The sequence below is a fragment of the Nocardioides sp. Bht2 genome, assembly GCF_047308515.1.
Lineage (GTDB): Bacteria > Actinomycetota > Actinomycetes > Propionibacteriales > Nocardioidaceae > Nocardioides.
The window spans coordinates 1-56,372 of the sequence record NZ_JBLBWI010000004.1; the positions used below are offsets into that span (position 1 = coordinate 1).

Consider the following 56,372-nt stretch of genomic DNA (forward strand, 5'->3'; position numbering starts at 1 on the left):
GATCTCGACAGGCTCGATCTGCGGGCAGGTGATCTCGACAGGCTCGATCTGCGGGGTGGTGATCTCGACAGCCTCGAACCAGGGAGTTATCCCCACTGTGGATAACACCTGTGGAGAACTACAGACGTGTTATTCACCGCTGTGGAGGGGCCTGTGGAGGAATTTGTCCCCGGCCTGAAACGGCGGAAGCCCGCTGTGGATAACAGCGGGCTTCCGGGTGGAACGGGGTGTGGGTGCGGCTCACTCCCAGCGCGTGGCGTAGGTGAAACCCACCGCCATGAAGCCGATACCGACGACCAGGTTCAGCTGACCGAGGTCGGTCAGCAGCCACAGGTCGTGAGCGTTGTCGGCGAAGACGTAGAAGGTACAGATCCACAGCAGGCCGATCAGGAAGCAGCCGAGCATGCCGACGACGACACCGCGACCGCGACCAAGCGGCGTCGACGGGTGGGCGGCGACCGCGAGGCCGAGCAGGATCGCGCCGAAGCCGATCGCCCAGTTCCAGTCGTCGAGCTTCTTGATCCCCGGGATCAGGGTCTTGGGGTCGGTGCCCTCAAGGCGAACCTCGCGCACGTAGAGCGTCCAGATCACCACATAGGCGATACCCGCGGCGACCAGCAGGATCGCCAGCAGGAAGCGAACCGAGAAAATCGGACCGGTCTGCGCGTCGGGATCGACGAACGCGTCCTTGGTCTTGGCCACTGAACTCTCCTCTGATCTTCGGGGGCGCGATGCATCGCCGCATTGCGCACCCGGTTAGCGTAGTCGTCATGACCGCACGTGATCACGGGCACCGCCGGAAAATGAGGAAGTGGCGTATCGCCACCCCCCTCGTCTTCGGCTGCGCCGGGATGCTGTTCTGGTCAAGCGCGAACTCCAGTGACGGTACCGACCTCCGCCCCGGTCGCAACGACGACCTGGCCAGTCTGGTCCGCAGCGAGAGCAAGCAGTACCAGGCACTCGAGGACCGCGCCGCCGCGCTGAACCGCGACGTCGACCGGCTGACCGGGCAGGTCCAGGACCGATCGGTGCGGACCGAACGGCGTAAGGCGGCCGTGTTGGCCGGCCCGGCGGGCTTCGGCCACGTCGAAGGTGGCGGCCTGCGGGTCGTGCTCTCGGATTCGCCTGCCGAGGTCCGGGAGAGCTCGGATGAGAACATCAACCTGTTGATCGTGCACCAGCAGGACATCCAGGCCGTCGTCAACGCGATGTGGCGGGCCGGAGCCGAGGCGATCACGGTCCAGGGGCAGCGGCTCGTCTCCACCACCGGGATCAAGTGCGCGGGTAACTCGGTGGAGCTGCAGGGCATCCCGTACCCGCAGCCGTTCGTGATCGAGGCGGTCGGCGACCCGACCGCGCTCCAGGCCGGCGTCGACGCGGACCCGTACCTGACCTACTACCGTTCGCAGTCGGTCGACCCGGCGATCGCGATCGGGTGGGAGATGAACCAGAGCAGCGACGTCGTCGCTCCTGCTTACAACGGTCTGCGCACCCTGCAATACGCAACCGCGCTGGATCCCGAGGATTCCTGAGGAACCTCGCGAGCCAGCGCGGCTGCGGTGGTGCGGTGGACCGGGTCAGTCGCGGAGCATGCCCGGAGCCAACCGCGGGTTGCCGTTGTCTGGCAGGTCGGTCGGCAGGTCGGTCGGCAGGTCCGTGGGCTCGTCGGTCGGCAGGTCGGTGGGCTCCTCGGTGGGCTCCACGTAGGTGGAGACGGTGATCCGGATCTCGGTGTTCTTGATCGCGGTCTCACCTTCCTCCGACGACTGGCTGATCACGGTTCCGGCGGGCTCGGTGGTGTCGTCGGACTCCACCACGTAGACCCGGAACCCGGCGTCGCGGATCCGCTTCTCGGCGGCGTCCTGCTTCATCCCGACCACGAAGGGGACCTCGTTCGGGCCGTCGGAGACTCCGAGCACGATCACGGTGCCGGGCGGCACCATGTCGCCCTCGGCGATGCTCTGGTCGAGCACCTGACCCTTGGGGTCGTCGGTGTCACGATCCTCGAACCGGACCCGCAGCCCCAGGTCGCGCAGTTGTTGGGCGGCTGCGGCGCGCTTCTCGCCGATCAGATCGGGGACCTCGACGGGCGCCGGGCCGGTGGAGACGAAGATCTCGACGACGGTGTCGGGGGAGACCCACTGGCCCTGCGACGGCGTCACGTCGTAGACCACGCCGGCCTCGACGTCGGCGTGTGGCGTCTCGGTGACCTTGTAGTCGAAGCCCGCGTCGGTGAGGAGCCGTTCCGCCGCAGCCTGCTTCTCGCCGATCACGGTCGGCACCTGGATGTCGGCCGGGCCGTCGTCGCCGCCGCGGTTCAGTGCCCAGATCGTGCCGGCGACCAGGGCGAGCACGAGCGCGCCGACGAGGATCCAGAGCCCGGTCCGCTTCTTGGGCTCTTCCTCCTCCTCGACCGGCGCTGCGGCGACAGCGGTCTGCTGCGGCAGGTAGGCGGTGGAGGCGGCCAGCGGGGTCGCTGCGACGGCGGGTGCCGCGACCGGGCGTCCGGCCAGGTAGCGCTCGATGTCGGTCCGCATCGCCGCGGCGCTCTGGTAGCGGTCCTCGAGGCGTTTGGCGAGCGCCTTCATCACGATCGCGTCGACCTCGGGCGGCAGCTCGGGGTCGAACGTCGACGGCGGGGTCGCGGGTTCGCGGACGTGCTGGTAGGCCACCGCTACCGGGGAGTCGCCTACGAAGGGCGGGCGTCCGGTGAGGAGTTCGTAGAGCAGGCAGCCGGTGGAGTAGACGTCGGAGCGCGAGTCGACGGTCTCGCCGCGGGCCTGCTCCGGGGAGAGGTACTGGGCGGTGCCGACCACGGCCGCGGTCTGGGTCATCGTGGTGGAGGCGTCGGAGACCGCGCGCGCGATCCCGAAGTCCATCACCTTGACGTCGCCACCGGGCGTCAGCATCACGTTGGCGGGCTTGATGTCGCGGTGGATGATGCCGGCGCGGTGTGAGTAGTCGAGTGCGGAGAGCACGCCGGAGGTGATCTCCAGGGCGCGCTCGGGGAGGATCTTGCGACCCTCGCGCAGGATGTCGCGCAGCGTGCGGCCGGCGACGTACTCCATCACGATGTACGGCTGGGCGACGCCTTCTTCGGACATCTCCTCGCCGGTGTCGTAGACCGCCACGATCGACGGGTGGTTCAGCGATGCCGAGGATTGCGCCTCACGGCGGAACCGCGCTTGGAAGGTGGCATCACTCGCCAGGTCCGTGCGTAGACGCTTGACCGCCACCACTCGGCCGAGGCGGGTGTCGGTGCCCTTGCGGACCTCCGCCATGCCGCCGCGCCCCAGCAGTTCGCCGAGCTCGTAGCGCCCGCCGATCAGGGTCGGTTCGTCGTTGGTCATCTCAACCCATTCCTTCGTACCGGTGTCACTTGATCACCGCGTCCATGATCGCCCGAGCGATCGGTCCGGCCTGTCCGCTGCCGGAGACGACGCTTGCGTTCGACTTCTGCACCATCACTGCGACGGCGACCTCTTGGCCGTCCTGGGAGGCGTAGGAGACGAACCACGAATAGTTCTGGCACCCGGCGCAGTTCTCCGCGGTGCCGGTCTTGGCGCCCACCCGGACGCCAGGGATCTGAGCGACCGAGGCGGTGCCGCGGTCGACGGTGTTCACCATCATCTTGCGGAGCTCGCCCGCGGTGGACGGCGAGATCGCGCGGCTGAACTCCTCCTGCTTCGCCGTCTCCAGGACGTCGAGGTCGGCGGAGCGCACCTGGTCGACCAGGTACGGGCGCATCACCACGCCGTCGTTGACGATGCCGGCCACCACCATCGCCATCTGCAGCGGCGTCGCCTGGACGTCCTGCTGGCCCATGCCGGTCTTGGCGAGGAAGTCGGCCGAGATGTCGCCGGTGGGGTAGCTGCTCGCGGACTGCTCGCTCTCGGCGAAGTCGCGCAGCAGGTTGCCGTTGTTGAACCCGAACTTCTCGGCCTGCTCGAGCATCTTCTTGTGGCCGACCTGGTTGGCCAGGGCGAGGAAGGTGGTGTTGCAGGACTGTTCGAGAGCCTGGGAGAACGTGATCTGGTTGCTGCCACAGTTGCGGCCGCCGTTGGTGATGCTCAGGCTGGTTCCGGGCAGCTTGTAGCTGGGGCCACCGGGGACCAGCGAGTCGGCGTCGTAGCCCTCGGACTCGATTGCCGCGGCGGCGGTGACCAGCTTGAAGACGGAACCGGGGGAGAGTCGGATCTTGGTGGCGCGGCTCTGCAACGGCTTGTCGGGGCGGGTCTGCATCGCCTTGTCGTAGGCGTCGACCGCGGAGGTGTCGTGGCTGGCGAACTTGTTCGGGTTGAAGCTGGGCAGCGAGACCATCGCCAGCACCTTGCCGGTGCTCGGCTCGATCGCCACCGCACCACCCTGGACGTTGTCGCCGAGTGCGGCCAGGCCGTCGTAGGCGGCGCGCTGGGCAGCCGGGTCGATGGTCAGCGAGACGTTCCCGCCCTTGGGGGAGGAGTTGTTGACCAGGTCGACGAGGCGGGTCACGAAGAGGCGGTCGTCGTCGCCGCTGAGCAGCTTGTTCTGGCTGTTCTCCAGCAGGGTGGAGCGGGCCAGCGCGAAGTAGCCGGTGAGTGGCGCGTAGAGGTACGGCCGGTAGGGGTAGACCCGCTGGAACTTGTAGCGGTCGTCGGAGGGGCGGGACTCGGCGACCGGTCGCCCGGCGACCAGGATCGCGCCGCGCTCGCGGGAGAGGGTCTCGTCCTTGACCCGCGAGTTGAGCGGGCTGTCGCGGTACTCGTCGGCCTTGAAGTACTGCACCCAGGTGACGTTGAGCAGCAGCGCCAGGAAGAGGAAGAGGCAGAAGACCGACATGGTCCGGATCGGCTTGTTCATGACAGCTTCACCACCTGCGTCTGCTCGGCCGCGTTCTCGTCCTCGATGTCACCCGACAGGTCGGGGACCGGGCGCCGGGCCTGGTCGGAGACGCGGAGCAGCAGCGCGATGATCACCCAGTTGGTGACCAGTGACGAGCCGCCGTAGGAGAGGAACGGTGTGGTCAGACCGGTCAGCGGGATCAGCCGGGTGACGCCGCCGATGACGACGAAGACCTGGAGCGCGACGACCAGCGCCAGACCGCTGGCCAGCAGCTTGCCGAAGCCGTCGCGGCAGACCAGGGCGGCGCGCAGGCCGCGCTCCACGATCAGGCCGTAGAGCAGGATCACGGCCATCACACCGGTCAGGCCGAGCTCTTCGCCGATGGCGGAGAGGATGAAGTCGGACTCCGAGTAGGAGGTCAGGTCGGGACGCCCCATGCCGAGGCCACGGCCGAGGAGGCCTCCCCAGGCCATCCCGAAGAGCGAGTTGCCGACCTGCTGCGAACCGGTCTCCCAGCTGGCGAACGGGTCGGTCCAGGCGGAGACGCGGGCCTGGACGTGGCCGAAGAGCTGGTAGGCGACCAGGGCGCCACTGAAGAACATCGCGGCGCCGACGACCAGCCAGCCGGGGCGTTCGGTCGCGATGTAGAGCATGGTCAGGAAGATGCCGAAGAAGAGCAGCGACGAGCCGAGGTCGCGCTGCAGGACGAGGATCGCGAGGCTGACCGCCCACATCGAGAGGATCGGGCCGAGGTCGCGGCCGCGGGGCAGGTCGACGAAGAGCAGTCGGCGACCGGCCAGGGCGAGCGCGTCGCGGTGTAGCACCAGGTAGCCGGCGAAGGCGACCACCAGCAGCACCTTGGCGACCTCGCCGGGCTGGAAGCTGATCGGGCCGAGCCGGACCCAGATCCGGGCGCCGTGGATGCTGGTCCCGAGGATCGGCAGCATCGGCATGATCAGCAGCACGATCGCGCTCAGGCCGGCGGTGTAGGTGAACCGCTGCAGCACCCGGTGGTCGCGCAGTACGACCAGGGTGAGCACGAAACCGACGACGCCGATGGTCATCCAGGTGAGTTGCTGGCGGGCGAGCTCGCTGTCGCGGGCGAGGTCGAGGCGGTAGATCATCGCCAGGCCGAGGCCGTTGAGCGCGGTGACCACCGGCAGCAGTACCGGGTCCGCGTAGGGGGCGGTGAACCGGACGGCGACGTGCGCGGCGATCGAGAGCGCCGTCAGCCAGCCGCCGTAGATCACGATGTCGGCGGGCAGTTCGTCGTTGACGCCGAGGCCGACGGCCGCGTACGCGCCGAGCCCGACGGCGAGGGCCAGGATCAGCAGGAAGAGCTCAGCGCCGCGACGGCGGCGATGAACGAACCCGAGGAAGCTTCCGGTCTGCGACATCTGTTCAACCTTGTCCGGTCGGGCCGGTGGGGTCGACGGAGTCGTCGTCGCTGATGCATTCGGAGGCGGCCTGCAGTTCGGTGACCGTGCGGCGGGCCGCGGAGAGGCTGTCGGCCTTGATCCCCTCACGGATGTCGTTGGCCTGGTAGGCGCAGATCTCGTCGAGGGTGAGGTCGAAGGTCTCCACCGGGGTGGAGAGGTCGAGCAGCGGGATCGAGTAGTCGACGCCGCGGAAGATGGTGACCTTGTCGTTGTCGACCGAGACGTAGTACTGGCGCTGGGAGAGCACGTAGAGCGCGGCGGCACCGGCCCAGGCGAGGCTGGCCAGGATCACCAGGACGCCGAGGATCTTCAGCCAGGTGAACCGCTGCGGCGCGCGCGGCGCGTACCGGGCGATCTCGGGGTCGATCGGGTCGCTGGGGATCGCGTGCGCCGGGGCTTCGGCGGGGATCTCGTCGTACTCGTCGGTCTCGGTGGCACGGTGGCCCAGAAGGCGGCCGGCGCGCTGACCGAAGCTGCGCCGCGGCAGGTCGGCTGCGGCGCCTACGAGCATCGGCGGCTGTTCGGCGACCGGGGGTTCGCTGACTTCGGCGACGACGCAGGTGACGTTGTCGGTGGAGCCGGCCTCCAGGCTGGCGCGGACCAGTTCGACGGCGGCGTAGTCGACGGTGCCGTCACCGAGGATCGCGGCGAGCTGGTCGTCGTCGAGGACGCCGCTGGCGCCGTCGCTGCAGAGCAGGATGCGGTCGCCGAGGGCGAGTTCGACCAGGAAGAGGTCGGGCTCCGTCTCGTGGACGCCGTCGACGGCCTTCAGGATCAGGTTGCGGTGCGGGTGGACCCGCGCCTCGGCCTCGGTGATCCGGCCTTCGTCGATGAGGGACTGGACGAAGGTGTGGTCGCGGGTCAGTTGGCTCATCACGCCGTCGCGCAGCAGGTAGGCGCGGCTGTCGCCGATGTGTCCGATGCCGAGCCGGGCGCCGTCGAAGAGGGCGAGGGTGGCGGTGGTGGAGGTGCCCGAGATGTTCGGGTCCTCGTCGACCAGTTCGCCGATCCGGTCGTGGGCGCGGTGCAGGGCGCCGGCGACGGAGCCGAGCAGGTCGTCGCCGGGCGCGGCGTCGATCCGGCGCAGTTGCTGGATCGCGGTCGAGGAGGCGATGTCGCCGCGGGCCGCGCCGCCGACACCGTCACAGACGGCGAGCAGCCAGGGGCCGGCGTATCCGGAGTCCTGGTTGTCCTTGCGGACGCGGCCGACGTCGGAGATCGCGGAGAAGGCCAGCTGCAGGGGCGCGGCCGAGGAGTCGGGGGCGGTCAACGCGTCACTTCCTCAACTCGAGGACGGTCTTGCCGATGCGGACCTGGATCCCGAGCGCGAGGGTGGTGGGCTGGGTGATGCGGGCGGCGCCGACGTAGGTGCCGTTGGTGGAGCCGAGGTCCTCGACGAACCACTGGTCGCCGGAGAGCGCGATCCGGGCGTGTCGGGTGGAGACGTAGTCGTCGTCGAGGCGGATCGCGGCGTCGGGGCCGCGGCCGATCAGGATCGGTGCCTGGCTGAGGTCGGCGCGGGCGCCGGCGTTGGGGCCTTCGACGACGGCGACGTGGGTGGGGGAGCCGCGGCGGCGCGGCGGGTTCTTCGGCTGTTTGCCGGGCTTGTTGGGTCGCGGCTGGGCCGACGCCGGCAGCCGGGCGCCGTACATGTCGGTGCGGATCACGCTGATCGCGGAGAGGACGAAGATCCACAGGATCGCCAGGTAGGCGAGCCGGACCAGGAAGAGGGTGAGCTCACTCATCGGGGTTCGCCCTTCGTGCGGCGCCCTGCGGCGTCGTCATCGGATCGCCTCGCGGACCAGACGGACTGTGATCACGGTGGTGCCGATCTTGACCTGGGAGCCGTCGCGCAGGGTGGCGCTGGTGACCTTGTGGCCGTCGACCAGCATCCCGTTGGTGGAGCCGAGGTCGTAGACCTCCACGTTGGGTTCCTGGCCGGTGTGCTCGACGCGGAACTCGATGTGCTGGCGACTGATGCCGGGGTCGTTGATCCGCAGACCGACGTCGGTGCCGCGGCCGACGACGAGGCCAGGCGGGTTGAGCGGGTGGCGGACGCCGTTGACCTCGAGCATCGCCTCGGCGCGGCCGTACTGCGTCTCGGTGGCGTGCGTCGTCACCTTGGCCTGGGCGGCGCTGCGGACCCGGAAGCGGCCGGTGGTGAGGTCGTCGGCCTGCTCGAAGTCGATGCTGACCGGGCCCGGGAAGACGTAGCTCTGCTGGTCGGCGTGGTCGCGCAGGGTGTTGGTGAGCTCTGCGGAGAGGGTGCTGTCGAAGGGGGCGAGCCGGTCGAAGTCGGCGCCGCTGAGCTCGACGTGGAAGGTGTTGGGCACCAGGCGGCGGTCGCGGCTCAGGATCTGTGCGTTGTTGTCGACCTCGCGCTGGAGGGCGGCCGAGATCTCGACGGGTTGCACCGCACTGCGGAAGGCGCGCGCGAAGACACCGGAGATGAACTGTTCCAGTCGGTTCTCGAACTTCTGGAGCCCACTCATCCGCGCCTCCTCTCTATGTTGCTCGTTGCGTAGCGCTGGCAGCCTGTGTCCAGGCAGCCTCTCACTTACCCACGACTCGGGTAGGTGGACACCGGTGATCGTATCGGTGTGGCGGTGGCCAAGTGCCGGATCAACCCCGCGGTTTGGGCGATTCGCCTCGCGTGGGCTAACGTTTCCCTTGCTTCAAGCGCGAGTGGCGGAATAGGCAGACGCGCACGGTTCAGGTCCGTGTGTCCGAAAGGACGTGGGGGTTCAACTCCCCCCTCGCGCACGCTTGAGTGAAGGCCCCGGTCCAGTGGACCGGGGCCTTCGTCGTTCTCTGGGCGATTCGGTTCAGTCCAGGGGAGCGTCGACCCACCCGGTGAACTGGCTGCCGACGCCGGGGATCTCCACGCGGACCTCACCCGGGAGCGGCTCCGGCAGCGCGGACGGCTCGTGGGAGTCGCAACTCACGTAGGTGAACGTCGGCCACCACTTCTTCGGCCTGGCCTTCTCGGTCAACCCACAGACCTCGCACACCAGATCGACCCACACCGGCTTCTTCCCGGTCCGATTGGCACGCGACTGCACCAGCCACGGCGGCGGGTTGTCCTCGATCTCGCGCAGCTCGGCCTCGGTGAGGGTCGAGGGCAGGCCGTGCCGGGCGGCCATCTCGATGGGGATGTCCAGGCGTTGGGCAGCTTCGCGACGGGTGATCACCGCCTCAACGATAGTCAGGGTTGCTGAGAGCGCAGGCGTGGGAGGCAGTCGTGGTCGAGAGGTGGGGCATGCGGAACTTGCAACTGGTGAGCTGATGTCGGTCCCGTCACTCACGTCACCTTAGGAAAGGCTGCTTTCTTGGTGGTGGTTACGGGCACTCGCGGCGGAGTGACGCGTCTTCGGGAGTGCGGTTCCTTGGCTACTCGTCGCGGTAGCCAAGGACTGCGCGGGTCATCTGGTTGCGGGTGTCCAGAAGGTCATCGAGGGAAGTGTCCAGGTCGTCGGCGGTGACTTGCAATTGGGTGCCGACCGACTGGTCCTCGCGGTCGGCGGCGACTACCGCGGCGCGCCGTAGGAGCTCCTTGAGGAAGGAGGCTGTGACGCCATTGGTGCGTTCGAGGACACTCTCTATCCGGCTCAGGTCGACATCCAGGGCGCCGCGGTAGAGCTCGACAAGTCGGCGCCGCGAGTCGCGATCCGGCAGCGGGATGTGAACGGCCTGGTCCACGCGTCCGGGCCGAGAGGCTAGGGCTGGCTCGAGGAGGTCTGCCCGGTTGGTGGTCAGCAGGAAGACGACGTCGGCATCCTCGTCGAGTCCATCCATCTCGTTGAGAAGTGTGAAGAGAAGTGGTGTCTCGCCGCCGTAGTGACTACGTTCCTCTGCGATCAAATCGACGTCTTCGACCACGATCATCGCCGGCTGCAGGGCACGGGCCACCGAACACGCCTCGCGGATGCCGTGCAGTGTCTCGCCGGTGAGCTCGACGACTGTGGTGTCGACCAGTTCGCTGATGAGGTAGCGCACGGAGTGGGTCTTGCCGACGCCGGGCGGTCCGTAGAGCAGCATTCCGCGCTTGAGGTGCTGCCCGGCGGCCCGCAGACGCGTTCTGTTGCGGGCCACGCCGACAACCTGGCGGCGCAGGTCCTCGAAGGTGGTCGCGGGGAGGATCAGCTCCTCGCGCGAGGTCGTGGGGCGCTCGCGGAAGCGCAAGAGCGACGATCGTTCACCGAACATGCTGTGCCCGAACGAGACGACCTGTCCTCGGTAGACGTTGTGCTCCAGAGCGAGCTGGCGGAGCCGCTGGCCGAGGTGCTCGGCTGCGTCCGGACGGGTGGCGATGATCTCGAGGGTCACGTCCGACAGGCCGCTCTCGGGGTCGGGTCCGCGGAGGAGGACCGCCATTCGGTGATCCTGAGTCGCAAGCAGGATGACGGCGGCGCTCAGGCATTCGCGGGTCCTGTCGCCGGGGCCGCTGGGCAGATTGATCTTGGTGACGTTGCCCGGTTGCGGTCCGCCGAAGTGGGACTCGTCTCCGATCAGGTCAGCGATTCCGAAGGGTCCTCGGTGGCGATGACCGGCCACACCGATGACCTCGGCTTCGTTGCCGTGCTCGGCGAGGATGACGTCCAGAGCACCTTGCACGTTCACGTGCTCGTAGGCCGGCCACTGTTCCAAGGTGACCGGGAGCTCGTGCACGCCGTTGCCAAGGTGTTCGATGAGGAGCCTGCGGAAGGTAGGTCGGTCGGCTGCACGGGCTGCGGAGACGAAACGCCGTACGACGTATCGGCCGTATCGACGCACGTCAGAAAGTTGCGGGGCGTGGTCGTCGATCGGGGAGGGCGCCCCGGTGGATACGGAGAACGACATGCCGGGAGCGTAGGGCACCCTGACCGCGTCGCGCGATGCCCGTTTTGGACAGGCCTTGAGCCCAATCGCGGCGGAGAGACGCGGGTCTGCCGTTGCCGGCGCCCGGATGTCCGTTGATGCGGCTGGGGTCAAAGCGCTAGGACGCACGCAGGGGAAATCGTGAGTGCCCAGCCCACCGAAGAGACCGTCCTGTCGATTCTCCGCGAGGCCCTACGCGCGGCGTTGTCCACGTTAGACGGCGCAGCACATGGGTCGGTCTGTACGGATGGCACTTGGCGAAGCACTTGGTGGCGTCGCGTTATCAGGCCTCGACAGCCGAATGGTCGGGTACAAACTGAGTAAGTACGACGAACAATGGAACGAGACGGCGCGCCGCTACTCGCTTGTCTGCCTGGAGTGGATCGACCTGTGGGCCGCGCGTTCGCGGCTGGCGTTTCGCTGGCCGAAGCTCATTATGTTCGACGCATGGCTCGACGCGAGGCAGCACTGAGGGGCTCCTGTCCGTGGCATATCTGCGTCGACACAGACTGGCGGTGGAGCGACGTGGCGGGTTGGGCTGGCTTTCAGCAGGCCTACCAACTTCAGCCAGCACCGGCTGACCACCCTGGTCCACAATGTCGCCATGACCGCGAACCGCCCGCCCCCGCCACGTCACCCGAAGGTATCGCTCGGCTGACGCTTGACGGCCCAGTCGAGGCGTTCCGCGCCGACGGTCTCGTGTCTGTCAAGCGCTCACGGCGGAGTCGTGCCGGCAGATTCACTCGCAATCGTGTTCCGTCTCAGCATGGAACGTTCGAGTACGAGATTTCGTGGCTGGAAGAAGACGGTAGTCCGTTTCTGTTCGACGGCGGAGTCGGTGAGCTATCCGACCCAGTGATTCACGGTCTTTGTGAAGGGAGCGTGGTTCTCTACGGCGAGACCTTCACCGCGCGAAGGCTTGAAAAATCTGAGTTCATTGAGGCCAACCGCGTGATTCGGAGCGGTGACGAACCTCTGGTCCGCCCCCGGGGCTTGCGGAGTTCCGACGGGAGCCTCGTGCCGATCAGAGTGCTGCGAACAGGTCGGCGACTGGCACGATGGCCGTCATCCCGCCACCGAAGCTGATGGCTGCCCAGCCGAGGCTGTCCCACCAACTACTGCGCTTAGACATTCGGCGCGCACCCTCGCCTGCTGTTGATGCCAACGCCATCTGCACGAATCCACCGAGGGCTAGCAGAGATGCTCCATATGCCGGAGCGAACAGCTGCATCGTCGGCCAGTCCCGACTGGCAGCCCACAAGACGGCCAGAACGATTGCGGTTAGCGCGGCGACGGTTGCCAGAGCCTTCGCGCCCTCGAGGAATGACTGCGTCTTGGTTCGGTGTTCGCTCACGACAGGACGATTTCATGGGGAATCGGCCGGCGTCGGGGTTTTCCCGTTTCTGTCTCGATCACTCTAGACCGCACGCCGCCGGGCTCGCGTCCGGATCGATTGCCGACAAGGTCGGCGTGACTGCGCCCGTTGTGTCGCGGGATCGCTGCGGCGTGGGCGATGCGCTGGACCACCCGATACACGTCACGTCGATCAACCGGCTTGCCTGGTGAGCGAACCCAAGATGAGTCGCCCTGGTCGACCGCTCGTCTCGGCATACCTCGAGCACTCGAAGGACCGGGACAGTGATTGGCATGGCACCGGGCTTGTTGCCCTTGCCGCCCAGGTGCAGGACACGGTGGCTGCGCAGCGTCTCGGCGTAGTCCTCTATCCGGACCACCGCCGCCTCTGAGGATCGCAACGCGTTGATCCCAAGCAGGTAGGCGAGGGCGCCGTGATGGACCACGATCGTCTTAGCGATCTAGAGGAACTGAATGAGCTCAGGTCGGTCGAGTCCTTGGTTTACGTGACTCATCCCGATGTACCTCGGGTGGGCGGGCGTAGACCGCTGGGTCGGTGAATGTGAGTCCGTCGATGTGGGGAATCGGAAGTACCCGCGTACCTATGCATCATCGTGACCACGGCTCGTCCATGAGGCTACCCTCAGTCAAGGAGCAAACGTGAAGCTCGATGTGTGCACATTCGACGCCGTTCAAGGCGTCGATCCCATTGATCTCGCACCAGGCGAACCGCCGGGGCAGTTGGTAGGCGTACAGGCGCTGAGTCAGTCCGGAATGGCGAGCGAGGAACGTGATGGCGGTAAATTGCGCGGGCGTCATTTTGGCAGGCTAGAACGGCATTAGCTCCCTAGGAGCGTATTGGCTGGTCACGGAGTCCCCCGCAGCGATACCGGAGTGACCCGCTATGCTTGCCGTCGACCCGACGAGGTCAGAACACCGCCGCTATGTGCAGCAGGGCGACCGGAAGTATTGATTGGTACGCCGCGACAAGCCCCGCAAGCGGCGGCTTCGACGCACTCTCCTTTCGCCGCCGGGCTACGGGGTAGAACTACCTCGCGAACCTCAAATGGTTCCAATATCTTGGCGAGCTGCTTCCCTGTACGCGTCGCGCGCCTCATAGACGGTTGACAATCTTTCTTGGGCCTTCGTCACGCTTTCGTCCCACTTCTCTGGATCTTTTTCGTACATGTCGAACGAAATCAGCATCACCCACACCCCGCGAAGCCGTCCGACAGCGACTTCGGCCGCTTTCGCCGCCGAAGTCGAGGCTAGAAGGTGAACGATGGCCAACTGCTTCTCTACTAGCTCGTGGGCTTCGGCAGCCGCATCTTGGAAGGGCTTGCGGTCTTCCTTGCTGTACCCGAATAAGCGCGCCAGGCTAGCCTTGCTGGAGGCACTGCGGAAAGCGTCAATCGCAAGCGAGTACGCCTCAAGCAGATCGGCGTGCGCTCTCTTTCGCTCATCCCGCCAATGCTCGGCCAACGCGTCTGCACGCTCCTGCTCGCGCCGGCGTGTTTCAGCAAGGCGGTCCCGGCTCCGCTCGCGATGGTCGTCGCGTCGCACTCGTTCCTCCCGCCTTCCAGCGAGCCATCCCTGTGCGACGAGTGCGGACGTGGTGATGACGGCGACCCAGATCGTGTCGGGGAGGTCCCCGAGAGCGAGCCAACCGGGCGCTTCCCTTGACGCGAAGGTCGCCCCGATGCCGATTGCCGTTCCTGCCAGGAGGCCGGTAATAGGTCCGCGGAACTCTCGTCTTTCAGGGTTCTGCTGAGAGTCGTCATCGGAGTCCAGTGTCATATCGCAGAGGATACGGAGGCCACCTGCCGTGACCGACCAAGCCAGACTGATAATTCCTTCGCCGCCCCATCGCTATGGCCGTGGTGCTGTGACAGGCAACCAAACGCGCCGCTGCGCAGGTCGGCGGAAGGACGCGGAAGCTGCGCCCCAGTTCGGATTCACCATCGAGGACCAGACGCTGCTCAGCTGCCAGAGAAGCTTCCTGACCGTGTCGGTGGCGCCAGATGCAGGCCACGCCCGGCCACGCCCGGCGGCGACAGGCGGCGACTGGCGGACTATTTTCCCGGCACCCTGCGGAGTTTGCCGTTGACTTTCACACCAAGCTGGATCGGCCGCTTGAGGAGGCCAGGGCGGGGCTCTGGAGGACGGCTACTGAGCGGGGCGACATACCCGCCGTTTTCGGAGACAAGCACCCGCGTGCCGTCACCGAAAAGATCGAACGCGATGCCGAACCGTGCGTGTCCAGTCTTGTCGCGTACCCAATCATTGTCGGCCTCTCCGGAGAGGTAGAACTCGATGCGAACCGCACCACCGGCCGACACCTGCTGCAGCTTCCGTCCGGCCTGCTGGTTGATCCTGGGCTCGCTGGTTTCAAGCGTGCCGACGTGCTCCCATGAGTTGCTGAACGGGGCGGCCGGGTCGCGATTGACCAGAACTTGGATTGTCACCCCGGGACCCTATCGGGTCACCGACGTACGTCGTCTAGCCCGCTTAGGTGTCGGCACTCGTACGTGCGGAATTGCCAGACACGCGCTGCGGCCGCCCTGCGACGGGATGTCGGTAGATAGGTACATCCGCGCCGTCCGTCGACAGGCGGCGGAATGCAGCAGCACTGGTCTGAACCGAGGACATGCCGCCAAGCGGTCACTACGGTGTCGGGGGGGGGAGACCCCTGTCGATGCTGCAGAGAGAATGTCGAAGTTGGTCCCCGCTCGCGAGGACGGGTGGGGAATCGTGCGATGCGACGGAACTCTGGAGGAGTTGGCCGCATACCGAGCGGGCTCGGGCGATTACGGCTGGACGTTCGTGCGTACTGCGAGGTCGGCGACCTGCTGATCGGAACGGTGGGCCAAGGGCGATCTCGCGTCATAGTCAACGTAAATCGCGTTGAGGGCGTTGATGCGCGTGGAGTGATATGGATGCCGGAGACAGAGGTTCCGATCGTTCCGCCTATCGGATGGTCGGAAGTCGCAGCACGGTTCGGGAGAACGAGCGCATGGCAGCGCCTCGATGGCCGAGTCGCCAGGTCGTTCGTGGGCGCCCTTGTCGCTGAACTGCGCAGTGCGACTGATCTTCCAGAACTCGAGGGGCAACTCGGATTGGGACGCTGTCGCAAGCGGTCGCCTACCGCGGCTCTCGGATTCATCGCCCCCGAGACCCGGTCGCCACCGCGAAAAGCGCCCAACGAAGTCCGGTTACAGCTCGCCTTGCGAGCGGGCGACCTGGATTCCCCGCGCCACAGCACCGGTGATGAGCAGGTAGAGCGCTGGGCCGACGGTCACCATCGAGAGGACGAAGAAGGCCACCGGACCTTCGTCGAGGTAGGCGGCGAACCCTGCGGCCAGGCCGAGGAGGAGGGTGCCGGCGATCAGGTACCCGACCGGGGTCAGCACGAAGAGGGGCGGGCCGATGTCTTGCTTCATGCGCGCAGCATGGCAGAGCGGAGCCGGCAGGGTGCCGACTCCGCTTAGATGGCTCAGCTGGTCTGCGGCGGTGACCACGCCGAACCCCGCGATGTACTCGGGGATCGGCCGGTAGAAGGACGACGCCACCTCATACGAACCGGCCGCGGCAAGGGCGCTGAACGAGGCGAGCCAGGTACGGACCTCGTGGGCCGAGTTGCCGGCGTCGGCGGTCATCTCATCCGGCGTCATCGCGTCGAGGGCTTCGAGATCCCCCGAGGCCAGGGTCGCCATCAGGGCACGGTCCCACTCCGGGTTGAGGTCGCGGATCGCGGCCCGGCCGGCGGCGAACTCCCTCGCGGTGTCGATCACCCGCTGCTGGCGGGCGTCGCGGGCCGCGGCGGTCGGGTGACGGCCGTTGAGCAGCATCGCCCGCTGCTGCTCGTTGGCGTGCGCCCACTGCGGCACCGGCGGGTCGTGGGAGAGCCCGCCCGAGCCGATCACCAGCACCCGTTCATCAAGCTCAGCAAGGAACGAGCCGATCGCGGCACCCAGCTGGCGGATGCGCCGCATCCGGGTGAACGGTTTGGCGACGCCGTTGACGAAGACCGGGATCGTCGGCACCGTGTCGATCCCGCCGAAGAGGATCTCCAGCGGCTGGATCGCGCCGTGGTCGATCTCCATCCGCCGCGAGATCGCGACGTCGACATCGGCGTCGATCACGTGCTGGGCAAGGCGTTCGGCCACCTCGGTGGGCACATCGAGCGGGCCCTCCGTGGTGCCGTAGTCGCCGACGCCGAGCGCCTCGTAACCGATGCAGAACGGCGGCATCAGGTCGTAGAAGAACCCGTTGTAGTGGTCCGGAGCGAACGAGACGACGAGGGTCGGGTCGTAGTCGGCGACGAACCTGCGTGCCTCGGCGAACGCACCCTCGACCGCCTCGGTGACGTCGGCCGGCGGGCCGGCGAACTCCAACAGCGGGCTGTGCGACATGCAGACCAGGGCGAGGCTCATACGAGGGCTCCTTCGGTCGTGACGGGCTGGACGGATGCTGGTGCGCCGACGTCCGAGAGCCGGTACGACGCCGCGGCGAAGGTGGCGCCCAAAGCCTCAGATGCCTGCTGGGCAAGGGATGCGGCCGCGACGAACCGGTCGGGACGCAGCATGACGACGCCACAGGCCCGGGTGTCGAACCAGTTCTTGAGCCGACCGTCGACGTCGCCGACCACCGTCACCGGAACCGGTGCGTCGGCGAACTCCTTCTCCGCCCAGGGGCGTTGCGTCTCGGGCATGAAGCTGACCAGACGGACCCCGAACCTCCGCACCAATTCAAGATCGGACGGGCTCAGGTGCCGGGTCGGGTCGTTGCCCCACGCGGCCAACGTCCACCACCCGCCGAGCACGTCGTCGAGCAGCACCCCGGACGCCGTCGCCGTGTTGACCCGCGGCTGGATGAACTGCAGGCCCACCGGCGAGACGGCACCAGCGTTGTCCACGAACGGCTGCAACCGGCTGCCTTTGAGGGAGACGTCGCTACGCCCCGGCGTCAGGCTCGCCTGGTCGACGACGACGCCACGTGAGTACCGCGGCATCGGCTTGAACCGCAGCTCCGAGAAGTACGCCTTCGCGGACGGCGCCACGTTGAGTGCCGCAGCCGCCCGATCACGGAGCCAGCCCTTGACCGGCCCGCACTTCATGATCGCGCCCGCCGCCATGTTGACCTCGATCATGTCCGAGGCGTGCTGGTGACGCTCGTCGGTGTAGGTATCGAGGAGGGCGTCGTCGGCCTGCCCGGTCAGCACCGCGGTGAGCTTCCAGGCCAGGTTCGTCGCGTCGCGGATACCGGAGTTCCAGCCCTGTCCCAGCCAGACCGGCATCAGGTGCGCGGCGTCGCCGGCGATCAGCACCCGGCCCTTGCGGAAGGACGACGCGATCCGGCCGTGGTGGGTGAAGACCCGTTGGTTGATCACGTTCAACGAGGTCGGGTCGGGCACGTGCGGGGTGAGCACGCGAGCCATGAACTCGGGGGTGTCCACGAGCTCGGTCTTCTCGTCGTCGAAGAGCATGAACTCCCAGCGACGGATGCCGTGCGGGAGGCCGATCGAGACGTACGGGCGGCGTGGGTCGGCACCGAGGTAGACCGACGGCGTACCGAGCGGGTCGTTGTCGACGTCGACGACCAACCAACGCGTGGACGGCGACTTGCCGACGAACTCGACGCCCATCCAGCTGCGGGTGAAGGAACGCCCTCCCTCGCAGCCCACCACATAGGAGGCCCGCAGTTCGGTGGTGCTGCCGTCGGCGAGCTCGGCGGTGACGACCACCTGTTCGCCGTCCTCGGCCAGTCCGGTGACCGTGTGGCCGAACCTCAGATCCGTGCTGACGAAGCGATCCAGGCCCGCGGCCAGCTCCTTGTCGACCAGCGGCTGGATGAAGCCGTGCTTGCGCGGGTGGCCGAACTCGTCGGTGCGCGGGTCGTTGGTGGCGAGCACCTGGCCTTTGCCGTTGACGAACCGGACCACGTGGTGCGGAACGGTGTACGGACGCACCGACTCCCACAGGCCCGCGGTCTGCAGGGTGCGCACCGACTCGTCGTCCAGGCCGACGCCGCGGGGATAGTCGATCAACGAGTCGCGGGTCTCCAGGACCAGTGCGCTCTGGCCGCGCAAGCCGAGCAGGTTCGCCAGGGTCAGCCCGACCGGGCCCGCGCCGATGATGATCACGTCGGCGTCGTTCGGCAGCGGCCACGTCTGCCGCATGGTCGAGGGGTTCTCGGTGGTCATCGCCGCTCTCCTCAGTTGTGGGAGAGGAAGTCGACGACCAGGCGGTTGAACTCGTCGGCGTGCTCGATCATCGCCCAGTGGCCGCACCGGTTGAGCAGCACGAGGCGCGAGTTCGGGATGTTCGCGAGCAGGTTCAGGCTGACCTCGAAGTGGAGCACGCGGTCGTCCTTGCCGTGGATCAGCAGGGTGGGTACCGCGATCTCGGGGAGCTTGGCGCGGTCGACCTTGATCGGGATCGGTGCGCCGTGGGCGAGGCCCTCGACGTAGTTCGCCAGATGGTCCGGGCGCTCCAGCGCGGCGGCCGAACGGGCGCCGGTGAGCTCGGGGGTGGCGAAGCGCTCCTTGTCGTAGGTCATGATCTCGACCAGAGCCTTCATGTTCTCGGGGCTGGCGTCCTTGTAGGCACGCACCAGCACCTTGAGACCTTCGCTGGGGCCGTCGCCGGGGCCGAAGAGCGATGCCTGGCCGCGTCCGAGCGATGCGCCCATGGTGACCAGGTGGGTGAGCCGCTCGGGGTGCAGCGTGGCGAAGCGGACGGCGGTGTGCGCGCCCATCGAGTTTCCGACCAGCGCGGCCCGCTCGATGCCGAGCGCGTCGAGCAGCTCGAAGAGGTCGCGGTCGTGGTCCATGTCGATGGTCGCCACTGCCGACGATCCGCCCCAGCCGGGCATGTCGGGAGCGACGACGTGGAACCCGGCGTCGGCGATGGCGCCGATGTTGCCGGAGAAGTTGGACCAGCCGGTGGCACCGGGGCCGGAACCGTGCAGGAGGACGACGGTCGCAGCACTCGCCTCACCTGCCTCGTAGTAGCGGATCTGCGTCCCGGACGGGAGCGTGATCTCGCGGGCGGTGGACTGCTGGGTGACGGTCATCTCGGCTCCTTGCTCGATATCTGCACACCAGGATGCGTTATTTGCACGCCATCGGGCAAGCCTCTGCCCCGCTCAATGTGACCTCAGCGCTGGATCAGGCGCTGAATTGCGACGCTGAGGTCACATTGAGCGGTCAGGCGAGGGCGGCGTGCAGACGCTCGGCGGCGGCGATCAAGGTGGGCGGCGCGCCCTCGGCGAGATCGGCGCGGTGGGTGATCAGGTTCAGGCAGGCCGCGGGCATCCCGGGGGTGGGTGGCAGCGGGACGGCGACGCCGTACGCGCCGGGCTCGACCTCGCCGAAGGTGGCCGCGTAGCCACGGCTGCGGGCCTCGGTGATCGCGGGCGCTTCGCCGGGACGGGCCGGGCTCGCGGCGAGCAGGGCGACGCCGGCGGATCCGCGCCCGAGTGGGTGGTGGGCTCCCGCCCGGAAGGAGATCAGGTAGTTCACTCGGGGCGGCTCGACGACCGCGAGTGCCACTGCCTCGTCGCCTTCGACGACCAGGAGTGAGACCGTCGCGTTGAGCTCGGCGGCGAGTTCGTGCAGGACCGGGTCGGCGGCCTCCCGCAGTGCCAGATGGACGCCGGCCGAGAGCGCGGCGAGGCCGGCGCCCGGGAGGTAGCGGTTGTCGCGACCGCGGGTGACCAGGCGGAAGTCCGCGAGTGTTGCCAGCAGGCGCGACGCGATCGAGCGGTGCACGTCGAGCTCATCGGCGATCTCCTGGACGCTCAGGCCGTTCCGTGCGCCGGCGACGAGCTGCAGTGCGCGGAGGCCGCGAGCCAGGGTCTGAGAGCCGGCGGCCGAGCTGCGTGCGGGTTCCATGTGCCGCAGCCTAGTGGCCCGTCGAGGTCCAAGTAGCGGGGCCAGGGCGTTTCAGAAGACTTGACAACGCGCTGTGAGCGCCCTCACGCTGTTCGTTATTAACATCAACGCGTGCGATATATGCACGCCTGAGGGAGTCTGATGAACCTCGACGCAGCCATCCGCAACAACCCGATGACCCGATTCCAGTGGTCCGTCGTGGCGATCTGCATCCTGCTCACGATGATCGACGGATACGAGATCCTGATCACCGCGTTCACGCTGCCGGCGTTGACCGAGCACTGGGGGCTCGGTAGTAGCCAGCAGGGCCTGGTCGCCTCCGTCGGCACCCTCGGCATGGGCATCGGCGCCGTGCTGCTCGGGCCCCTTGCCGACCGGATCGGCCGACGTCGCCACATCCTGTGGTCGCTGGCGCTGATCGTGCCGGGGATGCTGCTCAGCGGCCTGGCCTGGTCGTTCGAGTCGTTCCTGGTCTTCCGGTTCCTCAGCGGTCTCTTCCTCGGCGGGATCGTGCCGAGCATCAACGTGCTGGTCGCCGAGTACGCCAACAAGGAGCGCCGCGGCGCGGTGATGGGCGTCTACGGGATCGGACTGCCGCTCGGTGCCGCGATCGGCGGCTTCCTCTCGGTCGGCCTGATCAACGCGTTCACCTGGCGTGGCCCCTACTTCTTCGCGGCCGCCGTCACGGCGGTGCTGCTGGTGCTGGCGATCTTCCGGCTCCCGGAGTCGGTCGGCTACCTGGTGCAGCGGCGCCCGGCCGGTGCGCTCGCCGCCTACAACCGGATCGCGGTCCGGGTCGGCGTCGCCCAGGTCGACGAGTTGCCTCCGGCCGCCGTCGCCACCGAGGTCGGCGTCGGCTCGATGTGGCGCGGCATCATGCTCCCGCGCACCCTGCTGCTCTGGCTCGCCTACGCCACCTTGATCGGCGCGTTCTACTTCGCCAACAGCCTCACCGCCAAGCTGGTCACCGAGGCCAGCGGTGACCCTGACTTCGGGATCCGTGCCCAGGCCCTGGTCGCGGCCGGCGGCGTGGTCGGTGCCCTCGTCTTCGCCTACGTCTCCCGCAAGGTCCACCCGCGGGTGGTGACGGCCTGGATCATGGCGTTCGGAACCGCTGTCTTCTTCGCCTTCGCCGCCTTCTTCGAGGATCGGACGATGGTCGTCCTACTGGCGATCCTGGTCGGCTTCGCCGTCAACGGTGGTCTGGCCGCCTACTACGCGATCAGCCCCTCGATCTACCCGCTCGCCGTCCGCGCGGCGGCCGTCGGCCTGATGATGGGCCTGGGTCGGATCGTCGCCTTCTTCGCCCCGAACATCGCCACCTACCTGCAGAGCCACGGCTTCTCGGCCGGCGACCTCTACCAGCTCTACGGCGGCGTACTCGTCGTCTCCGGGCTCGCGGTGCTGGGCCTGCACGCTACCTATCGCGGCGCGAACCGGCGCGACGCGATGGACGAGGAGGACGTGCAGGGGCAGGCTGGCGCGCGTCCGATGGCGAACGCCGCGCGCTGACGCTCGATGTGACCTCAGCGCTGTGAAACCTCCGGTTTCCACGCGCTGAGCTCACATTGAGTTGCGGGGCGCTACCGTGGCCCGATGGTGAGTGACCCGGACGTCGAGTACTTCGGCAGCTTCGAGGTAGTGCCTGAGTCCGGTCCGCCCAAGGATCTGGACACCGACCACTGCTGGTTCTGTGGCCAGGCGCCGGGTTCGGTGGTGGTCGACGTCGGGGAGACGCCGCCGGGCCGGAGTTGGGCGATCGGGCGGTGGTGGGCGTTGTGCCGTGACTGCGTCGCCGTCGGGAGTCGGGACGGCGCCGAGGGGCTCCTGCCCCGGGCCACCGAGGAGCTCGCCGAACTGCCGATGCTCGACGAGATCGTGCAGTCGATCCTGGCCGCGCTTCGCGACCGCCGTTCAATGTGACCTCAGCGCTCGGAAACCTCCGGTTTCCGCGCGCTGAGGTCACATTGAGTTAGAGGGGGGAGTGGACGACCAGCCACTGGCCGTTCGGGTCACGGAGGACCGCGCGGATCTCGTGGGGGCCGGCGGTCGGTTCGGTGACCACGGTGGCGCCTGCGGTGCGAAGAGTGGCGACGGCTGCGGCGACGTCGTCGACGCGCAGGGTCAGGGCGGGGTTGCCCTCGGTGATGTCCTCGGGGCCGCTGACCAGATGGACCGTGGTGCCGCCCGCCTTCAGGGCCGCGTAGCGCTCGCCGTCGCTGAAGCTGAGCTCGCAGCCGGCGCTCTCGGTGTAGAAGGCGATCGCGGCGTCCAGGTTCGGCACCGGCCACATCACGCTGGCCGGACGGGTGAGCTGGAGGGACATCGGGGCTCCTTGTGACTCGGAACGGGAAGGGTGTTCCCGTCTGTCTTCCTATCTTATATAGTTATAGAAAATAGACGGTCGGTAGGCCGTTCGCACAACGGCTTGCAGAGCGACAGCTTGCAGAACTGAGGGACAGCGATGACACAGACAGCGGGAGCCATCCGCGTTGACGAGGCACAGTTCCGTGCCGTGATGGGCGAGGTCTGCTCGCCGGTCGCGGTCATCACCAGCGCCTTCGACGGCGCTCCGCACGGCACCACGGTCAGCGCCTTCGCCTCGCTCTCCCTGGAGCCCGCGATGGTCAGCGTTGCGCTCGACCTCAACTCGAGCCTGCTGGCGATGATCCGCTCGTCGCGCCGCCTCGGCGTCAACGTCCTCAGCGAGGAGCAGGCCGAGCTCGCCCTCCGCTTCGCCCGCAAGGGTGATGACAAGTTCAACGGCGTCGAGTGGGAGTGGGACCACGGCCTGCCGCGGTTGGCCGAGACCGCCGGTTGGCTCGCCTGCGACGCCACCGACCTGGTCGTCGCCGGTGACCACGTACTGCTGATCTCCTCGGTCGAGCATGCCGCCGTCGCCCCCAGCCCGCCGCTGGCCTACCACCGCCGCACCTTCGGCACGCACTCGGCATACGCCTGAGCGTCGCTCCACAAATAGAAGAACGGGTGTCCCGGAAGGGACACCCGTTCTTTTTCGTAGCCGCCGCGAGGGGGCGCGGCGGCCACGAAGGTCAGACGCCGTTCAGGCCACCGGTGTGGCGGCGGTCAGCGACTCCCACAGCCCCTCTTCGCCGGACTCCAGGGCGCGTCGGCCGAGCTCCTGGGTCCAGGTGGCTTCGCTCCGGCCGCTGTCGCGCCAGGCCCAGAGCCGGGTGCTGTAGCGGTGCAGGCCGAACTCGGCGGTGGTGCCGATCGCGCCGTGCAGCTGGTGCGCGGTCCGCGCCACCAGGGTGCCGACCTGGGCAGCCAGCGTCCGGGCCACCGCGACGGCGTCCCCGCTCTCCGCGACGCCGGCGCTCACCTGGGCCTCCGCCCGCTCCAGTGCGGCCTCGGCCTGGACCAGGTAGATCCGCATCAGGGCGATGTGCCGGGTCACCGCGGGGAGCGCGATCAGTGGCTTGCCGAACTGTTCGCGGGTGCGGACGTGCTCCTTGGTCATCGCGAAGGCGCCGTGACAGGCGCCGATCAGGGCTGCCGCCTGGAGCAGTGCATGGCGGGCCACGATCTCCGCGCGCCGGGGCGCGTCCGCGGGCAGCGGCGTCACGTATGCACCGCTGAGCACAATCGTGTCGCAGGCCTCCTCGGCCAGGTTCTCGCTCTGCTCGATCCGGCTGGTCGCCGGGGTCAGTTCCACCACGAAGGGTTGGCCGTCGACGCCGAGCGCAACGACCGCCTCTGCGTGCCGCGCCCAAGGGACCCGGTTCAGGGTGCCCGAGACGACGGCCCCGTCCAGCTCGAGGTCGGCGTCCAGAGCCAGGGTGCACAGCCCGGGTTCTCCGAGCGGCCCGGCCGTGGCGCGGATCCAGTCCGCGACCGCGACCTCGATGAACGGCACACTGACGCCGGCCTGGCCGAGCGCCGCGGTGACGTTGACCAGGTCGGCGAGGCAGCCGCCCGAGCCGCCCTGCGACTCCTCGATGCCGATCCGGACCAGGGCGAGCTCTTGGAGATGACGCCACAGGTCGGTCTCGAAGCCGGTGCCGGCTCCGGTGCTCTCGCGGGTGTCGCGGACGACTTCGGCGACCAGGCTGCGGATCTGGGTATCGAACTCGCTCATAGCGCGATCTCCTGCTTGGCGATGATGGAGAGCAGTACGTCGGAGGAGCCGCCGCGCAGGCTGAAGCCGGGGGAGGCCAACAGGGCTTGGCCGAACGCCGAGGAGCGCGATCCGGAGCCGGGGCCGCAGAGGGCGCGGTAGGTCTCGATCACCTCGACCTCGAACGCGTTGCCCAAGAACTTCAGGGCCGCAGCCTCCTGCACCGGCGCGCGGCCGGCGTCCAGGGCACGGGCGACGCGCCACGCCAACTGGCGCAGCGAGGCGAGTTGGGCGACGAGGGCGCCGACCCGGCTCTGTGCCTCCGGCGTCGAAGGCACGGTGGCGATCAGTTCGTTCAGTACCGGGTAGGTGGAGAGGATCCGCTCCGGCCCGCCACGTTCGAACGAGAGCTGCTCGATCACCTGGCGCCAACCTTGACCGGCGACGCCGAGCAGGCGGTGTGCCGGCACAAGGACGTCGTCGAAGGTGACCTCGTTGAAGTGGTGTTCGCCGCTGAGGTCGTGGATCGGGCTGATCGAGATCCCGGGGCTGTCCATGTCGACGATGAACTCGCTCAACCCGTGGTGCTTCTTGGGGCCGGCCTCGGAACGGGCCAGCACGTAGCAGTGGGTGGCGCGGTGGGCATGGCTGGTCCAGATCTTGCGGCCCGAGATCCGCCAACCTTCGGGCGTCTCGGTGGCCTTGGTCCGGACGTCGGCCAGATCCGAACCCGCCTCGGGCTCGCTCATCCCGAGGCAGAAGAGCGCGTCGGCAGAGATGATCGCGGGCAGGATCTCGTCACGTAGTTCGGGACTGCCGTGGCGCAGGATGGCGGGCCCGATCTGGCGGTCGCCGATCCAGTGCGCAGCAACGGGCGCGCCGGCCCGCAGCAGTTCTTCGGTGACGGCGAGCCGGTCGACATGGGTGCGTCCGGCGCCGCCGACGCTGCGCGGCCAGGTCATCCCGATCAGGCCGCGCTGGGCGAGCTCTTTACTGAAGGCGGGGTCGAAGCAACGCAGCCAGGCGTCACTGCTCGGCGTGAAGCGACCTTCGCTGCGCCATGCCGAGATCAGGTCGCGAGCGGCGCCGACCGAGTCCATCTCTGAAGCTGAATTCTGCGCTGTCGGCAGGTCTTCCACGTCTGTGCATCTCCATGGCTGGGGGAGTTGCGGCAGGCCAAGGAGAGTGCGCCACAACTCCTATTTACTCTATCATAGAGAAGTTAGAGTCAGACATGAGTTTGCGGAGGTCCAGGATGGGGACTTCGATGCCCTCGCCGTAGTTCGGCGAGGGGTAGCTCTGGGCCTTCAGCAGGTGCTTCGCAGCCAGGGTCCGGGTGGCGGCTCCGTCGCCGGCCTCGATCAGATCGATCAGCTTCTCGTGCACCTCGAGGGCCTGGAGGCGCTCCTCCATCGGCACCTCCTTGTCGGATTCACGGCTCTGGATCAGGTCGGTCTCGTGGTTGGACCAGAGCGCCTCGAGGGCACCGACGATGACGATCAGCGGCCGGTTCCCGCAGAGGCTGACCAAGCCTTCGTGGAACTCGCGGGAGCACTTCGTGACGGCGTCGAGATCCTCCACGCTGGCCACGGCCTTCGCGTGCAGTGCCCGCAGCTGCGGGACCACGGCCTCCATCCGGTCGGGCCGTTCGGCGCAGGCCTGCGCGCAGCCCGGCTCGAGTTCGCGCAGCGCGTAGGCGACCTCGGGGATGTCGACGCCCTTGCTGTGCAGCAGCAGGGAGAGTGTGTAGGCCACGTTCATCGATGTCGGCCGGTGCACCACCGCTCCGCCCTTGTTGCCGCGCCGAACCGTGATCAGGCCCTCGGCCTCGAGGATCCGCATCGCCTCGCGAAGAGAGGGCTTGCTGACCGGATAGGCGAGCCGGAGCTCCTCCTCCTTGGGCAGCGTCATGCCGTCCTCGAGGTCACCGCCGAGGATGCGTTCGCGAAGGTGATCTGCGACGAGCTCTGCGACGCGCTGCCACCGTAGGTTGACGGCTTTCGGGGCGGGGGTGGCCACTGGATCCCTCACTTAGTGGTGTGGTGACGAGCCCTCGATTCCTGTGACGAGGTGGAGGGCTCTGCCGGTGCGATCGGGGCGCTGCCGACGCTGAATACGTACCTGCGCTAGCGCGCCTTTCCGCTGTTATTGCTAAAAGATACAGGTTGAGTGGATTGCTGTATCACAATGCGCGGCTCAGTTGTCGGGCGTAGCCACTCCGCGGATCATCCGTACGGGTTCGTAGGTCATCACTGCGACGCCGTCGCGTCCGACGACGGTGTTGCGGGTGGTCACCACACCTCGCTTGCCGTCGCTGGTCGGTCGCGCCTCGAGAACTTCGACGACCACGGTGATGGTGTCGCCGACGAGCACCGGTGCATGCACCTTGACGTCGGCGGAGAGGAACGCCATGCCGGTTCCGTGGATGACGCCGGACTGCATGACCAGCCCCTCGGCGTAGCTGAAGGTGAGGGCGCCGGGGATCAGGCGACCGCCGTAGCCGGCCTCGCGCGAGGCGGCCTCGTCGTAGAAGAGCGGCTCGTTGAGTCCGGCAAGGGCGGTGAAGCTGACCAGATCGGACTCGGTGACCGTCCGCGAAGCGGTGCGGAAGGTGGATCCGGGGGTCATCTCCTGGAAGGTCTGGCCGCTGATCAGCGGGCGGATCTGGTGCAGGTCGACGGGCGAGTGGGCGCTCATGGCAACTCCTGAGGGTGCGGGCTGTCGAGGGGTCGGGCTCGATTGACTTTGATCCTTCTCTCTATAAGATACAAAATATGGAGAAGAATGAGTCGACACTACCGGGCGAGGTTCGCGCCGGTGGCCTCGGTGTCTGGGCGCCGTCGGTGATGCCCACGATCGGCGTCGAGTTGAGCGACGAGCAGCAGCTGGCCTGCGTCTTCCGAGTACTGGCCGCCGACGGCTTCTCGGAGAACATCGCCGGGCACATCACCTGGCAGCGTCCTGGCGGCACCGACATGCTGGTCAACCCGTGGGGTCTGTGGTGGGACGAACTCACTGCGGCCGACATCTGCACCGTCGACACCGAAGGCCGCGTGGTCGCGGGCAAGTGGGACGTGAGCCCGGCGATCCACATCCACACCGAACTGCACCGCCTGCGCCCCGATGCGCGGGTGGTGATCCACAACCACCCGTACTACGTGAGCGTGATGGCGGCCCTCGGCATGTTGCCCGAGCTCGTCCACCAGACCGGCAGCATGTACCTCAACGACCTCAAGCTGGTGATGGAGTACAGCGGCGAGGTCGACACGCCCGACCTGGGGGTCGAGCTGGCCGAGCAGATCGGCGACGCCCCGGTCTCGATCCTGGCCAACCACGGAGTCATCGTCACCGGCGCGACTCCTGAGGAGGCGCTCTATCGCGCGGCGACGATCGACCGCACCTGCAGGCTCGCCTATGACGTGCTCGCGGTCGGCCTGCCGGCTCTCAAGATCGCCGAGGGCGTGATGGTCGGCATGCAGCAGTCGCTGCTCGAGCGTGGTTCGCAGGTCTACTTCGACGGCGCTGTGCGGCGTCTGCTCCGTGACCACCCCGAGGTCCTGCACACCTCCTGAGACCACGCGCGTCGGCGTCCCGGATCGGTGACGCCGACGCGCGGCCAATGGCGTGGCGAACGCGACTTTCTGCGCTTCGTGATGCTAAATTCCCAATGTTAGAGAAAATAGCGTTTCCAGAGCGGGCCGTGCGAGCGGATGAACCGCCCCTGACCCTCGGAGGTTGTCATGAAACTCGCCAGTGTCTCGGTCCCGTCGGGACGCGCTGTCGTCGTCGCCGCGCTGGGCACCGAGCCCTCCTACCTCCTCGACGTCGAGGGCTACCGGCGTCACGCCGCGGCCGTAGCCGATGCTCCGCTCGCGGAGACGGACCGGCTCGCGCCCACCATGCGTGACCTGCTCGCCGGCGGCAGCGCGGCGATGGCCGAGGTGGCCACGCTGGTGGCGGCCGCCGCCGCCCAGGTCGCGGCGGAAGGTGTGGAGTCGCTGGCGGCGCAGGAACTCGTCGTCGCCGAGTCCGAGGTCGTCTTCCAGGCGCCGGTGCCGAACCCCGGCAAGATGATCTTCGCGGGCCGCAACTACCGCGCCCACCGCGAAGAGGTCGGCCTCGATGAGGACCGCGGCGAGGCCCCCACCTTCTTCGCCAAATACCCCTCGACGCTGACCGGTCACGCGACCAACATCGAGGTGCCCTGGTTCTCCGACCAGATCGACTACGAGATCGAACTGGCTGTCGTGATCGGCACCCAGTGCCGCGACGTCGAGCCGCGAGACGCCCTCGGCGTCGTCGCCGGATACACGGTGACCAACGACGTCAGTGCCCGCAACTTCCAGCTCACCGAGAAGAACGCCATCTTCCTGGGCAAGAACTTCGACACGGCCGCACCGATGGGTCCGTGGCTGGTCACCGCCGACGAGGTCGGCGATCCCACCAACCTCGACATCGAGTGCCGCGTCGACGGCGAGGTGCGCCAGCAGGGCAACACCTCCAGCATGCTCTGGTCGATCGCCGAACTGATCGCCTACGCCTCGCGATTGACCTTGGAGCCGGGCGACATCGTCTCCACCGGCACCACCAACGGCTGCGCCTACGGCCAGCCCCCCGGCGCCGAGCGCGACCGGCTTCTACTCCGCCCGGGCCAGGTCCTCGAGTCCGAGATCAGTGGCGTGGGGCTGCTCCGCAACCCCATCGCCGACAGCTGATCCGGCTCGTTCCTGCGCCCGAATCCCCAGCACCCCAACGACTATCGAGATGCGGACCCTCCCTGGGGAGGCTCCGTTCCATGCAGAGAGGACTGGCTCTTGCCTAGCAGCAGCGAGACCGCGACAACGACCACGAACACCTCCCTGAAGGCCGGCATCTTCATGATGCCCGCCCACGCCCCCGACCGGCCGCTGGCCGAGGCGCAGAACTGGGACCTCTCGGTCCTGACCGCGGCTGACCGGATGGGCTTCAGTGAAGGTTGGGTGGGCGAACACTTCACTTCGCCCTGGGAGCCGAACCCGGCCCCGGACCTGTTGCTGGCACAGGCGTTCCGCGAGACCGAGAACATCAAGCTCGGCCCCGGTACCCACCTGGTCCCGTTCCACCACCCGGCCGAACTGGCGCTCCGGTTGGCCTACATGGATCACCTCTCCGGTGGTCGGCTGCAGGTCGGACTCGGCCCGGGCAGCGTCCCATCCGACCATGCCACCTTCGGTGTGGACGGAAAGAGCGGTCAGCACCTGGAGATGTTCCACGAGGGCTTGGAGATCATCCTCAAGTACTGGAACGAACGCGAGCCGTGGCGCTTCGAGGGCAAGTACTGGACCTGTGAGCGGGTCGCCCGCGACTTCATGGCCGACGGCCGGCTCGGCCAGTTCCTGGAGCCGATGCAGACGCCGCACCCGCGGATCGCGATGGCCGGTGCCAGCCCCAACTCCGAGACCCTGCGGATGTGTGGCCGCCGCGGCTTCATCCCGCTCTCGCTGAACATGCACCCGCGTTTCGTGAGCCAGCACTTCGACACCTACGCGGCCGGTGCCGCCGAAGGTGGCCGGGTCGCCGACCGCCGCGACTGGCGGATCCTCAAGGAGGTCTTCGTCGCCGAGACCGACGCCGAGGCCCGCAAGCTGGCGACGTCCGGCTTCGTGGAGCGCTTCTTCAACGAGTTCTGGCTGCCGATCTACGGCAAGAACGGCCGTCTGCTGAGCATGCACAAGCACGACGACTCGGTCGCCGACGAGGACGTGACCCTTGACTACCTGATCGACACCAGCTGGATCGTCGGTTCGGTGGAGACGGCGATCGACAAACTCCAGGCGCTCTACGACCAGTCGGGTGGTTTCGGCACGATCATGATGTTGAGCCGCGACTACCAGGACGCCCCCGAGGCCTGGTTCAACTCGATGGAGCTCTTCGTCAACGAGGTGCTCCCGAAGATCAAGACGCATGACGGTGAGCCGATTCAGGTCGCCACCGAAGCGTCCGATGCTGCGTCGCTCGTCGGCGCGGGCGAGAGCTGAGGCCGCGATGCGTCACGGTCTCCTGGTTCCGGCGAGCTACACGGACTGGCCGACGTTGCGTTCGTGTTGGGAGGTTGCCGATGCGGACCCGATCATCGAGTCCGCGTGGTTGACCGACCATCTCTTCGCCTCCACCGAACTGGGCCGTCTCGACAGCTCCGGCGACACGTTGGAGTCGTGGACGACGGCGGCCGCGCTGGCGATGGTGACCGAGCGGATCCGGATCGGCTTCTTGATGGCCAACGTCTCGCTCCGGGCCCCCTTCGTGATCGCCAAGATGGCCGCCAACCTGGACCACCTCTCCGGTGGCCGGTTGGAGCTCGGCATCGGTGCCGGTTGGGCTGAGGCCGAGGCGCAGGCTTGCGGCACCACGCTGGGCACGCCGAAGGAGCGGCTGGCGCGCCAGGAGGAGGCGCTGGAGATCATCACCCAGCTGCTCACCGGCGAGCCGGTCAGCTTCGATGGTGAGCACTTCAAGATCGAGCTCGCCCAGTGCGTGCCCGCTCCGGTGCAGACGCCACGTCCGCCGATCGCGGTAGGTGGGCACGGTCTGGTGAAGACGCCGCGGTTGGCGGCGCAGTGGGCCGACCACTGGAACTGCAACTGGCGTACGCCTGAGGAGTGGACCGAACGGCGCGACGCCTTCGTCAAGGCTTGCGAGGTGCACGGCCGCGACCTGTCCACGATGACGACGTCGACCGCACTCGCCTTCGACCCGGCGGCTCCGGAGAAGTACCTGGAGCTGCTTGCCGAGTACGAGCGCCGCGGTGCGGACCTGGTGATCGCGGTCCTCGACTCGGGGACCGGGCCGGACGACGTCCAGCTGCTGATCGACACGATCCGCAACCGCTGACGGGCACCGGGCACTCCGTGTGCAGCAAGGGTTTCCGAGCGTCCGACGTCGGCTTCTGGCCGGCGTCGGCCCCTCGGATCGGCGTCCTCTCGGCCGGGTACGAGGTGCCGCCAGAACGACGAATTTGAGTCCCTTGACTTTTTTCGTATCTTTTATAAATTACGCATCACAGAACCGGGCAGCGACATCCATGCGATGCGTCAACCGGCCCTTCGGATGGGAGATTGTCGTTGTATCGGAAACTAATGTCCGCCGTCGTGGCGCTCGGGCTGGCCAGTGCTCTGGCCGCCTGCGGCTCGGAAGCGTCGGATAACACGGGCGAGGTCGACCTGAACGCAACGCTGCGTTTCGGCATGACCTATGGCACCAGCAGCTACGACCCGCACAAGACGCTGCAGACCTCGGACAACAACCTGTTGTTCAACGTGTACGACCGGCTGATCCAGCGCACGCCCGACGGCGACCTGATCCCGGGTCTCGCCGAGTCGTGGGAGACCGACGCCTCGGGCAAGGTGATGACGCTCAAGATCCGCAAGGGCGTCAAGTTCCAGGACGGCGCCGTGCTCGACGCCGAGGCCGTGAAGATCAACCTCGACCGTGCGAAGGAGCCGGACAGCAACACCGCGCCGCTGCTCGCCTCGATCGAGTCGGTCGATGTTGTTGACGAGTCGACCGTCGCGCTGAACCTCGACGGCTTCGGCGCTGCGCTCCCGCAGACCCTGACCGACCTGGCCGGCATGATCGTCAGCCCCAAGGCGCTGGCCAAGCCGGACGCCGCCGAGTTCTTGGCCACCACCCCGGCCGGTGCCGGCCGCTACAAGCTCAAGTCCGCCAAGCCGGGTGCGCACTACGAGTTCACCGCGTTCGACGGCTACTGGAACGCCGACGCCGTCAAGGCGAAGAACCTGGTCTGGGAAGTCATGCCGGACGCCACCGCGCGCCTGAACGCGCTGAAGTCGGGCCAGTTGGACATCGCGCTGATCGCGCCGACCATCATCGGCCAGGCCGAGCAGGACAAGGATCTGACCGTTCAGATCAAGCCGAGCCTGACGCACTACATGTTCTACTTCAACCAGCAGAAGGCTGAGTTCGACAAGGTCGAGGTCCGCCAGGCGATCGCCAAGGCGATCAACAAGGACGCCATCGTCGAGGCCGCCTTCGAGGGCCAGGCCGTGGCCGCCAGCCAGGATGTGCCGAAGGACTACTTCGCGTACAACCCCAGCCTGGAGAGCGTCAACACCTACGACCCCGACGGCGCGAAGGCCCTGCTCGAGCAGGCCGGCCTGAAGGACGGCTTCAGCTTCACCGCGATGGTCATGAACATCCCCGAGTACGTGGTGATGGCCGAGATGATCCAGTCCGACCTGGCGAAGATCGGGATCAAGATGGAGATGACCATGTTGCCTCCGTCCGACCTGGCTCCCACCTTCAACAAGGGTGAGGGCGACGCCACCATCAGCGCCTGGGTCGGCCGTCCCGACCCGTCCATCCTGTACAGCAGCTACTTCCTCAAGGACTCGGTCTCCAACCCGTCCAAGTCCGAGGTCGACGGCATCCGCGCTGCACTGGACAAGGCCAACTCGGTCTACGACGACAAGGGCCGCGCCGCAGCAATGGGTGAGGTCTCCGCCATGGTCATCGAGAACGCACTCGTGGTCCCCGTCGCCTTCATGGTGACCGGCGCGATCCACACCAAGGACGTGCTCGGCTTCGACGCTTACGCCATCGGCGTCGAGCTGCGCGAAGCAGGCCTTTCCGGCAAGAAGTAACGGACGTCCCCACGTCCCTGTGTCAAAGGCTGGCCGGTCCGACGGACCGGCCAGCCTGACTGGGAGGATCCCCCCTTGTTCATGATGGTTCTGAGGCGCTTGGCGGCCTCCATCCCGTTGATTCTCCTCGCCACCGTCATCACGTTCGCGTTGGTCTTCTTCATCCCTGGAGACCCAGCCGCTCGGATCGCGGGCGAGGGCGCCACCCCGGAGCAGATCGCCCAGGTTGCCGACGATCTCGGGCTCGATCGACCTGTTGCAGTGCGCTATCTGGATTTCGTGGGAGACGCCGCCCGCGGTGACCTCGGAACCAGCTACACCTTCCGTACCCCGGTTCGCGAAATGATCGTGCAGCGCCTACCGGTGACCCTCTCGCTGACCCTGGTCGCGGTGGTGATGGCTCTGCTGATGGGACTTCCCGCCGGCATCTACGCCGCACGCCGTGCCGGTCGCTGGCAGGACCGGGCGGCCACTGCGGTGACCACCTTCGGTCTGGCCACCCCCAACTTCGTCCTGGGCCTCTTGCTGATCCTCGGACTCTCCATCCAACTGGAGTGGTTCCCGGCGACCGGCTATATGCCGATGTCGGAAGGGTTCGGCCTCTGGCTCAAACACCTGATCCTTCCCGGGCTCGCGCTCGGCGTGGTCGCTGCCGCTGAGATCGCCCGGCAGTTGCGCGGCTCGTTGATCGACGTCCTCAAGCAGGACTACATCCGCACCGCCGTCGCCAAGGGTCTGAGCCCGGTCAGCGTGGTCTGGAAGCACGCGCTGAAGAACGCCTGCATGCCGGTGATCACCGTGCTGGGTATGCAGATCGCCTTCCTGCTCGGTGGCACCGCCGTCGTCGAGTCGATCTTCGGAATCAAGGGCCTGGGCGACTTCGCGGTCCAGTCCGTGATGTCGCGGGACCTGCCTGCCATCCAGGGAATGGTGATCTTCGCCGTCCTGGTCACGATCCTGGCCAGCCTCGTCGTCGACATCGCCTACGGCTGGCTCAACCCCAAGGTGCGTACCTCATGACCAACTCCAGCGCCGCCTCCGCGCGTGGCACCCGGAGGAACAAGGCGGAGACGCCACGGCGCCGTTTCGTGCGCCGCTTCACCCGGCGTCACCTGAACCTCGTCTCGCTCGGGTTCCTGCTGCTCGTGATCGTCTCGGGGCTGTTGGCGCAGTGGCTCGCGCCGCACGACCCGTTGGCCCAGGACGTCGTCAATCGACGTCTGCCACCGTTCTCCCCCGACCACCTGCTCGGCACCGACAACCTCGGTCGCGACACGTTGAGTCGGTTGCTCTACGGCAGCCGGGTCGCCGTCCAGGCGGCAGTGATCTCGGTCGGTATCGGCCTGGGTATCGGTCTGGTCCCGGCCCTGATCGCGGGCTATCTCGGCGGGTGGTGGGACGGCGTCCTGTCCCGGATCGCCGACACCCTGCTGAGCTTCCCGCCGCTTCTGCTGGCGATGGCGATCGTCGGCGTGATGGGACCCAACCTCACCAACGCGATGACCGCGGTCGGCATCATCTTCGCGCCGCGTTTCTTCCGCGTGGTCCGTTCCGCGGTGCTCTCGGTGCGCGAGGAGACCTACATCGAGGCGTCGCGCAGCATGGGCACGCCGACCCACTACATCCTGCGTCGTCACGTGCTCCCCAATGCGCTGTCGCCGCTGATCGTGCAGATCTCCCTGGCCTGTGGTTTCGCGATCCTGGCCGAAGCGTCGCTGAGCTTCCTGACCTTGGGTGTGACGCCACCCGAGCCGAGTTGGGGCCGGATGTTGGCCGAAGGCCGTGAGGCGTGGTTCTACACGCCGTGGCTCACCGTGATCCCCGCCGTGGCGATCGTGCTGACCGTCCTCGCCTGCAACCTGATGGGCGACGGAATCCGCGACAGTGTTGGACGAGAGACGAGGGACGCCGGGTGAACGGCACAACGCAGAACACAACGGCCGGCGCCACCACCGTGGACCGCAACGCCCAACCCCTGTTGCGGATCGATGGTCTGAGTGTCGACTTCTCCACCGAGCACGGCTGGGTCAACGTCGTCAACGACGTCTCCTTCGACCTGCCGCACGGTGCCATCGTCGGTCTGGTCGGTGAGTCCGGGTCGGGCAAGTCGGTGACCTGTCAGTCGATCCTGCAGTTGATCCCGCAGCCCCCTGGCCGGATCACCTCGGGCCGGATCGAGTTCGAGGGGCGCGACCTGCTCTCCTTGACGCCGCGGCAACTGCGCTCGGTGCGCGGCGCGGAGATCGCGATGATCTTCCAGGAGCCGATGACCAGCCTCAACCCGGCCTTCACCATCGGCAACCAGATCGTCGAGGTGGTGCGTCGGCACAAGGGCGCGGACCGGAAGACCGCCAGGGCGCGCGCGATCGAGGTGCTCGACCTGGTCGGTATCCCGCGGGCCGCCGACCGGCTCGACCAGTACCCGCACGAGTTCTCCGGCGGAATGCGGCAGCGCGCGATGATCGCGATGGCGTTGGCTGCCGAGCCGAAGCTGCTGATCGCCGACGAGCCGACGACCGCGCTCGACGTCACGATCCAGGCGCAGGTGCTGGAGCTGATCCGCGGTCTGGCCAAGGACCTGGACATGGGCGTGCTCTTCGTGACCCATGACCTCGGCGTCGTCGCCGACGTCTGCGACCAGGTCGTGGTGATGTACGGCGGCCAGGTCTTCGAGTCGGCCTCGACCGCGGAGATCTTCGAGAAGCCGGCGCACCTCTACACCGAGGCTTTGCTGCGTTCGCGCCCGAGCATCGAGGAGGTCGTCGACCTCCAGGTGATCCCCGGCGCACCGCCGCTGCCCTTCGAGATGCCGCCGGGCTGCCGCTTCGCCCCACGTTGTACCGAGTACGAAGCCCAGTGCGATGAACCCGTCCAGCTGCTCCAGGTCGCCCCGGAGCGGATGAGCCGTTGTGTACGTGGCCCTTTGATGATTGCGGGTGGTAACCGATGACGCCTCTGTTGCGTGTGAAGGACCTCGGCGTCCAGTTCAAGGTCCGCGGCGGTCGTCGCCTGCAGGCCGTGCGTGGGCTGAGCTTCGAGATCGCACCCCGGGAGACGGTGGCACTGGTCGGCGAGTCGGGCTCCGGCAAGTCGACGGCGGCCCGCGCGGTGCTGCGTCTGGTCAAGAGCTCCTCGGGAACCGTGGAGATCAACGGCCAGGAGATCACCACCATGCGGCCCCGCGAGCTCGCCCGGTTCCGGCGGCACGCCCAGATGGTCTTCCAGGACCCGTACTCCTCGCTCGACCCGTCGATGACGATCGCGGAGTCGCTCGCCGAGCCACTCCGTTTCCACACCGAACTCACCCGAGGCGAACGCCGTAGCCGGGCCGAGGAGTTGCTGGAACAGGTCGGCCTGCGCCGTGAGCACGCCGACCGGTACCCGCACGAGTTCTCCGGTGGCCAGCGCCAGCGGATCGCGATCGCGCGGGCGATCGCGCTCAACCCGAGCCTGTTGGTCGCCGACGAGGCTGTCAGCGCCCTCGACGTGTCGAGCCAGAACCAGATCCTGCTGCTGCTCAAGCGGCTCTCCGACGAGCTCGGCATCGGCTGCCTCTTCATCAGCCACGACCTTGCGGTGGTGCGGAACCTCGCCGACCGGATCCTGGTGATGTACCTGGGCCACATCGTCGAGGAGGGCCCGACCCAATCGGTCTTCGAGTCGCCGCGCCACCCCTACACCGCGGCGCTGCTCTCGGCCGCACTGGTCGCCGACCCCAAGCGCCAGGCCGAGCGCCGTCGGGTGCAGCTCACCGGTGAGCTGCCTGACCCGACCAACCCACCCAAGGGCTGCGTCTTCAGCACCCGCTGCCCGCAGGCACAGGCGATCTGCCACCAGGAGGCACCGGTCTCCCGGTCCACTGCTGTCGGCGGATCGGTCGCCTGCCACTTCGAACTGACCCCCAGCAATGGAAAGCGTGAGGCATGACCCAGCTCGATGTCGTCCGGGAATCCGAACGACATGTTGACGACCTGCAGGACCGTTACACCCTGGCCGACGGGGAGGTGTTCCTGACAGGTCTCCAGGCGCTCGTGCGGTTGCCGCTCGAGCAGGCCCGGCGCGACGCCGCCCAGAAGCTGCGAACGGCGACCTACGTCTCGGGCTACGAAGGCTCCCCGCTCGGCGGGTACGACCTGGAGCTCGCCCGCCGCAAGTCGCTGATGTCCAACAGTTCGATCATCGTCCAGCCCGGCGTCAATGAGGAGCTCGCAGCGACCGCCGTCGCCGGCACCCAGCAGGCGCCGACCATTCGCGGAGCGCGCTACGACGGCGTCCTCGGCTTCTGGTACGGCAAGGCGCCCGGCCTGGACCGCGCCTCCGACGCGATCCGGCACGGCAACCTGATCGGCACCCACCACCAGGGCGGTGCCGTCGCCCTGGTCGGTGACGACGCCGCCTCCAAGTCCTCGACGTTGCCGTGCTCCTCGGAGCCGATGCTCTCCACCCTCCTGATCCCGACCCTGGCCCCGGCCGACCCGGGCGATGTCCTGGAGCTCGGGCGGCACGCGGTCGAACTCTCCCGGATCAGCGGACTGTGGTCGGCGCTGAAGATCGGCACCAACGTGGCCGACGGTTTCTCCTCCACCCGGGTCCGCTCGCAGTGGGACCCGATCGTGGTGCCCGAGGTGATGCTCGACGGTCGCCTCTACCGCCACGAAGTGAAGATGGCCGGCGACGTGAAGTCGCGCCAGGAGCTGGAGCGGACCGCGCACCTGGCTCGGCTGCCGCTGGCCCGTGCCTACGGCCGACTGAACGGCCTCAACCGGATCCGTACCGCCGCCCGCGACGCCCAGGTCACCATCGTCGCGGCCGGTAAGACCTACCTCGACCTGCGCCAGGCGCTGCGGTCGATGGTCGACGACGCCGACCTCGAGCGGATCGGGATCCGCCTGGTCAAGCTCGGCATGATCTTCCCGATCGATCCCGCCGACATCGTCGAGCTCGCTGACGGCGTCCGCGAGATCATCGTGGTCGAGGAGAAGACCCCGTTCATCGAGACGGCGATCAAGGAGGCCCTCTACGGCCGGGCGCACGCCCCGCGAGTGGTCGGCAAGCTGGACGACGAAGGCCAGCTGCTCTTCCCGTCGACCGGTGAGCTCGACCCCGACGTGATCGGTGCGGCGCTCCGCAGGCGGCTGCGACCGATGCTGGAGGCGGTCGGCGCGACCGTGCCGGAGCCGGCCCAGGCCCCGCGGGTCCGGACCCAGCTCCCGCTCGCGCTGCCGATCTCGCGTGGACCGTTCACCTGCTCGGGCTGCCCGCACAACTCGTCGCTGGCGGTCCCGACCGGGTCGCTGGTCGGTGCTGGCACCGGGTGTCACTCGCTGGTCGCGCAGATGCCCGCCGACAAGGTCGGCGACGTCGTGGTCAAGGGTCAGATGGGCGGCGAAGGCGCGCAGTGGTTGGGCATCTCGCCCTTCACCAGCCACGAGCACATCTTCCAGAACCTGGGTGACGGCACCTTCGCGCACTCCGGCAGCCTGGCGATCCGGGCCGCCGTCGCAGGTGGCGTGAACATCACCTACAAGATCCTGTTCAACTCCGCCGTCGCGATGACCGGTGGTCAGCGCCCGGTCGGCGAGATGAGCGTCGCCGAGATCGTGGAACTCCTCGAGGCCGAAGGCGTCAAGAAGATCATCGTGACCACCGAGGAACCCAAGCGGTATCGGCGGATCAGGCTCAGCTCGATCGCCGAGGTTCGGGAACGCTCGCAGATCGTCGCGGCGCAGGAGGAGCTCGCCAAGGTTCCCGGCGTCACCGCGTTGATCCACGACCAGGAGTGTGCGGCCGAGAAGCGGCGCAAGCGCAAGCGCGGCACCCTGCCCACGCCGGAGCAGCGGGTCTTCATCAACGAGCGTCTCTGCGAAGGTTGTGGCGACTGCGGCGTGAAGTCCAGCTGTCTCTCGGTGCAGCCGGTGGAGACCGACCTGGGCCGCAAGACCCAGATCGATCAGTCCTCGTGCAACAAGGACTACACCTGCCTCGACGGCGACTGCCCGTCGTTCATGACGGTGGTCCCGGCCGCGGGCGGTGGCGCGATCGCGCCGTTGGCTCCGGCTCGGACCCTGGCTGCCGACGACCTTCCGGACCCGGCTCCGACCGGCGATGGGCGGGTCTCGCTACGGATCACCGGCATCGGTGGCACCGGCGTGGTCACGGTCTCCCAGATGATCGGTATGGCGGCGTTCGTCTCGGGTGCCCATGTGCGCGGCCTGGACATGATCGGCCTTGCCCAGAAGGGCGGAGCCGTCGTCTCCGACATCAAGGTCCGGCCCAACGACGCCGACGAGGCCAACCGGAACGCGGTCGGCGAGTGCGACCTCTACCTGGGTTGCGACCTGCTGGTCGCCGCGGATGCTGCGAACCTGAAGACCGCGGAGCCGCGACGCACCGTCGCCGTCGTCTCGACGACCGAGGTGCCGACCGGCAAGGCCGTGGTGGACACCGCAGTGCAGTACCCGTCGGTGCCGGGACTGATCGACCAGATCGACCAGGCCACCACGCCGGGCCGCAACGTCTTCTTCGACGCGCGCGCGGCGGCGACCAACCTGTTCGGTGACGACCAGTTGGCCAATGTGCTGCTGCTGGGTGCGGCGAGCCAGACCGGCCTGCTGCCCTTCTCGCCGGCCCAGTTGGAGCGGGCCGCGGAGCTGAACGGTGCTCGCGTCGAGCAGAACATCCAGGCGTTGCGCTGGGGTCGGATGCTGGTCGCGGACCGGGCGAGTTTCGACCGCGAGCTGGCTCGCGGCACGGTGCTGCCGACCCCGGTCGAGTTCTCGGCCGACGCTGTCGAGTTGGCCGCGATCGTGGCTGCCGCCCCGGGCACCGAGTTGGCGCGCGTCGTCGCAGATCGGACCGCCGACCTGATCCGGTACCAGAACAAGGCCTACGCGCGCCGCTACGTCGAGGTTGTGGAGCGGGCCCGGAGTGCGGCCGGTCGCGCGGATCTCGACGATGCGTTCGCCGAGAACGTGGCGCGCCAGCTCTACAAGCTGATGGCGTACAAGGACGAGTACGAGGTGGCCCGGCTCGCGCTGGACCCGACGGTCCGCGGCGAAGTGGCAGCGACCTTCGGCAGTGGCGCCAAGGTCGCCTGGAAGATCCACCCGCCGATCCTGCGGGCGATGGGTCTGAAGAAGAAGTTGACGCTGGGTGCGTGGTTCACCCCGGTCTTCCGGCTGCTCTACGGGCTGCGCTCGATCCGGGGGACCAAGCTCGACATCTTCGGCTACGACGGCGTCCGTCGCACGGAGCGTCAGCTGGTCAAGGAGTACATCGAGACCGTCGACGGGCTCTCGGGCCGACTGAACGCGGGCAACGCCGAGGTCGCGATCGAGATCGCCGGGCTGCCGGACATGGTCCGTGGCTACGAGCAGATCAAGCTCGACAACGTGGCCCGCTACCGGGCCCATCAGATCGAGCTGCTGGAAAGCCTGACTGTCCCCGTCAGCTGACCGGCCCGCTCCACCTCAATGTGACCTCAGCGTCGTGAAACCTTCGGTTTCCACGCGCTGAGGTCACATTGAGGTGGTGGTGGCGAAGTGTCGTCGGACGTCGCTAGGGTGATCGGGCGTTGTGCAGAGCCCCATGTACATCGACCGACAGGACCCGAATGTCCGCTTCGTCGTCACTTGATCCGCGCATCCCGGGCGCCCCGCCCGGCCTGCGCGGAGAGGTCGCGCCCGTCGATCGCTCGGGGCCGCCGGCCCTCGCGTGCGCCGGTGCAGTGGCCCGACAGACTCTGGCCGACCCCGGCCAAGGCTGATCGAGGGCGACCTGGGACAGCAACCCTAGGAGAATTCTCGTGGTTCATCTCCCCAGGATCTCGGCGGGCCGCCATTGCTGCCGGATTGGTCGCCCTCGCCCTCGTACCGATGACTATCGCGGATGCCGACGTGCCCGTTCCGGGCCCGGACACCTCGGTGGTCACCCTCGCGGTGGGCGGTGATCGCACCGGCACCCGCACCGTGGCGCCCCTGGCCGGCGTGCAGCTCGGCCTGTTCGCCGATGCCGCGGATGCGACGCCGATCGCCCAGCCCTGGGCGACGTGCACCTCGGACGCCGATGGCGACTGCTCGTTCGTCGTCCCGGGTACCGCGGACGGTGGCGCGAACGACGGTGCGCGGTTCTGGGTCAAGCAGATCTCCGCTCCGGCCGGCTGGTACCTGAACGAGAGTCTCCGTACCGGAGCCGGCAGCGGCTCCGGCTCGGTGGACAACCCGTATCGCTTCCAGACCCCGGCCCTGGCCGCCGGCACCACCTACCGCAGCACCAGCGACTTCATGTTCGGCCCCGCCGACAGCGGCTCGGGGCAGGAGGAGTCCGAGGGGGTCTGGCAGCAGTCGCGCATCAATCCGACGCTCACCGACTCCTGCGGCTTGGACGTCGCTCTGGTCATGGATTTCTCGGCCTCTGTCGGCTCGGCGCTGCCGAACCTCAAGGGGGCGGCCGACACCTTCATCGACGCGCTGGTGGGCACGCCGTCGCGGGTCGCGCTCTTCTCCTTCGACGCCGCCTCGCCCAACTCCGGGGCCGACGCCAACTATCCGCAGCCCCGGTCGGTCTCCACTCCGGCCGGTGCCCAGGCCGTGCAGGACACCTACGCGAACTGGGTCCTCGGCGCCGGCACCAACTGGGACCAGGGCCTGTGGGCGGTCGCCCAGGCGGCACCCCGTTACGACCTGGTGGTGGTGATCACGGACGGCAACCCGACCCGGTTCAGCGCCGATCCGCTGCTCGGCTCGGGCAGCACCACGCACTTCCGTGACGTCGAGAACGGGATCTACTCGGCGAACGCGATCAAGGCAGAGGGCAGCCGCCTGGTGGCGGTCGGCGTCGGCAACGGTCTGGACGAGATCAGCCGCAAGAACCTGGCCGCTCTGTCGGGGCCCACGATGTACAACGGTGCTGACGTCGAAGACGCCGACTACTTCGACGCCGACGACTACGAGGAGGCAGGCCAGGCCATGCGCCAGTTGGCGCTGGCGCGCTGCGAGGAGCAGGTCGCCGTCTTCAAGGAGATCGTCCCGCCGGGCACCACCGGAGAGGACATCACCGGCGCTCAGCGCGCCGGGCCGGGCTGGACCTTCTCGGCGACAGGCACCCCGGGCGTCGGCGGCCTGCCCGACCAGAAGACGACCTCCGACGAGACCGGCTCGGTCCACTTCGACCTCGACTACCCGGCCGGCATGGCCAATGCCGCGATGACGATCAGCGAGACCCAGCAGGACGGCTACCAGCTCGTCACCCAGGCGGGCGAGAACGCCGTCTGCCGCAACCGCACGGCTGCTGACGCACCACTCGCCGTCACCTCCTCCGGCGATCCGGAGGAGCCGGGGTTCACGATCGAGGTGCCGGCTGGAGCCTTCGTCGTCTGCACGATGTACAACCGCGCCAGTGCCGCGATCGTCGTCGAGAAGCTCTGGGTGGTCGACGGAGTCGAGTATCCGGACGGCTCGCAGCCGGCCGGGATGAGCGCCGAGGCCAGCCTCACCGGACCGGGTGCTGCCGGAGGCTCGGCCCAGCCATGGGGTGAGGAGCGCAACGGGTACGCGCAGGGCGAGCAGGTGACGGTCGACGAGACCAGCCAGCTTCCCAGCGGCTGCACGGTGGCCGCGGCGGAGGTCACCGAGGTGGACGGCGACCCCGCCGATCTGCCGCTGCCCCTGGAGACCACCGCCGACTTCCCGGCCCGGCGGATCCAGATCACCAACGAGGTCGAATGCGCTACCACGCTCACCTTGGCCAAGGTGGTGGTGAACGACGACGGCGGCTCGGCATCCCCGGAGGACTGGGAGCTGTCGGCCGATGGCCCGAGCCCGATCAGCGGAGTCACCGGGGACCCCGCGGTGACCGCGGCCGAGATCACCGCCGGCGACTACGACCTCGCCGAGTCCGGTGGGCCCGACGGCTACACCGCCGGTACTGGGTCTGCCTGGAGGACGGGGAGCCGTTGGCCGTCGCCGACGGACGGGTCAGCATCATCGAGAGCACCCACGTCACCTGCACCATCACCAACGACGACGATCCGGATTCCGGCCCCGGGACAGATCCCGGCACCGACCCCGGAACCGATCCGGACAACGACGACGACAACGCGAACAACGGCCCCGGGGGCGTGCTCCCCGACGCCGGCTCACCGGTGACGTGGGCGGTGGTGGGCGGCGCCTTGCTGGCCGCGCTGGCCGGTGCGCTGCTGATGCGCCGCAGGAGGCTCAGTCGGCCCTGAACCCGTCGAACGCCACTTCAATGTGACCTCAGCGCCGTGAAACCTTCGGTTTCCACGCGCTGAGGTCACATTGAGCGGTGGGGCCGGATGATCCGTTGCTCAATGGCGGCCGCGACGGCGCCGGCCCGGGTATCGACGCCGAGCTTGGTGTAGATGTGCGAGAGGTGCGACTTCACGGTGGCCTCGGAGACGAAGAGCTCGCGGGCCATCTCCTTGTTGCCAAGACCGCGGAAGAGCAGCTCCAGCACCTCGACCTCGCGTTCGGTGATCGTGGTGGCACCCGGGGTGGTCCGCCGGATCAGGGTGGCGGCCACCGACGGCGCCAACACCGTCTCGCCGCGCGACGTGCCGCGGATCCCGGCGAAGAGTTCGTCGGGCGGTGCGTCCTTCAACAGGTAGCCACGGGCGCCGGCCTCCAACGCCCGCAGGATGTCGGACTCGGTGTCGTAGGTGGTCAGCACCAACACCTCGGGGCGCTGCGGCAGCGCCCGCAGAGCTGCGGTGACCTCGGCCCCACCCGGCTGGTCCGGGCCCAGGCTCAGGTCCATCAGGACGACGTCCGGCTGGTGGGTGGCGACCGCCGCCAGCGCCTCGTCCATCCCGGCCGCCTCGCCGACCACCGAGAGGTCCTCCTGGCTCTCGACCAGCGCACGCAGCCCGGCGCGGACCACCGGGTGGTCGTCGACCAAAACGATCCGGATCATCAGGCCACCTCCGGATGGATCGGGAAGCTGACCGAGACGGTCGTCCCCTCGCCGGGCGCGCTCTCCACGGTGGCGTGGCCGCCGAGGTCGACGGCACGCGCGCGGAGCCCGGCCAGGCCACGACCCCGGTTGCCGCGCGGCCCGATCTGGTCGGGATCGAAGCCGCGACCGTCGTCACGCACGTCCAACACCACCTCGTCGAACTGGTAGGTCAAGGTCACCACGGCGCGGCTCGCGGCAGCGTGTTCACGGACGTTGGCCAACGCCCCGCGGGCGGTGCGGACCAGAGCCGCCGCGATCTGCGGCGAGACCGCGATCGGGGTGCCGTGGATTCGCACCGTCACCTCAAGACCGGGCACCGCTTCGCCGGCCGTCTGGCGGAGGGCTTGTTGCAGGGCCTCGCCGTCGCGGTCCTCGGTGAGCTCGGCCGGAGCCAGGTCGCGGACCACGCGACGGACCTCGTCGAGGCCGTCGCGCGCTGTCGCGGCCGCGGTGCGAACGTGGGCGCGGGCAGCGTCGGGTTGCTGGTCCCAGGCGCGCTCCGCGGCCTGCAGCAACAGATTGATGCTGGAGAGTCCTTGGCCGACGGAGTCGTGGATCTCCCGAGAGAGCCGGGTCCGTTCGGCGAGCGCGCCGAGCTGCGCCTGGGCCCGTTGCCGGGCCCGGGACTCCAGTTCGAGGGCCCGGTAGGCGAGCACCGTGACCAGGGCGACCCCGATCGGGCCGACCACCTGGACCGGGTCGAAGCCGTCGGAGATCCGTTGCCAGGCGGCGGTCAGCAGAAGGGTCATCGCCACCACGACCCCGACCGCCCAGGAGAAGGGCAGCACCTGGAGCACCGCGAAGGCGACCGGGACCGCGCACCAGGCGAACGAGGGCGCGGCTGCGGTCAGGACTCCCCAGAGCACGACCATCGCGCTCACCCAGACCGTCGGCCACCAGGCATGGTCGCGGAGCAGGCCGCGGGTCGCGTAGGCGACCCCGAGCGCTGCCGCGCCGGCCAACACCGCGACCCCGGTGGCGCCGAACCCGTGCCGATCCAGGTAGCGGATCGCGCAGGTCGCCAACAGCGCGGTGAGCACGATTAGCAGCCACCGGTCCAACCGGGCCGCGGGCGCGAGGATGCCGTGCTCGCCGGGGCGAGTGACGGAGCTGAGGTCAGACATGGCCCCGCCAGCCTAGATACCGGGGCGGGCGAGCCGCATCATCCGATTGGCTATCGAGGGGTGGCCAGCTGCCCGATGTCTCGACCCCAGCGCCCGGCGGAGGCTGTTGCCATGAACCGACACCACCTGACCAGGATCCTGCTCACCGCCTCCATCGTCGCCTCGGCCGGCCTGGCGGGTGCGGCCACCGCATCCGCGCACTCGGGGCACTCGTCGGGGCGCCCCGCGACGTATCTGCTCCAGGGCGACGCCGACAGCCCCGTGGGCTCCAAGTTCGAAGGGATCGGTGCCGACCAGCGGCGCGGGCTCTTCTACGTCAGCGAGGTCACCGGCGGCGAGATCCACCGCGGCTCGGTGAACTCCGCCCGGACCAAGGAGTGGATCGCCGGCGACGGCACAGACGGTCGCTACACCGCCCGTGGCATCACCGTCGACGCCCAGGGCCGGGTCTATGTGGCCGGCGGTCCGAACGGCATCGGCACCGGCCGCCCCGACCTGTGGGTCTACGACGCGAAGGGCAAGCTGCTCGCCGCGCTCCGGGCGCCGGGCAACGATGTCTTCCTCAACGACGTCGCCATCGGTCGCGACGGCGCCGCCTACTTCACCAACTCCAACGACGCCCAGATCTTCCGCGTCGCGCCGGGCCGGGGCGGCTGGCAGGCGACCCTGTGGGCCGATGCCAGCAAGGTGATCGAGCGCAAGGATGGCTTCAACCTGGGCGGCATCGTGCTCTCCGCGGACCGCAGCGGCTTCGTGGTCGCGCAGGGCAACGTCGGTCGGATGTGGCGCTTCGACAGCCGTACCGGCGCCGTCCGCGAGATCGCTACCGACACCGACCTGGTCAACGCCGACGGCCTGGTGCGCCGTGGCAATCAGCTCACGGTGGTGCGAAACTTCAGCAAGATGATCGCCACTCTGCGGGTCTCCGCCGACGGTAGCCGCCTGGTCACGCTGGGCCAGCGGCCGACCTCGGCCGACCGCGTGCTGACCACAGCCAAGGAGCTCCGCGGCCGGATCCTCTACGTGGACAGCAAGTTCGACGAGGCGGTGGCGTCCGGTCCCTACCAAGTCATCACCGACCCGAGCCGATGAAACGACTCGCGATCGCACTCCCGCTCGCGTTGGCCCTGACGGCCTGCGCGGGCGGGGGTTCGGGGCCGGCGAACCCGGACCAGAGCGCCGACCAGAGCGCGGCCAGCTCACCGGCCAGCTCACCGGCCAGCTCACCGACGAGCTCCGCCCCGGCCACCGACGACGACCAGCGGAAGCAAGTGCCGCAGGCTCAGCTCGACCAGCAGCTCCGCGACGCAGCGTGGGCCAACGACGTCGCTGAGGCGCGACGGTTGGTCCGCCGGGGCGCCGACGTCAACGCCCAGGACGAGACCCAGCAGTCGGCGTACCTGATCGCCACCAGCGAGGGGTACCTCGAGCTGCTCCGGCTCACCCTGCGCAACGGCGCCCGGATCAACGACAAGGACAGCTGGAACGGCACCGGCCTGATCCGGGCCGCCGAACGTGGCCACGGCCTGATCGTCGGGGAGCTGTTGCAGGCCGGGATCTCGCGCAACCACGTGAACCGGATCGGCTACCAGGCGATCCACGAAGCGGTCTGGCTCGGCAAGGACACCGCCACCTACGCGACCACCGTGCGGGCGCTGGTCGCCGGCGGTGTGGAGCTGGACCGGGTGTCGTCGTCCGCGGGCCTGACGCCGTTGCAGATGGCCCGCAGCTGCGGGTACGACCGACTGGAGAGGATCCTGGAGACCGTGACCACTGCCAAGCCCCCGGCCAACCCCGACGCCGCGCTGCTGCGGGCCGCCGAGAGTGGCGACCCCGACGCCGTCGCGGTGGCGCTGCGTGCCGGCGCCGACCTCGAGACGCGGGACGGCAACCGGCGCACCGCGTTGCTGCTGGCGAGCACCTTCGACCATGTCGAGGTGGCTCGGCTGCTGGTGGCGATGGGTGCCGACCCCGACGCGCTCGACGACCGGCACGACACCCCGTGGCTGGTGACCGGCGTGACCGGAAGCGTGGCGATGCTGGAGGCGTTGCTGCCGGCCAACCCGGATCTCACGATCGTCAACCGGTACGGCGGTCTGTCGCCGATCCCGGCGGGCGAGCGCGGCCACGTCGACTACATCCGGCGGGTGGCGAAGACCGACGTCGATCTGGACCACGTCAACAACCTCGGCTGGACGTCGATGCTGGAGGCGATCATCCTCGGCGACGGCAGTGCCGACTATGTCGAGATCGTGCGGTTGCTGCTGGCAGCGGGCGCCGACCCGTCGATCGCCGACAAGGACGGGGTCACTCCCTTGCAGCACGCCCGGCAACGCGGCTACGGCGCGATCGTCGACCTCCTCTCTTCGTGACCCGGGCCCTGCTCCACGGCACCAGACGTCTCGTGGAGCGGGGGTCATCTAGGCCGGTCTCAGGTGCGGATTCGGCGGGCCGATGGTGAGGTACGGCGGACTGGCTCGGCGACCGCCTTCCTGATCCCCACCGATTGGCTTCTCATGTCACGCACTCTCTTTGGAAAGACGGTGGCGATGACCGCTGCCGTCGCCGGGATGGCAGTCGCCGTCACGGCCTCCCTCAGCACCGGCGCGGTAGCCGCGCCCTCGACCGCCACCGAGCGCGCGCAATCGGCTGTGCCCGTCGTCGAGTGGTTCGTCGACCCGCGCACCCCCGCTCAGCGCAAGGCGCAGATCGCCGTGCCGGCCAAGCCCGCCAAGTACCGCGGCAAGCTCCGCGAGACGCGCGCCGTCTACCGCACCCAGGACGGCGCCCTGGCCGTTCCGATCCGCACCGCCACCGGCCACCAGCTGGAGAAGGGGCAGGCGGTCACCCTCGACGGCGACGGCCTCTTCACCAGGAACTCGGCGAAGCTGACCCCGGCCGCGAAGCGCCAGTTGGCGACCTTCAACGGCTCGCTGACCGACGCCGCCAGCATCCGGTGCGAGGGATACACCGACTTCACCGGCTCGAAGGTGCGGAACCGGACGCTGTCCAAGCGCCGTGCGGCTGCCGTCTGTGGACAGCTGGTCTCCCTGCGCCGCGGTCTGAGCCAGAGCTCGGTGGGCTTCGGCTCGACCAGGCCGGCCGTCGTCGGCGGCAAGGTCGCGCAGCGGAAGCTGAACCGGCGCGTGGTGATCGAGCTGACGCGTGCCAAGCCGGCTGCGCCGCAGGCGACCACGCCGGGAGCGCCGACCCTGGTCGGTCTCTACGGCGAGCAGGGTGGGGTGGGCTACTCGTTCCGCGCCCCGATCAGTGACGGCGGAGCGCCGATCACCGGCTACCAGGTGAACAGCGGCAACGGCTGGAGCGCCGTCCAGTCGATGCCGGCCCGAGCCGTCGCCGAGCGCTGCGCCGGGGACTGCGGCGACGACCTGATCCGAGGCCGGATCTGGGACCTCACCCCGGGGTCCGAGATCACGATCCGGGTCCGCGCGGTCAACCGGGTGGGTGGCGGCGCGCCGTCCGAATCGCTGAGCACGACGGTCCTCGATGTGCCGGGTGCCCCGGGGAACCTGGTGGCCGCCGCACAGGACCGCACCGTGACGCTCACCTTCGAGGCGCCGTCCGACGGAGGCGCCTGGATCATGGGCTACGAGGTGAAGACCGACGACGGTGAGTGGGTGACCGCTACCGTCGCCCAGGGCTCGGTGGTGCTGGCCGACCAGACGCCTGGCACCCACACCTATCAGCTGCGGGCGCGCAACTGGCTCGGTACCGGCGCCGCCGCGACCAGCAACCAGGTCGTGATCGCTCAGCCCGGGCCGACGGTCTACCGCGCCGAGCACTACTACTCGATGGGCACGTTCTGGAGCTACGTCTTCCTCATGGCGGCCGACGGTGCGCAGAGCTACGAGGCGCGCTTCGACAACGGTGACTGGCTGCCGATCACCATCGAGGGTGGGCAGGTCGACTCTGTGTACGGGCACGTGGTCGACCCGGTCTGCTCGGCAGGCGGCTGTACCGCCCACCGCACGGTCGAGGTGCGAGCGATCTTCGCCGATGGCCCGGGCGACCCGGGCAACACCTTCACGTCCAGCTTCCTGACGCTGGGCTGACCCACTCAGTGTGACCTCAGCGCGCGATTCTCCCCTGATCGAGGGCGCTGAGGTCACATTGAGGCGGGGCTGGACGGCCGCCTGATCGGCGCTGCCAGCTCGAAAGTTGTCACGCGCGTTAGCAAAAATCGAACTATCTTTTTCGATCTCCCTGAAGGGGCTTGTCCCGCCCTGAACTGGCCCGTAACTTCGCGTGTGGGGCAGCCCCCACTGGTTCACTCCCTCCCAAGTTAACGCGACCAGTGGGGGCTTTTTTCATGCCCCGGTTCGGGCGCGACATGGCTCGCGCGAACCGGGTTCTGGGATCTCTGGACCTGCCCGCGTCGGCCCGCGTCGGCCCGCCTCGGGCCGGCCGCGTCGCGTCCCGCTCCGGCGGCATGACGCCCTCTTCTCGGCTGAGCCGCTGCCTCGGTTCGTTCGGCTCCCGAGCGCCGCGGCCAGCCACCCTGGCCGCCGGCTCAGCGACGGCTGAACCCGGCTGCCTGATGTCGGTTTTGTCCCTTGATTATATGGAACATTGCGACCAACGAACGCGGCTTAGGGCGTCCTAACCCGCCTGAACTTCCAAATAATTGATTAAAAGATTCGTCCAAAAACTTGCTTTCAGGTACCGAAACCTCATACCTTCAGCGGGTGACGCGCGTCACCCGATGGGGAGTTCGGGACGTGCGCCGTGTCCGTGGGTGGGGGTATCCCCATCCGCGACTGACCCCTGCGCATGGGCGCGGGCAGAGTTGAAGGGTTGGCCCACCTGAGATGTTGACTTCCACCACCAAGAGGCGATCGGCCGCGGCGATTCTCGCCGGCGCGCTGTTGATCGCACCGCTGTCCGCATGCGGTTCCAGCAAGTCCGACGACAAGGGCGGCTCCACCGGTAGCCCGGCCGCAGCCGCGGACCCGTCGAGCTTCGACCGCACCGCGACGATCACCGTCGGCACGCCGTCGCCGTCCAACATCTTGGACCCGGCGCTGCAGAACAACATCGGTCAGAACACCTTCACGTTCCTGATCTACGACTCGCTGACCCAGATGGACTCCAACTACCAGGTGCAGCCGATGCTGGCGACCTCGTGGGAGTACGCGAAGGACGGCTCGTCGCTGACCCTGAAGCTCCGTGACGACGTCACCTTCAACGACGGCACCAAGTTCGACGCCAAGGTCGTCGAGGCGAACATCAACCGCGGCAAGACCCTGCAGGGCAGCGCCCTGGTGGCCCCGCTGGCCCCGATCGAGAAGGTCGTCGTCGTCGACGACTACACCGTTCGGCTGGATCTGAAGAAGGGCCTCGGTGCCGAGCTGCCGGCCGTCTTCGCGCTCAACGCCGGGATGATGGTCAGCCCGAAGGCGTTCACCTCGCGTGGCGCTGAGCTGGCCACCAACCCGGGCACCGCGGGCTCCGGCCCCTACATCCCGGTCCAGGTCACCTCGGGCCAGGAAGTCGTCCTCGAGCGCAGCGAGAACTACTGGAACAAGGAGACCGCCTACGCCAAGAAGCTGGTCATGCGCACCGTCGTCGACCAGGCAGCGCGGATCAACGGCGTGCAGACCGGTGACCTCGACGTCGCCCAGATCTCGGGTGCCTCCCCGGTCCAGGAGTCGCTGGCTCTCGTCGACCGTGGCGCCTTCGAAGGCGACCTGATCAGCCAAGCCACCCCGGTCATGGTGATGATGAACGCCGAACGCGGCGACCTCAAGAAGCCGGAGATCCGCAAGGCGATCGGCCTCGCGGTGAACCGCGAAGAGATCGTCGAGGGCCTCTTCGCAGGCAACGCCACCGCTGCGAACCAGTTCTACGCCGAGGGCTTCTGGGCCCACGACGACGCGATGTCGGCCACCCGCAGCTACGACGCTGACGCCGCCAAGAAGCTCGTCGAGGAGGCCGGCGGTGCGGAGATCACCATCGCCGCCGCCACCGGTTCCACCGCTGAGCCGGTCGCTCAGGCGCTCCAGGACCAGCTCGGCAAGGTCGGCATCAAGGTCAACCTGCAGTCGATCCCGTTCGCTCAGATCGACGACATGTACCGCCGCGGCGAGCTCGACGCCCAGGTCATCAACGCCTCCCCGGCACCGGACCCGGCCAGCACGATGGACTACTACGTCACCTCCGGTTTCAACGCGGCCCGCGGCCACGGCGACCTCTTCGGCAACCTCGTCGCCGAAGCGGCCGACCCGACCAAGTCGATCGAGGAGCGTGGCGCGAAGTACCACGAGATCTGGAACGTGATGGCGGAGAACGACGTCTGGGTCCCCGTCCTCTGGGGCGAGCAGGTGTGGGTGCGTAACGACAAGATCGCCAACGTTCCGAACCTGCCGTGGGTCCGCAGCGGCTTCCCGAGCTACCGCGACATCGGCAAGGTCAAGTAATCCCCGCTAGGTGAGTTGAGCAGGAACAGATCATGACTCTGTATGCATTGCGTCGGCTGGCCGTCGCGCTCCCGATCCTCGTAGCCGTCACCTTCTGCGTCTTCGCGCTGGTGGACCTGGCTCCGGGCGATCCGGCCGCGGCCATCGCCGGCGAGAACCCCACGGCTGAGCGGATCGCGGAGATCCGCGTGATGCTCGGCCTGGACGAACCCCTGTTGACGCGTTACTTCAGTTGGTTCACCTCTGCGGTACAAGCCGATCTGGGCTCCTCGCTCGCGAACGGGCAGTCGGTCACGGAAGTGATCGGTGACCGACTGCCCGTCACCATCTCCCTGGTCGCGGTGTCGATGGTGATCACCTTGGTGGTCGGCCTCGCCGCCGGCATGGTGGCCGCGCTCCGGCACGGCCGTCTCGCGGACCGGGTGATCACCGCACTGGCCTCCGGAGCTATCGCGCTCCCGCCCTTCTGGGTGGCACTGGTGCTGGTCCTCATCTTCTCGGTGAATCTCAGCTGGTTCCCCTCGATCGGTTACGAGCCGCTCGCGGCCGGACTCTGGCCGTGGCTCTCCCACCTGCTGTTGCCGGCCATCGCCCTGGCCCTGTTGCCGATGGCCGAGGTGACCATGCAGTTCCGTCAGGCGTTGGCCACGGTGTTGAAGCTCGACTACATCACCAACGCCGAGGCCCGCGGCCTCTCCCGTCCTCGGGTGCTGGGCAAGCACGCGGCCAAGAACGCGGCCGTCCCGGTGACCACCGTCTTCGCCTACCGGTTCGCCCAGGTGCTCGGTGGCACGGTCGCCATCGAGAGCGTCTTCGACCTCCCCGGCATCGGTCGGCTCGCGGTCAACAGCGTGCTCTCGCGCGACATCCCGGTGCTGCTCGGCCTGGTCGCGCTGACCACCCTGATCGTCCTGGTGATCAACCTGTTGGTCGACATCTCCTACGGCTACTTCAACCCGAAGGTGCGCGCATGAGTACGCAGGCTGCGCAGAGCGCCACCATCACTCCCGGACGCGGTCGGCTCCGTGGCTTCGTCCGCTCCGAACCCCTCGCTGCGGTGGCGTTCGTCTACCTCTTCCTGATCGTGTTGGCCGCCGTCTTCGCGCCGGTCCTGGCCAGCCACGACCCCAACGCGCAACAGCTGATGCAGCGTCTCCAGCCGTGGGGCGGTGACCACGTACTGGGCACCGACGACTACGGCCGCGACGTGCTCAGCCGACTGATCTACGGAACCCGCGTCACCTTGCAGGCTTCGGCTGTGGCGGTCGGAGTCAGTGTTCTGATCGGTGTCCCGACCGGCCTGGTCGCGGGCTACCGCAAGGGCATCGTCGACGCCGCCCTCTCCCGGATCTTCGACGGCCTGATGTCGATCCCCGGCCTGATCCTGGCGCTCACCATCGTCGCCGTCCTCGGCCCCGGCCTGACCAACGCGATGGCTGCGGTCGGTCTGATCTTCGCCCCGCAGTTCTTCCGGGTCACCCGTGCCGCCACCCAAGAGGTGATGGGCGAGACCTACATCGAGTCCTCGATCTCGATCGGCTGCAAGCCGACCCGGGTCGTCTTCAAGCACGTGATGCCGAACGTGGTGCCCGCGATCCTGGTCCAGGTGTCGGTCGCCCTCGGTGTCGCCGTCAGCGCCGAGGCCAGCCTGAGCTTCCTCGGTCTCGGCGTCGAAGCACCCACCGCGAGCTGGGGTTCGATGCTCAGCACCTCGGCGCAGACGATGACGATCGCACCCAACATGGTGTGGCTGCCCGGCTTGATGATCTTCAGCGTGGTCTTGGCCTTCACCCTGCTGGGTGAGGGGATGCGCCGTGCGCTCGTTGCTACCGGAAAGAACGACGATGACTGAGAAGACGACGTCCGCTCCACCTCTGCTCGAGGTGGAGGGCCTCACCCTCGAATACGGCAGCGGACGTCGCTGGACCCGCGTCGTGGAGGACGTGAGCTTCACCCTCAACGCCGGGGAAACCCTTGCCCTGGTTGGCGAATCGGGCTCCGGCAAGACGGTCTCGGCGACCGCTGTGCTCGGTCTGGCCGGTCGCAAGGGTGGCCGGATCGCCGAAGGCTCGATCAGGTTCCGGGGCCGCGAGCTCGTCGGACTTCCGGAGCGCGAGCTGCGCAAGCTCCGTGGCTCCGAGGTCTCGATGATCTTCCAGAACCCCCTGCGCAGCCTGAACCCTGCCTTCACCGCCGGTGAGCAGGTGGCCGAGGTGGCCCGCGTGCACCAGGGGATGGGCCGCAAGGCCGCCTGGGCGCGCGCCATCGAGATGCTCGACGCGGTCGGTATCCCGGACCCGGAGCGCCGGGCCCGCGACTATCCGCACCAGTTCAGCGGTGGCATGGCGCAACGGCTCGCGATCGCCGCAGCCCTGTGCAGCAATCCGTCCGTGCTGATCGCCGACGAACCGACCACCGCGCTCGACGTCACGGTGCAGGCGCTGGTCCTGGAGCTGTTGCGCAAGGTGCAGAGCGAGACCGACCTCTCGGTGCTCTTCATCAGCCACGACCTCGGCGTGGTGGCCGACGTCGCCGACCGGGTCGTCGTGATGTACGCCGGTGAAGTCGTCGAGCAGGGGCCGATCGCCGATCTGTTCAGCAAGCCGGCACACCCCTACACCGCTGGCCTGTTGTGTTCGATCCCCGCGCTCGGCCGCGGCGAGCCGCTGCGTGCCATCCCAGGCACGATCCCGCCGCCGGGCACCCTCTCGGGGACCTGCCGCTTCGCCGAGCGGTGCAACTACCGCGAGGCCGCCTGCGCCGAGGCGCACCCGGTGCTGACCGAGCTCACCGACGGCCGAGCCACGCGCTGCCGTCGTACCGCAGACCTCGTCCTGGAAGGGATCACGGCATGAACGCGCTCCTGGAGGTCCGCGGCCTGGGCAAGTCCTTCGGCGGGAGCTCCCGGCTCTCGCTGGGACGCGGCAAGGTCGCCACCAAGGCGGTCGACGACGTCTCGTTCACGGTCACCAAGGGCCGCTCGGTCGCCGTCGTCGGTGAGTCGGGTGCCGGCAAGTCCACGGTCGGGCGGTTGGTGCTCCGGCTGATCGAGCCCGATGAGGGCACGATCACCTTCGACGGTGTGGATCTACGCGCCCAGAGCTCGGATGCGATGCGGCAGATGCGGCGTCGGATGCAGATGGTCTTCCAAGACCCGTACAGCTGCCTCAACCCGCGGATGAGCATCGCCGAGTCGATCGGTGAGCCGCTCGTCGTCCACGACCTGGCGTCGCGGGCCGAGCGCGAGGCCAAGGTCGCCGAGATGCTCGACCGGGTCGGACTCGGCTCACGGTTCCTGCGCCGGTTCCCGGTGGAGCTGTCGGGCGGTCAGCTGCAGCGCGTGGCGATCGCCCGTGCGCTGATCGTGGAGCCCGACTTCATCGTCTGTGACGAGCCCACCGCGGCGCTGGACGTCTCGGTGCAGGCGCAGGTCCTGGAACTGCTGACCCAGATGCAGCAGGAGTTCGGTCTCGCCCTGCTCTTCATCACCCACCACCTCGCGTTGGTCGAGGTGATCGCCGATGACGTCCTGGTGATGAAGCGCGGCCGCGTCGTCGAGCAGGGTCCCGTCGCCGAGGTGTTGCGCAACCCCCGTGAGGAGTACACCCGCGATCTGCTGGCCGCGGTGCCGAGCCCGATCCCGCGTGCCCTGCGCGACCAGACCCCGCTGACCTTGAACTGAACAGACCTGACGCGAGTGAACAACAGAAGGAGTCATAGACGATGACGATGGAGATGGTGAACTTCACCAGCATGGACGACGCGACGCCGGAGGAGATCCAGCTGATCGCCAGCGAGGCCGCTCGTCACCGCAAGGAGAACCTGGTCCCGAACCTGGTCCGCCAGCTGGAGGCGATGAAGGGACACACCTACGGCTACCGGGTGGACCGCTACACCCACTCCCTGCAGAGCGCGACCCGCGCACTGCGTGAGGGCGCGGAGACCGACATGATCGTGGCCGCGCTGCTGCACGACATCGCCGACGACCTCTCGCCGGACAACCACAGCGAGGTCGCCGCCGCGATCCTGCGCCCCTTCGCCTCGGAGGAGGCATGGTGGGTGGTCAAGCACCACGGTGTCTTCCAGACCTACCACTACGGCGAGGCGATGGGCATCCCGACCGACTCCCGCGAGCGGTACCGGGACTCCGAGTACTTCGACTCCTGCGCCCACTTCTGTGCGGCCTGGGACGCGGTCTCCTTCGACCCGGACTACGACACGCTGCCGCTGGAGGAGTTCATGCCGCTGCTGCACGAGGTCTTCGGTCGTGAGCCCAAGGTGTGGGGCGACCCGAACCTCGAGCTCGAGAAGAGCCCGGTCGCCTGAGCGGCTGAGAAGTAGGTCCAAGTGGGCGGCGCCGTCGGTTCTGACGGCGCCGTTCGCCTTTCATCTGGTGGCACGCGCTCCGCGCGCTGGCCGATACGTGTAGGAATAGAGGCATGGCTACCACTGCATTCAAGGGCAACCCTGTGAACACCACCGGCGAACTGCCGGCCGTCGGCGCCTCTGCGCCCACCTACGAGCTGGTCGGCGAGGGTCTCTCCGCGCTGACCTCCGAGGGCCGCGCCGGGCGCACCGTCCTCAACATCTTCCCGAGCGTCGACACCGGCATCTGCGCCGCCAGCGTGCGCAAGTTCAACGAGCTCGCCGCGGGCCTCGACAACACCGTCGTGGTGAACGTCAGCAAGGACCTGCCGTTCGCTCAGGCCCGCTTCTGCGGCGCCGAGGGCATCGAGAACGTCCAGGTCGGCTCGGC

51 protein-coding genes, 1 tRNA gene and 1 pseudogene (1 of these 53 running past the window's edge) are annotated in these 56,372 nt (G+C 68.1%); 30 read left to right on the forward strand and 23 right to left on the reverse strand.

The window, feature by feature from the left end:
* Positions 1 to 240: 240 nt before the first annotated feature.
* Together ACLM5J_RS07730 and ACLM5J_RS07735 are read right to left on the reverse strand one after the other, a co-directional pair.
* Complete coding sequence (locus ACLM5J_RS07730; protein ID WP_413655967.1) at positions 241 to 405, reverse strand: cell division protein CrgA; 165 nt, start codon at positions 403 to 405, stop codon at positions 241 to 243.
* A 60-nt stretch (positions 406 to 465) separates the two neighbouring features.
* Positions 466 to 720 (reverse strand): annotated as a pseudogene (locus ACLM5J_RS07735) (cell division protein CrgA); the annotation flags it as partial.
* A 50-nt stretch (positions 721 to 770) separates the two neighbouring features.
* On the opposite strand from ACLM5J_RS07735, the gene ACLM5J_RS07740 reads away from it, so the two are divergent.
* Positions 771 to 1,532, forward strand: coding sequence for a DUF881 domain-containing protein (locus tag ACLM5J_RS07740; protein ID WP_413655614.1), 762 nt, complete (start codon positions 771 to 773; stop codon positions 1,530 to 1,532).
* A gap of 45 nt (positions 1,533 to 1,577) precedes the next feature.
* Here ACLM5J_RS07740 and pknB read toward each other — a convergent pair whose 3' ends face one another.
* Genes pknB through ACLM5J_RS07770 form a run of 6 tightly spaced genes read right to left on the reverse strand, consistent with a single transcriptional unit; the run spans position 1,578 to position 8,752 of the window.
* Positions 1,578 to 3,350 carry a Stk1 family PASTA domain-containing Ser/Thr kinase gene (gene pknB / locus ACLM5J_RS07745; RefSeq protein ID WP_413655615.1) on the reverse strand — a complete coding sequence of 591 codons (1,773 nt, stop codon included), beginning with the start codon at positions 3,348 to 3,350 and terminating at the stop codon, positions 1,578 to 1,580.
* A gap of 25 nt (positions 3,351 to 3,375) precedes the next feature.
* The gene (locus ACLM5J_RS07750) at positions 3,376 to 4,839 is read right to left on the reverse strand and encodes a peptidoglycan D,D-transpeptidase FtsI family protein (RefSeq protein WP_413655617.1); all 1,464 of its coding nucleotides are present in this window, start codon (positions 4,837 to 4,839) and stop codon (positions 3,376 to 3,378) included.
* Positions 4,836 to 6,218, reverse strand: a complete 1,383-nt coding sequence (locus ACLM5J_RS07755; protein WP_413655618.1) for an FtsW/RodA/SpoVE family cell cycle protein — start codon at positions 6,216 to 6,218, stop codon at positions 4,836 to 4,838. The genes ACLM5J_RS07750 and ACLM5J_RS07755 overlap by 4 nt, the downstream gene beginning before the upstream one ends.
* Before the next feature lie 4 nt (positions 6,219 to 6,222).
* Positions 6,223 to 7,530, reverse strand: a complete 1,308-nt coding sequence (locus ACLM5J_RS07760; RefSeq protein ID WP_413655620.1) for a PP2C family protein-serine/threonine phosphatase — start codon at positions 7,528 to 7,530, stop codon at positions 6,223 to 6,225.
* A 4-nt stretch (positions 7,531 to 7,534) separates the two neighbouring features.
* Complete coding sequence (locus ACLM5J_RS07765) at positions 7,535 to 8,005, reverse strand: FHA domain-containing protein (protein ID WP_413655621.1); 471 nt, start codon at positions 8,003 to 8,005, stop codon at positions 7,535 to 7,537.
* Positions 8,006 to 8,041: 36 nt separating this feature from the next.
* Positions 8,042 to 8,752 carry an FhaA domain-containing protein gene (locus ACLM5J_RS07770; protein WP_413655622.1) on the reverse strand — a complete coding sequence of 237 codons (711 nt, stop codon included), beginning with the start codon at positions 8,750 to 8,752 and terminating at the stop codon, positions 8,042 to 8,044.
* Positions 8,753 to 8,939: 187 nt separating this feature from the next.
* On the opposite strand from ACLM5J_RS07770, the gene ACLM5J_RS07775 reads away from it, so the two are divergent.
* Positions 8,940 to 9,023 (forward strand) — tRNA-Leu (locus tag ACLM5J_RS07775).
* Positions 9,024 to 9,085: 62 nt separating this feature from the next.
* On the opposite strand, the gene ACLM5J_RS07780 is transcribed toward ACLM5J_RS07775, so the two are convergent.
* Positions 9,086 to 9,451: a DUF5997 family protein gene (locus ACLM5J_RS07780; protein WP_413655623.1), complete on the reverse strand. Its 366-nt coding sequence runs from the start codon at positions 9,449 to 9,451 to the stop codon at positions 9,086 to 9,088.
* Between the two features lie 199 nt (positions 9,452 to 9,650).
* Entirely contained in the window at positions 9,651 to 11,099 is a 1,449-nt protein-coding gene (locus tag ACLM5J_RS07785) for an AAA family ATPase (protein ID WP_413655624.1), read from the reverse strand.
* 265 nt (positions 11,100 to 11,364) lie between these two features.
* Between ACLM5J_RS07785 and ACLM5J_RS07790 the strand changes: the two genes are divergently transcribed.
* The 3 genes from ACLM5J_RS07790 to ACLM5J_RS07800 all read left to right on the forward strand — a co-directional run bounded on the left by ACLM5J_RS07790 (position 11,365) and on the right by ACLM5J_RS07800 (position 13,313).
* A complete protein-coding gene (locus ACLM5J_RS07790; RefSeq protein ID WP_413655625.1) occupies positions 11,365 to 11,589 on the forward strand; it encodes a hypothetical protein in 225 nt (74 codons plus the stop codon).
* A 1,090-nt stretch (positions 11,590 to 12,679) separates the two neighbouring features.
* Complete coding sequence (locus ACLM5J_RS07795) at positions 12,680 to 12,862, forward strand: hypothetical protein (RefSeq protein ID WP_413655627.1); 183 nt, start codon at positions 12,680 to 12,682, stop codon at positions 12,860 to 12,862.
* A gap of 268 nt (positions 12,863 to 13,130) precedes the next feature.
* Positions 13,131 to 13,313, forward strand: coding sequence for a hypothetical protein (locus ACLM5J_RS07800; protein WP_413655628.1), 183 nt, complete (start codon positions 13,131 to 13,133; stop codon positions 13,311 to 13,313).
* Positions 13,314 to 13,532: 219 nt separating this feature from the next.
* Here the strand turns inward: ACLM5J_RS07800 and ACLM5J_RS07805 are convergent, their stop codons facing one another.
* From ACLM5J_RS07805 to ACLM5J_RS07830, 6 genes are all read right to left on the reverse strand, one after another.
* Positions 13,533 to 14,267, reverse strand: a complete 735-nt coding sequence (locus ACLM5J_RS07805) for a hypothetical protein (protein WP_413655629.1) — start codon at positions 14,265 to 14,267, stop codon at positions 13,533 to 13,535.
* Positions 14,268 to 14,542: 275 nt separating this feature from the next.
* Positions 14,543 to 14,935: a hypothetical protein gene (locus ACLM5J_RS07810; RefSeq protein ID WP_413655631.1), complete on the reverse strand. Its 393-nt coding sequence runs from the start codon at positions 14,933 to 14,935 to the stop codon at positions 14,543 to 14,545.
* 747 nt (positions 14,936 to 15,682) lie between these two features.
* Positions 15,683 to 16,903, reverse strand: coding sequence for a 3-carboxyethylcatechol 2,3-dioxygenase (locus tag ACLM5J_RS07815; protein ID WP_413655632.1), 1,221 nt, complete (start codon positions 16,901 to 16,903; stop codon positions 15,683 to 15,685).
* A complete protein-coding gene (locus ACLM5J_RS07820; protein ID WP_413655633.1) occupies positions 16,900 to 18,672 on the reverse strand; it encodes a bifunctional 3-(3-hydroxy-phenyl)propionate/3-hydroxycinnamic acid hydroxylase in 1,773 nt (590 codons plus the stop codon). The genes ACLM5J_RS07815 and ACLM5J_RS07820 overlap by 4 nt, the downstream gene beginning before the upstream one ends.
* 11 nt (positions 18,673 to 18,683) lie before the next feature.
* Complete coding sequence (locus ACLM5J_RS07825; RefSeq protein ID WP_413655634.1) at positions 18,684 to 19,544, reverse strand: alpha/beta fold hydrolase; 861 nt, start codon at positions 19,542 to 19,544, stop codon at positions 18,684 to 18,686.
* 133 nt (positions 19,545 to 19,677) lie between these two features.
* The gene (locus ACLM5J_RS07830) at positions 19,678 to 20,364 is read right to left on the reverse strand and encodes an IclR family transcriptional regulator (protein ID WP_413655635.1); all 687 of its coding nucleotides are present in this window, start codon (positions 20,362 to 20,364) and stop codon (positions 19,678 to 19,680) included.
* Between the two features lie 141 nt (positions 20,365 to 20,505).
* Between ACLM5J_RS07830 and ACLM5J_RS07835 the strand changes: the two genes are divergently transcribed.
* The gene (locus ACLM5J_RS07835; RefSeq protein WP_413655636.1) at positions 20,506 to 21,876 is read left to right on the forward strand and encodes an MFS transporter; all 1,371 of its coding nucleotides are present in this window, start codon (positions 20,506 to 20,508) and stop codon (positions 21,874 to 21,876) included.
* A gap of 84 nt (positions 21,877 to 21,960) precedes the next feature.
* Positions 21,961 to 22,287: a hypothetical protein gene (locus tag ACLM5J_RS07840; RefSeq protein WP_413655637.1), complete on the forward strand. Its 327-nt coding sequence runs from the start codon at positions 21,961 to 21,963 to the stop codon at positions 22,285 to 22,287.
* Between the two features lie 49 nt (positions 22,288 to 22,336).
* Here the strand turns inward: ACLM5J_RS07840 and ACLM5J_RS07845 are convergent, their stop codons facing one another.
* The gene (locus tag ACLM5J_RS07845) at positions 22,337 to 22,690 is read right to left on the reverse strand and encodes a VOC family protein (RefSeq protein WP_413655638.1); all 354 of its coding nucleotides are present in this window, start codon (positions 22,688 to 22,690) and stop codon (positions 22,337 to 22,339) included.
* A gap of 138 nt (positions 22,691 to 22,828) precedes the next feature.
* On the opposite strand from ACLM5J_RS07845, the gene ACLM5J_RS07850 reads away from it, so the two are divergent.
* On the forward strand, positions 22,829 to 23,326 hold the full coding sequence (locus tag ACLM5J_RS07850; protein WP_413655639.1) for a flavin reductase family protein: 498 nt from the start codon (positions 22,829 to 22,831) through the stop codon (positions 23,324 to 23,326).
* 102 nt (positions 23,327 to 23,428) lie between these two features.
* On the opposite strand, the gene ACLM5J_RS07855 is transcribed toward ACLM5J_RS07850, so the two are convergent.
* The 4 genes from ACLM5J_RS07855 to ACLM5J_RS07870 form a co-directional block, all read right to left on the reverse strand.
* Entirely contained in the window at positions 23,429 to 24,463 is a 1,035-nt protein-coding gene (locus ACLM5J_RS07855) for an acyl-CoA dehydrogenase family protein (RefSeq protein WP_413655641.1), read from the reverse strand.
* Positions 24,460 to 25,542: an acyl-CoA dehydrogenase family protein gene (locus ACLM5J_RS07860; protein WP_413655642.1), complete on the reverse strand. Its 1,083-nt coding sequence runs from the start codon at positions 25,540 to 25,542 to the stop codon at positions 24,460 to 24,462. Before ACLM5J_RS07860 ends, ACLM5J_RS07855 begins: the two co-directional genes overlap by 4 nt.
* A gap of 103 nt (positions 25,543 to 25,645) precedes the next feature.
* Positions 25,646 to 26,461, reverse strand: coding sequence for a FadR/GntR family transcriptional regulator (locus tag ACLM5J_RS07865; RefSeq protein ID WP_413655644.1), 816 nt, complete (start codon positions 26,459 to 26,461; stop codon positions 25,646 to 25,648).
* Positions 26,462 to 26,638: 177 nt separating this feature from the next.
* Positions 26,639 to 27,139 (reverse strand): MaoC family dehydratase, encoded by a 501-nt coding sequence (locus ACLM5J_RS07870; RefSeq protein ID WP_413655645.1) that lies wholly within the window; start codon positions 27,137 to 27,139, stop codon positions 26,639 to 26,641.
* 77 nt (positions 27,140 to 27,216) lie between these two features.
* Here ACLM5J_RS07870 and ACLM5J_RS07875 point away from each other — a divergent pair, with 77 nt between their 5' ends.
* The 12 genes from ACLM5J_RS07875 (at position 27,217) to ACLM5J_RS07930 (ending at position 43,309) form a co-directional block, all read left to right on the forward strand.
* A complete protein-coding gene (locus ACLM5J_RS07875; RefSeq protein WP_413655647.1) occupies positions 27,217 to 28,014 on the forward strand; it encodes a class II aldolase/adducin family protein in 798 nt (265 codons plus the stop codon).
* Positions 28,015 to 28,182: 168 nt separating this feature from the next.
* The gene (locus ACLM5J_RS07880) at positions 28,183 to 29,157 is read left to right on the forward strand and encodes a fumarylacetoacetate hydrolase family protein (RefSeq protein WP_413655649.1); all 975 of its coding nucleotides are present in this window, start codon (positions 28,183 to 28,185) and stop codon (positions 29,155 to 29,157) included.
* 99 nt (positions 29,158 to 29,256) lie between these two features.
* Positions 29,257 to 30,459: an LLM class flavin-dependent oxidoreductase gene (locus tag ACLM5J_RS07885; protein WP_413655650.1), complete on the forward strand. Its 1,203-nt coding sequence runs from the start codon at positions 29,257 to 29,259 to the stop codon at positions 30,457 to 30,459.
* Positions 30,460 to 30,466: 7 nt separating this feature from the next.
* Positions 30,467 to 31,312 (forward strand): LLM class flavin-dependent oxidoreductase, encoded by an 846-nt coding sequence (locus ACLM5J_RS07890; protein WP_413655652.1) that lies wholly within the window; start codon positions 30,467 to 30,469, stop codon positions 31,310 to 31,312.
* Between the two features lie 245 nt (positions 31,313 to 31,557).
* Complete coding sequence (locus tag ACLM5J_RS07895) at positions 31,558 to 33,081, forward strand: ABC transporter substrate-binding protein (protein WP_413655653.1); 1,524 nt, start codon at positions 31,558 to 31,560, stop codon at positions 33,079 to 33,081.
* Positions 33,082 to 33,162: 81 nt separating this feature from the next.
* Positions 33,163 to 34,101, forward strand: a complete 939-nt coding sequence (locus tag ACLM5J_RS07900) for an ABC transporter permease (RefSeq protein WP_413655968.1) — start codon at positions 33,163 to 33,165, stop codon at positions 34,099 to 34,101.
* Positions 34,098 to 34,997: an ABC transporter permease gene (locus ACLM5J_RS07905; RefSeq protein WP_413655655.1), complete on the forward strand. Its 900-nt coding sequence runs from the start codon at positions 34,098 to 34,100 to the stop codon at positions 34,995 to 34,997. The genes ACLM5J_RS07900 and ACLM5J_RS07905 overlap by 4 nt, the downstream gene beginning before the upstream one ends.
* Positions 34,994 to 36,031, forward strand: a complete 1,038-nt coding sequence (locus ACLM5J_RS07910; protein WP_413655656.1) for an ABC transporter ATP-binding protein — start codon at positions 34,994 to 34,996, stop codon at positions 36,029 to 36,031. The genes ACLM5J_RS07905 and ACLM5J_RS07910 overlap by 4 nt, the downstream gene beginning before the upstream one ends.
* Complete coding sequence (locus ACLM5J_RS07915) at positions 36,028 to 37,008, forward strand: ABC transporter ATP-binding protein (RefSeq protein WP_413655658.1); 981 nt, start codon at positions 36,028 to 36,030, stop codon at positions 37,006 to 37,008. The genes ACLM5J_RS07910 and ACLM5J_RS07915 overlap by 4 nt, the downstream gene beginning before the upstream one ends.
* Positions 37,005 to 40,535, forward strand: a complete 3,531-nt coding sequence (locus ACLM5J_RS07920; protein WP_413655660.1) for an indolepyruvate ferredoxin oxidoreductase family protein — start codon at positions 37,005 to 37,007, stop codon at positions 40,533 to 40,535. Before ACLM5J_RS07915 ends, ACLM5J_RS07920 begins: the two co-directional genes overlap by 4 nt.
* Positions 40,536 to 40,955: 420 nt before the next feature.
* Positions 40,956 to 43,226: a hypothetical protein gene (locus tag ACLM5J_RS07925; RefSeq protein WP_413655661.1), complete on the forward strand. Its 2,271-nt coding sequence runs from the start codon at positions 40,956 to 40,958 to the stop codon at positions 43,224 to 43,226.
* 11 nt (positions 43,227 to 43,237) lie between these two features.
* The gene (locus tag ACLM5J_RS07930; RefSeq protein ID WP_413655969.1) at positions 43,238 to 43,309 is read left to right on the forward strand and encodes a hypothetical protein; all 72 of its coding nucleotides are present in this window, start codon (positions 43,238 to 43,240) and stop codon (positions 43,307 to 43,309) included.
* A 65-nt stretch (positions 43,310 to 43,374) separates the two neighbouring features.
* On the opposite strand, the gene ACLM5J_RS07935 is transcribed toward ACLM5J_RS07930, so the two are convergent.
* Positions 43,375 to 44,016 (reverse strand): response regulator, encoded by a 642-nt coding sequence (locus ACLM5J_RS07935; protein WP_413655970.1) that lies wholly within the window; start codon positions 44,014 to 44,016, stop codon positions 43,375 to 43,377.
* The gene (locus ACLM5J_RS07940) at positions 44,013 to 45,179 is read right to left on the reverse strand and encodes a sensor histidine kinase (protein WP_413655663.1); all 1,167 of its coding nucleotides are present in this window, start codon (positions 45,177 to 45,179) and stop codon (positions 44,013 to 44,015) included. Before ACLM5J_RS07940 ends, ACLM5J_RS07935 begins: the two co-directional genes overlap by 4 nt.
* A gap of 111 nt (positions 45,180 to 45,290) precedes the next feature.
* Between ACLM5J_RS07940 and ACLM5J_RS07945 the strand changes: the two genes are divergently transcribed.
* The 10 genes from ACLM5J_RS07945 to tpx form a co-directional block, all read left to right on the forward strand.
* A complete protein-coding gene (locus ACLM5J_RS07945; RefSeq protein WP_413655665.1) occupies positions 45,291 to 46,271 on the forward strand; it encodes an SMP-30/gluconolactonase/LRE family protein in 981 nt (326 codons plus the stop codon).
* Entirely contained in the window at positions 46,268 to 47,551 is a 1,284-nt protein-coding gene (locus ACLM5J_RS07950; protein WP_413655666.1) for an ankyrin repeat domain-containing protein, read from the forward strand. The genes ACLM5J_RS07945 and ACLM5J_RS07950 overlap by 4 nt, the downstream gene beginning before the upstream one ends.
* A gap of 144 nt (positions 47,552 to 47,695) precedes the next feature.
* Positions 47,696 to 49,252, forward strand: coding sequence for an OmpA family protein (locus ACLM5J_RS07955; RefSeq protein ID WP_413655668.1), 1,557 nt, complete (start codon positions 47,696 to 47,698; stop codon positions 49,250 to 49,252).
* Between the two features lie 756 nt (positions 49,253 to 50,008).
* Positions 50,009 to 51,616, forward strand: a complete 1,608-nt coding sequence (locus ACLM5J_RS07960) for an ABC transporter substrate-binding protein (protein WP_413655669.1) — start codon at positions 50,009 to 50,011, stop codon at positions 51,614 to 51,616.
* A gap of 32 nt (positions 51,617 to 51,648) precedes the next feature.
* Positions 51,649 to 52,590, forward strand: coding sequence for an ABC transporter permease (locus ACLM5J_RS07965; RefSeq protein WP_413655671.1), 942 nt, complete (start codon positions 51,649 to 51,651; stop codon positions 52,588 to 52,590).
* Entirely contained in the window at positions 52,587 to 53,468 is an 882-nt protein-coding gene (locus ACLM5J_RS07970) for an ABC transporter permease (protein ID WP_413655673.1), read from the forward strand. The genes ACLM5J_RS07965 and ACLM5J_RS07970 overlap by 4 nt, the downstream gene beginning before the upstream one ends.
* Positions 53,461 to 54,471, forward strand: coding sequence for an ABC transporter ATP-binding protein (locus ACLM5J_RS07975; RefSeq protein WP_413655674.1), 1,011 nt, complete (start codon positions 53,461 to 53,463; stop codon positions 54,469 to 54,471). Before ACLM5J_RS07970 ends, ACLM5J_RS07975 begins: the two co-directional genes overlap by 8 nt.
* Positions 54,468 to 55,298, forward strand: a complete 831-nt coding sequence (locus ACLM5J_RS07980) for an ATP-binding cassette domain-containing protein (protein WP_413655676.1) — start codon at positions 54,468 to 54,470, stop codon at positions 55,296 to 55,298. Before ACLM5J_RS07975 ends, ACLM5J_RS07980 begins: the two co-directional genes overlap by 4 nt.
* 41 nt (positions 55,299 to 55,339) lie before the next feature.
* Complete coding sequence (locus ACLM5J_RS07985; protein WP_413655678.1) at positions 55,340 to 55,942, forward strand: HD domain-containing protein; 603 nt, start codon at positions 55,340 to 55,342, stop codon at positions 55,940 to 55,942.
* 113 nt (positions 55,943 to 56,055) lie between these two features.
* Positions 56,056 to 56,372, forward strand: the 5' portion of a protein-coding gene (gene tpx, locus ACLM5J_RS07990; protein WP_413655680.1) for a thiol peroxidase. The gene runs 178 nt beyond the window's last position; only the first 317 of its 495 coding nucleotides appear in the window; the start codon lies at positions 56,056 to 56,058; its stop codon lies beyond the right edge, outside the window.

Bases quoted from the DNA above. Each gene is read 5' to 3' on its own strand.
- ACLM5J_RS07730 (WP_413655967.1), bottom strand. From the start codon at position 405: ATGCTCGGCTGCTTCCTGATCGGCCTGCTGTGGATCTGTACCTTCTAC.
- ACLM5J_RS07740 (WP_413655614.1), top strand. From the start codon at position 771: ATGACCGCACGTGATCACGGGCACCGCCGGAAAATGAGGAAGTGGCGT.
- pknB (WP_413655615.1), bottom strand. From the start codon at position 3,350: ATGACCAACGACGAACCGACCCTGATCGGCGGGCGCTACGAGCTCGGC.
- ACLM5J_RS07750 (WP_413655617.1), bottom strand. From the start codon at position 4,839: ATGAACAAGCCGATCCGGACCATGTCGGTCTTCTGCCTCTTCCTCTTC.
- ACLM5J_RS07755 (WP_413655618.1), bottom strand. From the start codon at position 6,218: ATGTCGCAGACCGGAAGCTTCCTCGGGTTCGTTCATCGCCGCCGTCGC.
- ACLM5J_RS07765 (WP_413655621.1), bottom strand. From the start codon at position 8,005: ATGAGTGAGCTCACCCTCTTCCTGGTCCGGCTCGCCTACCTGGCGATC.
- ACLM5J_RS07770 (WP_413655622.1), bottom strand. From the start codon at position 8,752: ATGAGTGGGCTCCAGAAGTTCGAGAACCGACTGGAACAGTTCATCTCC.
- ACLM5J_RS07785 (WP_413655624.1), bottom strand. From the start codon at position 11,099: ATGTCGTTCTCCGTATCCACCGGGGCGCCCTCCCCGATCGACGACCAC.
- ACLM5J_RS07790 (WP_413655625.1), top strand. From the start codon at position 11,365: ATGGCACTTGGCGAAGCACTTGGTGGCGTCGCGTTATCAGGCCTCGAC.
- ACLM5J_RS07805 (WP_413655629.1), bottom strand. From the start codon at position 14,267: ATGACACTGGACTCCGATGACGACTCTCAGCAGAACCCTGAAAGACGA.
- ACLM5J_RS07815 (WP_413655632.1), bottom strand. From the start codon at position 16,903: ATGAGCCTCGCCCTGGTCTGCATGTCGCACAGCCCGCTGTTGGAGTTC.
- ACLM5J_RS07820 (WP_413655633.1), bottom strand. From the start codon at position 18,672: ATGACCACCGAGAACCCCTCGACCATGCGGCAGACGTGGCCGCTGCCG.
- ACLM5J_RS07825 (WP_413655634.1), bottom strand. From the start codon at position 19,544: ATGACCGTCACCCAGCAGTCCACCGCCCGCGAGATCACGCTCCCGTCC.
- ACLM5J_RS07830 (WP_413655635.1), bottom strand. From the start codon at position 20,364: ATGGAACCCGCACGCAGCTCGGCCGCCGGCTCTCAGACCCTGGCTCGC.
- ACLM5J_RS07835 (WP_413655636.1), top strand. From the start codon at position 20,506: ATGAACCTCGACGCAGCCATCCGCAACAACCCGATGACCCGATTCCAG.
- ACLM5J_RS07840 (WP_413655637.1), top strand. From the start codon at position 21,961: ATGGTGAGTGACCCGGACGTCGAGTACTTCGGCAGCTTCGAGGTAGTG.
- ACLM5J_RS07845 (WP_413655638.1), bottom strand. From the start codon at position 22,690: ATGTCCCTCCAGCTCACCCGTCCGGCCAGCGTGATGTGGCCGGTGCCG.
- ACLM5J_RS07850 (WP_413655639.1), top strand. From the start codon at position 22,829: ATGACACAGACAGCGGGAGCCATCCGCGTTGACGAGGCACAGTTCCGT.
- ACLM5J_RS07855 (WP_413655641.1), bottom strand. From the start codon at position 24,463: ATGAGCGAGTTCGATACCCAGATCCGCAGCCTGGTCGCCGAAGTCGTC.
- ACLM5J_RS07860 (WP_413655642.1), bottom strand. From the start codon at position 25,542: ATGGACTCGGTCGGCGCCGCTCGCGACCTGATCTCGGCATGGCGCAGC.
- ACLM5J_RS07870 (WP_413655645.1), bottom strand. From the start codon at position 27,139: ATGAGCGCCCACTCGCCCGTCGACCTGCACCAGATCCGCCCGCTGATC.
- ACLM5J_RS07875 (WP_413655647.1), top strand. From the start codon at position 27,217: ATGGAGAAGAATGAGTCGACACTACCGGGCGAGGTTCGCGCCGGTGGC.
- ACLM5J_RS07880 (WP_413655649.1), top strand. From the start codon at position 28,183: ATGAAACTCGCCAGTGTCTCGGTCCCGTCGGGACGCGCTGTCGTCGTC.
- ACLM5J_RS07890 (WP_413655652.1), top strand. From the start codon at position 30,467: ATGCGTCACGGTCTCCTGGTTCCGGCGAGCTACACGGACTGGCCGACG.
- ACLM5J_RS07895 (WP_413655653.1), top strand. From the start codon at position 31,558: ATGTCCGCCGTCGTGGCGCTCGGGCTGGCCAGTGCTCTGGCCGCCTGC.
- ACLM5J_RS07900 (WP_413655968.1), top strand. From the start codon at position 33,163: ATGATGGTTCTGAGGCGCTTGGCGGCCTCCATCCCGTTGATTCTCCTC.
- ACLM5J_RS07905 (WP_413655655.1), top strand. From the start codon at position 34,098: ATGACCAACTCCAGCGCCGCCTCCGCGCGTGGCACCCGGAGGAACAAG.
- ACLM5J_RS07915 (WP_413655658.1), top strand. From the start codon at position 36,028: ATGACGCCTCTGTTGCGTGTGAAGGACCTCGGCGTCCAGTTCAAGGTC.
- ACLM5J_RS07920 (WP_413655660.1), top strand. From the start codon at position 37,005: ATGACCCAGCTCGATGTCGTCCGGGAATCCGAACGACATGTTGACGAC.
- ACLM5J_RS07925 (WP_413655661.1), top strand. From the start codon at position 40,956: ATGACTATCGCGGATGCCGACGTGCCCGTTCCGGGCCCGGACACCTCG.
- ACLM5J_RS07940 (WP_413655663.1), bottom strand. From the start codon at position 45,179: ATGTCTGACCTCAGCTCCGTCACTCGCCCCGGCGAGCACGGCATCCTC.
- ACLM5J_RS07945 (WP_413655665.1), top strand. From the start codon at position 45,291: ATGAACCGACACCACCTGACCAGGATCCTGCTCACCGCCTCCATCGTC.
- ACLM5J_RS07950 (WP_413655666.1), top strand. From the start codon at position 46,268: ATGAAACGACTCGCGATCGCACTCCCGCTCGCGTTGGCCCTGACGGCC.
- ACLM5J_RS07955 (WP_413655668.1), top strand. From the start codon at position 47,696: ATGTCACGCACTCTCTTTGGAAAGACGGTGGCGATGACCGCTGCCGTC.
- ACLM5J_RS07960 (WP_413655669.1), top strand. From the start codon at position 50,009: ATGTTGACTTCCACCACCAAGAGGCGATCGGCCGCGGCGATTCTCGCC.
- ACLM5J_RS07965 (WP_413655671.1), top strand. From the start codon at position 51,649: ATGACTCTGTATGCATTGCGTCGGCTGGCCGTCGCGCTCCCGATCCTC.
- ACLM5J_RS07970 (WP_413655673.1), top strand. From the start codon at position 52,587: ATGAGTACGCAGGCTGCGCAGAGCGCCACCATCACTCCCGGACGCGGT.
- ACLM5J_RS07975 (WP_413655674.1), top strand. From the start codon at position 53,461: ATGACTGAGAAGACGACGTCCGCTCCACCTCTGCTCGAGGTGGAGGGC.
- ACLM5J_RS07980 (WP_413655676.1), top strand. From the start codon at position 54,468: ATGAACGCGCTCCTGGAGGTCCGCGGCCTGGGCAAGTCCTTCGGCGGG.
- ACLM5J_RS07985 (WP_413655678.1), top strand. From the start codon at position 55,340: ATGACGATGGAGATGGTGAACTTCACCAGCATGGACGACGCGACGCCG.